Genomic DNA, 56550 nt, shown 5'->3' on the forward strand with positions numbered 1-56550 from the left:
CGGAGGATCGGGTCGGCGAGGCCGAGATCGGAAAATTTGGTCAAGCGGAATCCTTGATGGTTGTGCGTCGACGCGGCCGGCATGGCAGCGCGCGACACAACGGTCGTCAGTTTTTGTTTTCGGGGAGCTTGCGCAGACCAGCCGCCTCGGGGATCGCGCCGCCTGTTCGGGCGGCAAGGCGACGATCGGCTAGGAAGGTCGCTTGTCATGCGCACCTTCGCACGAATGACTCGTGTCTCTGCGCGGTGCTGACGGTGCGGGTAGACCACGTTTCATGATGCACTGCAATGAAAATCGCCTCGTCGCGGCGAGGGGCCAGGTCTTTCGCACCGTCTTCGGCGCATTTTCGCTGTCCGGCGGGCGATGCCGATTTGATATGGAACAAAAATTCCAATACGACACATGATTTGGCGGAGTGGGGCCGATCAAAGACCCCGCCTGCCTTCACTCCGGCCCCCGGGGACGGGGCGATATCGCCGCAGAAGACGGCCGGTATACGCTTTTCCAGCCTTGCGGTCCGCTGCGGCCTTGCACCTTGTTTCGCTGGCCGGAATGCAGGCGTGAGGTTCGGTGTTGGCCGTAGTCATCTGTTTTTAAGCGCTGTCCTTGCCAAAATGCGGTGATGGCGCGTGCATTTGGGCCGCTCTCGCTCCGCCGAAACCATCGGGGACGGCAGGGGGCGGGGCCAAGAAACCGGTTGCGATGGTCAAAAATGGAATTTATGTTCCGTTTTATCAGGCGAGGTGAGCACGCCGATGGGCGCGTGGCCGTATCGGGCCGGCTTGAGACCCTGCGGCGGACAACAGCGGACAAGATCAGGGCCCTCCGGCGAACCGGAGGCCGGGAGGAACGGGCGAATGGACAGCGGAACGGGACGCGAGGGCGCGCCGGCACGGGCGCATCCGCTCGACGTGATCACGATCGGGCGTTCCTCGGTCGATCTCTACGGCTCCCAGGTCGGCGGCCGGCTCGAGGACATGCGCGGTTTCGCAAAGTATGTCGGCGGCTCCCCCACCAACATGGCGACCGGCACCGCCCGTCTCGGTCTGCGCTCGGCGCTGATCACCCGGGTCGGCGATGAGCACATGGGCCGGTTCCTGCGCGAGGAGCTGGAGCGGGAGGGGGTCGACACGCGCGGCGTCGTCACCGATCCCGAGCGCCTGACCGCACTCGTGCTCCTCGGCATCCGCGACAAGGAGCAGTTCCCGCTCATCTTCTATCGCGAGAACTGCGCCGACATGGCGCTTTGCGAGGACGACATCGACCCGGCGTTCATCGCCGAGGCCGGCTGCGTCACCGTCACCGGCACGCATCTGTCGCATCCGCGCACCGAGGCCGCCGTTCTCAAGGCGCTTCGGCTGGCGCGACAGAACGGCGCGCGCACCGCGCTCGACATCGACTATCGGCCCAATCTCTGGGGGCTGGCCGGTCATGACGCGGGCGAGAGCCGCTTCATCGCCTCCCAGGCGGTGACGGCGAAGCTCCAGTCCCACCTCGGGCTCTTCGATCTCATCGTCGGAACGGAAGAGGAATTCCACATCGCCGGCGGCACCACCGATACGCGCGCCGCGCTCGCCGCCGTGCGCGCGGTGTCGGGGGCGACGCTGGTGTGCAAGCGCGGGCCGATGGGGGCGGTCGCCTTTGAGGGGGCGATCCCGGCCAATCTGGATGACGGCATTTCAGGGCCGGGCTTTCCCATAGAGGTGTTCAACGTGCTGGGGGCGGGCGACGGCTTCATGTCCGGCCTGCTGCGCGGCTGGCTGCGCGACGAGGGCTGGCAGCAGGCGCTGACCTATGCCAATGCCTGCGGCGCGCTCGCCGTCTCGCGTCACGGCTGTACGCCCTCATATCCGAGCTTCGAGGAACTGAGCTTCTTCCTGAAGCGCGGCGTGCGCGTGCCGGCGCTGCGCAAGGACGCGGAGCTTGAGCAGATCCACTGGTCTACAAACCGCAAGGGCGCGTGGCCGGTGATGCGCGTCTTCGCCTTCGATCATCGCAAGCAGCTTGAGGATCTCGCCGACGAGCTCGGCGCCGACCGCGCCCGCCTGCCGGCCTTCAAGGAGCTGTGCCTGGCGGCTGCCTGCAAGGTGCGCGCGCGCGGTGGCGGCGAGGGGTATGGCATCCTGTGCGACGGGCGGATCGGCGAGGAGGCGCTCTATCGCGCCGCCGGTTCCGGGCTGTGGACCGGACGCCCGGTCGAACGTCCCGGCTCGCGCCCGCTGGAACTGGAGATCGGCCCGGATTTCGGCAGCGACCTCACAGAATGGCCCGCCGGCCAGGTGGTCAAGGTGCTTTGCTTCTATCATCCCGACGACACGCCCGAGCTCTGCCGGCGGCAGGAGGAAACCGTCCTGCGCCTTGCCCGCGCGGCACGGGCCAACGGGCTGGAACTGCTTCTGGAGATCATCCCCTCGAAGGCGGGGCCGGTCGATGACGGGACTACCGCCCGCGCCATCCGCCGCTTCTACGAGATCGGCGTCTACCCCGACTGGTGGAAGCTCGAGCCGATGACGCGCGAGGCCGGGTGGCGCGAGACCTGTCGCGCGGTGGAGGAAAACGACCCCCATGTGCGCGGCATCGTCGTGCTCGGCCTCGACGCTCCGATGCGCGAGCTTGCCGACAGCTTCGTCGTCGCCGCCCGCTTCCCGCTGGTGAAGGGCTTCGCCGTCGGCCGCACGATCTTCTTCGGTCCGGCCCGGCGCTGGCTCGCCGGTGAGATCGACGACGCGAAGGCGATTGAGGAAATGGCCTCGACATTTGCCGATCTCTGCGCGATCTGGGACGGGGCGCGGGCCACCGTCGCCGCGCGCTGACCGGCTGCCGTCTTTCGGGAGAACCAAAGCGATGACAACGATCCGTCTCACTGCCGCCCAGGCAATGGTGCGCTTCCTCGCGGCCCAGCGGAACGACGCCGGCGAGCCGTTGATCCCCGGCTGCTGGGCGATCTTCGGCCACGGCAATGTCGCCGGCCTCGGCGAGGCGCTGCAGGCCGCCGGCGATGCCTTTCCCACCTGGCGCGGCCACAACGAACAGGGCATGGCCCATGCCGCCATCGCCTACGCCAAGGCGCGCAACCGTGCCCAGGCGATGATGGTGACCAGCTCCATCGGCCCGGGCGCCACCAACATGGTGACGGCCGCCGCCCTTGCCCACGTCAACCGGCTGCCGGTGCTCTTCGTGCCCGGCGACGTCTTTGCCGGTCGTATGCCCGACCCGGTTCTGCAGCAGGTCGAGGACTTCGCCGACGCCACCGTTTCGGTGAACGACTGCTTCCGCCCGGTGAGCCGCTATTTCGACCGCATTCAGCGGCCCGAGCACCTGCTGAGCGCGTTGCCGCGCGCCATGTCGGTGCTCACCGATCCGGTGGAATGCGGGCCGGTGACGCTGGCCTTCTGCCAGGACGTTCAGGCCGAGGCCTTCGACTGGCCGCAGGCCTTCTTCGACGAGCGTGTCTGGCACCGGCGCCGGCCGCGCGCCGACCGTGCCGAGCTTCGCCGCGCCGCGGAGGCGATCCGCGCGGCGAAGCGGCCGCTGATCGTCGCCGGCGGCGGCGTGCTCTATTCGCAGGCGCAGGACGTGCTTGCCGATTTCGCCAGCAACCGGGGCATCCCCGTCGCCGAGACGCAGTCGGGCAAGTCGGCGCTTCGCCACGACCACCCGCTCAACCTCGGCTCCATCGGCGTGACCGGTTCGTCGGCGGCAAACGCGGTGGCCGCCGAGGCCGACCTCGTCATCGGTCTCGGCACCCGGTTCCAGGATTTCACCACTGGCTCATGGGCGCTGTTTCGCGATCCGGATCGCCGCATCCTGTCCGTCAATGTCACGCCGCTCGACGCGGCCAAGCATGGCGCGATGCCGCTTCTCGCCGACGCGCGCTCCGCGCTCGAGGATCTCGACGCAAGCCTCGGCGACTACTGCGCGACCCCGCCCGACGCATCGCTCAAGGCGGAATGGCTTGCCGCCGTCGAGGCGGCGACGGCCGCGCCCGCCGGCAACGCGCTTCCCTCCGATGCGCAGGTGATCGGCGCCGTGCAGCGGGGGCTCGACGAGGAGGGCATCGTCGTCTGCGCCGCCGGCGGACTTCCCGGCGAGCTGCACAAGCTCTGGCGCGCGTCGCGGCCCAACGGCTACCATCTGGAATACGGCTTCTCGACCATGGGCTACGAGATCGCCGGCGGCCTTGGCGTCAAGATGGCCCATCCCGACCGGGAGGTCGCGGTGATGGTCGGCGACGGCTCCTACATGATGATGAACTCCGAGCTTGCCACCTCGGTGATGCTCGGGCGCAAGCTCATCGTCGTGCTGCTCGACAACCGCGGCTTCGGTTGCATCAACCGCCTGCAGATGGCCACCGGCGGCGAGAGCTTCAACAACCTGCTCGACACCGCCCGCCACGAGGTTCCCGCCGACATCGATTTCGCCGCCCATGCCGCCTCCATGGGGGCGATCTCCGAGAAGGTCGATGGCATCGCGGCGCTGGAGGAGGCGCTGGCCCGTGCCCGGACCTCGGCGCGTTCCCATGTCATCGTCATCGACACCGATCCGCTCGCCACCACCGACGCCGGCGGCCATTGGTGGGACGTGGCCGTGCCGGAGGTGTCCGCCCGGTCCGAGGTGCGTGCCGCCCGCACCGGCTACGAGGCGGCGGTAAAGCAGAGAAATTCCTGAACACTCGGCGGCCTGCGGCTGCCTCTTGCGAAAGACCCGCGCAATGATCCTCTATGGCACCAACCCGATCGCCTGGTCCAATGACGACGACCAGACCCTGGGCGCCCATATCCCGCTCGAGACCTGCCTGTCGCAGGCGGCCGAAATCGGCTTCGACGGCATCGAGAATGGCCACAAGTTCCCCACCGATCCGCTCGAGCTTGCGGCGACGCTGGCTCCCCACGGGCTGGCCTTCGTCTCCGCCTGGTATTCGCTCAACCTGCTGGAGCGATCGGCGCAGGACGAGATCGCCGCCATCGGTCCGCATCTCGCCCGGCTGAAGGCGATGGGGTCGTCGGTCCTGATCGCCTGCGAGACGTCGAACGCGATCCACGGACAGGACGCGGCCGCGCTCAACGACCGGCCGGTGCTCGGGGCGGAGCGCTTCGCCCGCTTCTGCGCCGATCTGGAGACGGTCGCCGCCCATTGCGCCAGCGCGGGCGTGCCGCTCGTCTACCATCACCACATGGGCACCATCGTCGAGAGCGAGGAAGAGATCGACCGGTTGATGGCGTTGACCGGCCCGGCGACGCGGCTGTTGCTCGACACCGGCCACGCCTTCTTCGGCGGCGGTGATCCCGCACGCCTCGCCGAGAAGCATATGGACCGCGTCTCGCATATCCATGCCAAGAACGTCCGGCCCGAAATCATGCGCCAGGTGCGAGAGCAGGGCCTGAGCTTCCTGGAGGGCGTCCGGCGCGGCGTCTTCACGGTGCCGGGCGACCCGCAGGGCGCGGTCGATTTCGCCCCCGTGCTCGCCTGTGCCGCCCGGCATGGCTATTCGGGCTGGCTGGTGATCGAGGCGGAGCAGGATCCGCTGGTCCGCGATCCGTTCACCTATCAGTCGATGGGCCTCAAGGCGCTCAGGGAAACCGCCCGCCGCGTCGGCCTCGACCGGGCGACGAACGACTGACGACCAGACCAAACAACGGGAGTGGACGAGATGGCCGATCTTCTGGTGAAGCCCAACGGCGCGCACGGCAAGGTGCACGACATCACGCCGGAAAGCGCCGGCTGGGGCTACGTCGGCTTCACGCTTTACCGGCTCGCGCCGGGAGAGAGCGTTGCCGAAGAGACCGGCGAGCGGGAGGCTATCCTCGTTCTGGTCGAGGGCAGGGCGAAGCTGTCCGCCGGCGGCGAGGACTTCGGCGAGCTTGGCAGCCGCATGAGCGTCTTCGAGCGCAAGAAGCCGGCCTGCCTCTATGTGCCGAACGACAGCGCCTGGTCGGCGACGGCGACAACCGAACTGACGCTCGCGGTATGCAGCGCGCCGGGCAAGGGCGGGCACGAGGTCGCGCTGATCTCCGACATCGGTTTCGAGGAACGCGGCAAGGGTGCCAATACCCGCTACATCCATCCGATCGCCATGGAGGACAGCGACGTCGCCGACAGCCTGCTGGTGACGGAGGTCTTCACCCCGGCCGGCAACTGGTCGTCCTATCCTCCGCACCGTCATGACGAGGACAACTTCCCGGACATGACCTATCTGGAGGAGACCTATTACCACCGGCTCGACCCGGCGACCGGCTTCGGGTTCCAGAGGGTCTTCACCGAGGACGGCAGTCTCGACGAGACCATGGCGGTGAGCGACGGTGACGTCGTCCTGGTGCCGAAAGGCCATCACCCCTGCGGCGCGCCGCACGGCTACGAGATGTACTATCTCAACGTCATGGCCGGCCCCTTGCGCAAATGGCGCTTCAAGAACCATCCCGACCACGACTGGATCGCCCGGCGCGACGCGGCCAAATAAGAGGCTGTCGGCGCGTCTGAGCGCACCGGCCGCCCCTGCGCGGGGATATCTGAGCGTCGACTTGGTGCAAGCGGACGGAAAAGAGGCCCGGGCGGGATCCGTCCGGGACTTTCGGGCCGGGGCGGCCCGTCGATGCAAATCTGCGTTTCGGCGCGACAGAATTTCGAAATCCTGTCGCGCCGATTGCCGGAAATGCTCAGGCGTAGAAAAGGGCGACGCCGGCGAGCGCGGTGAGGCCGCCGAGCACGCGCGTGACGGTCAGCCCCTTGGCGCCGGCGGCACGCGCCAGCGCGCCCGTGCCGAAGCCGAGCGCGACGCCGGCGGCATGCAGCAGCGCCGTGGCAATCGCGAAGCCGGCGGCGTAGGCGAGCTGCGTGGCCGAGCCGATTTCACCGCCATGGGCATGGCCGTGGAAGAGGGCGAAGATGCCGACGATCGCCGCGCAGGCCCCGACCGGAAGACGAACCGCGAGGGCGACCATCAGGCCGAGGGCCACCACCGACGCCAGGATCGCCGGCTCGACGAAGGGCAGGCCGACGCCGCCGAGCGCCAGGCCGAAGCCGACCAGCATGGTCACGACGAAGCTTGCCGGCACCACATAGACCGCGCGCCCGCCGATCTGCCAGGCCCACAGGCCGACGGCGACCATCGCCAGGATGTGATCCGTGCCGAACAGCGGATGCGAGAAGCCGGCAGCGAAGGAACCGTGCTCGCCGGGGGCGAGGTGGGCGAGTGCCGGCGTTGCGCCTGTCAGGAAAACGGCACCGGTGGTCGCGGCAAGCGCGAGGGCGGCACTGGCAAATTTCTTCATGCTGTCGATCCTTCCATTGAGTCGATCTTGCGCCCCGATTTGGGTCACGCGGATTGGGTTTCACGGGGCGCGGGAAGCTGGACGATCCACCAGAGCGACCCGGCCATGCGCCCGATTCCGCTAGGAAAACAGGTTCCTCGAGGAAGACAAGGCCTCTGTGGGCCGTGTCCAGAGGCAAATCCCGCCGCCGGAGGCGAAATGCGTCCCGGCGGCGGAGGTTGTCCGCTCAGGCGCTGCTCAGGCCGCGGCCTGATGCAGGCGGGACTGGAACAGCAGTCCGGTGCGCGCCTTGTCGAGCGTCTTGGCGCCGGCCAGAACGGCCAGATCGACAAGCGGTTCGAGAATGATCACGGTCAGATAGGCGCCGCCGAAGCTGGCGACACTGGCCAGGTTCTCCGCGCCGAAACCGCCGCCATAAAGCGCCCAGAACGCCACCCAGGCAACGATACCGCCCTGGTAGCTGGTCGACAGCGCCAGCGCCTGGACGTAGCTGACGTCCTTGTAGGCGGTGCTGGCGGGAATGATCCGCCGCGCCAGATGGCTCATGGCGTACAGCGGCACGATCAGCGTCGTCAGGTTGATGGCGTACTGCGGCAGGTCGGCCGGCGCGAAGAAGAGGCCCTGGGTCAGCAGGCCGAGCGCCAGGCCGATACCGGCGGGACCGGCTCCGAGCGTCAGATAGAGTGTCGAGCCCAGGATTATGTGGACCTCCGAGACGCCGACCGGTCGGGTCGGGAGCACCTCGAAGAAGCAGAAGACGAGCGCGGTGGCGATGACCGACCGCAGAACCAGCGCGGCGAAGCCGCCGTCCTTGCGGATTGTGTCGAAGGACATCTTCGCGATCAGGCCGACAGAGCCGACGGCAGTTGCGTAGCTCAACATCATCTTGGCGCCGGTTACGACGCCCGGTTCGATATGCATTATAAGCCCCCTTGCGCACCCTCCGTGCGCCAAGCGATTGAAAAAAGACGTGAAAATCACGTCGCCAATGATGGCAGGTCTCCTGGCTCGCGGTTGCTGGTGCTTTGCCCGCCTTCCCGGCCGTCTGTCGGCCAGTGGCATCCTGGGCATCGCTCGCCGCTTACAGTTGCGGGGGCAGCCACGGTCTTGGCCCCTGATGGGTACGCCGCACCGTGTTCCCTTTTCATCCGTGCTCGGCTTTGCCACACGGAAACCATCACAGTGAATCCTAAGGGCGGCGCGGGAGTGCTGACAAGGTCATTTTTTATAGGATCGCGCCGTTTCAAGACCAAAACGCGGGCAGAAGCGGCTGCTTCTGCCCGCGGATCGGGACAAGTCCGCCGGCGCGGGGCAGGAACCTCGCGCCGGTTCTGATCGCGGTTTGCCGGCTCAGCGGGCTTCGCTCTGCAGCCCGCGGAAGATCGCCACGCACATCAGCAGCAGCACCAGCGTGAAGGGCAGGCCGGTGGAGATCACCATCGCCTGCAGCGCGCTCAATCCGCCGCCGATCAGCAGCACGATCGCGACCAGCCCCTCGAAGGTGCACCAGAACACGCGCTGCGGCACCGGTGCGTCGACCTTGCCGCCGGCCGTGATCGTGTCGATGACGATCGAGCCGGAGTCGGAGGAGGTGACGAAGAACACGATCACCAGGATGATGCCGAGCGTCGACGTGATCGAGGAGAACGGCAGCCCCTCCAGCATGGCGAAGAGCGACAGTTCCGGATGGTAGGCGTCGATCACATTGGCCTTCACCGCGCTGGTGGCCGGATCGCTCAGCACCTGGTCGACGGCGACGCCGCCGAAGACGGCCATCCACAGCACGCAGACCACCGAGGGGATGATCAGCACGCAGGTCAGGAACTCGCGCACCGTCCGGCCGCGGCTGACGCGGGCAATGAACATGCCGACAAAGGGCGACCAGGAGATCCACCAAGCCCAGTAGAAGGCGGTCCAGCCCTGGCGGTAGTCATCGTCGGTCCGCCCGAACGGGTTCGACAGCGGCACCAGGTCGGTGGCGTAGGCGGTCAGCCCCTGCCAGAAGTCCTTCAGGATCGCCACGGTCGGGCCGGCGAAGAGCACGAACAGCAGGAGCAGGGCGGCGAGGCCCATGTTGATCTCCGACAGGACCTTCACGCCGCCATCAAGGCCACGCAGCACCGAGATGAGCGCGATGGAGGTGATGATGACGATCAGGATCACCTGCACGGTCGTCGTGTTGGGAATGCCGAAGACATGCTCCAGTCCGGCGTTCGCCTGCTGCGCGCCGAGGCCGAGCGAAGTGGCAAGGCCGAACAGCGTGGCGAAAACGGCGAGCATGTCGATCACATGGCCGGTCCAGCCCCATACGCGCTCGCCGAAGATCGGATAGAACGCCGAGCGGATCGACAGCGGCAGGCCCTTGTTGAACGAGAACAGCGCCAGCGCCAGCGCCACGATCGCGTAGATCGCCCAGGGGTGCAGGCCCCAGTGGTAGATGGTGGCGGCAAGGCCCATGGACTTTGCCGCATCGACGTTGGCGGCGATGATCGACCCGTCCTCGGCAAAGGGCGAGGGGGTTCCAAGCGGCTGCGAAATGGCCATGTGATAGACCGGCTCGAGCACGCCGAAGAACATCAGGCCGATGCCCATGCCGGCGGCGAACAGCATGGCGAACCAACCGGAATAGGTGTAGTCCGGCGTCGCATCCTTGCCGCCGAGCCGCACGTTGCCCCAGGGGCTGATGATCAGCATCAGGCAGAACAGCACGAAGATGTTCGCCGAGATCATGAAGAACCAGTCGAACGTGCTCGTCAGTGCCGGGCGAAGCGCGCCAAAGAAGCTGCTGGCCTGCTCGGGCGCGGCAAGCGCGTAGATCACGAAGGCGATAATGGCGAGCGACGAGATGAGGAAGACTGGATTGTGGATGTCGAAGCCGAACGGCCCGACGCTGCCCTCGAGATTATCCTGACCGATTTCGAAGTCGGTATCGATAAGCTCGGTGGGACCTTCGGGCGCCGGGATCCCGGTGCTGGTCTCGTCAGACATTCTTTGTTTTCCTCTTGTGTCTGCAGGGGGAACTGGGATTGGGACGGATCATTCGCCGCGCACGACAAAGACCGATGCGGCGGAGCGTGCGGCGATCGTGCCGCCGTTGGACGGCCACAGGTGATCGGCGATGTTGGGAATGTGGGAGGCCATCACCACAAGGTCGGCGCCCGTGTCCGTCACGGCCTTGAGCAGCGTGGCGTCGAGATCGATGGACGGGTCGTTGGAAATCACCGCATGCGCGGTGGTCTCGATGCCGTTGGCCTTGCCTTCGGCCGACGCGAAGGCCTTGAGCCGCTCCGCGTATTCCTCCGGCGTGTGGCCCAGCGTTCCGGGCGCGGAGGAGGAAACCCCGGTGTAGCAAACCGGAATCCCGTAGTGGCTGGAGAGATCGGCCGCGGTCTTCAGCGCCTTTTTCAGTCGTTCCACATGTCGCAGGTCGACCGGAACGAGAATGAGCGTGTACATGGCTGGCAAGCCCCCTGTCTGCCAATAGGAACCGGACAGCCCTGCTCGGACCGCCCGGAACGCGATGAGATTTCTTGCCCGTTCGTCACGCCGGCGTGCACAGCGCGCCAGCGCGATCAAGTCGTTGGGCACGGGCGAGCCCGATCGCATCGCGATCGCTCCGCCCGGCGATGGGGTATGGGCGGTCCTGAGGCGGACCGCACCCCGCACGAAGCCGGTAGATGACGGGCAGGGTGCCCGCAGGGAGGAGCCGCTGCCATGAACGGCAAGGCCCCGGGTGACCGGTCGGCACGCACCCCGCCTTGCTGGACCGAAAAAAGCCGGCTGCATCGAAGAATGGCAGGTTGCGCCCCGTCAAACTGCCACATGCGCAAGAGGGCCGCAAACGCGCCTGCGGCAGGACGCGGCGCGGATGCGACACGTTTCAAACGCGCTCCCGCCACGATGGTTCCACCGTTTCGCCATTTTTTTAACCCGGCGCGGCCCCGGAAAGGCGCCGTAAACGGCGGAAACCCCGGCAGCGGCGGCTGTCCGACGACGACGCCATGCAGCCGATTGCGCCGGCTCCGGATCGCTGGCAAAAGAACGCGCGCCCGCCGGCGGTCGTGCATGTGGACGACCGCCGGGAAACGGCGGCGACAAAGGGGAAGGAACGGGACATGAGCGGCGAAATCACCGAATCACGGACCATCGAGGCATTGCTCTTCGACCTCGACGGCACGCTGGTGGACAGCCTGCCCGACCTCGCCGCATCGCTGAACATCCTGGTCGCCGAGGAGGGCGCTGCGCCGCTTTCCCTCGACGAGGTGAAGGGCATGATCGGCCATGGCATTGCAAAGCTTGTCGAACGGGCGTCGAGGGCGCGAGGGCTCGAGACGGCGGGCGAGGCTCTGGCCGCGCGCGTTGCGCGGATGATGGAGATCTACGACGGACATCTGACGGTCGGTACCCGACCGCTGCCGGGTGCTCTCGAGGCGCTGGCGCGTGCGGCGGACAAGGGGCTGAAGCTTGCCGTCGTCACCAACAAGCCCGAGGCCATGTCGCGGCGGATCCTCTCCCATTTCGGCATGGACGCGCATCTTGGCGCCGTGGTCGGCGGAGACACCTGCGCGACGCGCAAGCCGCGGCCGGAGATGGTTGTTCACGCCGCCGTGCTGCTTGGCGTTGCGACGCGGCACTGCGTTATGATCGGCGACAGCCCGGCCGATGTCGGCGCGGCGCAGGCCGCCGGCATTCCGGCGGTCGTGCTGAGCGGGGGCTATCACGCCGGAGACGCCGAGGCGATGGGCGCGGATGCGCTCATCGATGGCTATGCAGAACTGGACGCTGCCCTGGATGGCCTTCGCGCCGGGCGTTAGCCGCCGAAGATCACCGCGTCTGGAACCTCGTAGTGTTCGTCACGGATGCGGATCAGCGTCAGGTCGCCTGTCCGTTTCGAGCGGATGCGGCCTGCGCCGTCGCTCGAGATCGCGTTGCCGAGGTCGAAACGGATCTGCCGTTCGCCGCCGCGCCCCGGCGACACCCGAAGGTCCGCGTCGCCGGGCCGGCACTGGCCGAGCACGGGAGCATCCTTGAAAAGTATCTCCAAGGTCCCTGATTGGTGGAAATCACAGGTCTTTGACCGGGAAGATGTGCCCGAAATATAAATAACGCGGATAGATTATATTATTTTCATATATGTCATTGTTTTGGTTTGACGAATTAAAGTTGTTGGACAAGCATGTTCTTGTCGCGATGGTTGCTTTTTCGCGAAGGTGTTTTTGAAATGGAGTATTCGATGTAAGGCTTCGCGCGCAGCGGGCGGGCTTGTTCGTGGTTTACGGCGCGCGGGCTCTTGCCTCAGGGGAGGGTGCCATGATCGTTCGCACGCTGAAATCCGCCGGGGATGCCCCGCTGTTTCGATCCGTCGCCTCGCGCGAGGTGGTCTCGCGCGCCGACCAGGTCGGCCATGCGGTCTATGACACCCTGTTTGCGGAAGGCCAGGGGGACACGCTGTGCCGCGATGCGGCACGCGAATTCCCGGCGCAGGCGCATTATTGCATCGAGGGCGAGGGCAGCGTGACCCTCGACGGCGAGACCTGGCCGCTCGGGCCGGACATGCTCATCGCCGCGCGCGCCTCGGTTTCGTTCTCCCTTCTCGCCGATACGCGCCTACGGCTCTGCACGGTGTTTGGCGGCACGGGGCCGCAGGAGGATCTGCCGGCCCATCCGCTGGTGCGCCGCGTTGCCGATACCGTGGGCACGCCGCGCGACGTCTTCTGGGGCAACGGCCGGAGCCGGCGGCTTCTGGTGAAGAGCGACGGGTTCGGATTCGCGCTCTGCCAGACGCTCGGAAACCCGGACACGGACTCTCCCCTGCAATACCGGCAGCATTTCGAGAGCTGCTACTACGTGCGCGGCAGCGGCGAATATGTCTGGGACGAGGGACGTCACCCGATCGACACCAACGGGGCAGGGGCAACCGCCTTCATCATGAACCGCAACGACGCCCACCGCATGGTGGTGCGCAACGCCTCCTTCTGCATCAGCGTGTTCTCGCCCGCCATCGAGGGCCATGAGGCACATGACTTCAGCGGTGGCGGCTCGTCTTCCTACTGAGGCCCTGGCTGAGACGAAATCCCACCGACTGGCACGACCAACTTATATTTCAAATACCTAGAGGGGGAGCCTAACATTTCGCGACAGCGGCGGAGACGCTTGCGAAACGATGGCGGAAGGGGCGACGGCCGCCGGGTCTGGCGCATCCGCGCCGCATCTCGAAAGGACAGGGGCGGATGACCGCTGAAGCGCATGACATCATCGGGATCGGCATCGGCCCGTTCAATCTGGGCCTTGCCTGCCTCGCCCATCCGATCAAGGAGCTCGACTGCGTCTTCCTCGAAAGCAAGGGCCAGTTCGACTGGCACGAGGGCACGTTGCTCGAGACGGCGACGCTGCAGACGCCGTTCCTGTGCGATCTCGTGACGCTGGCCGACCCGACCAGCGAGTTTTCCTTCCTCAACTATCTCAAGCAGACCGGCCGCATCTACGCCTTCTATGCCTTCCTGCTGGACACCGAGAATTTCTTCCTGCTGCGCAACGAATTCAATGCCTATTACCGCTGGGCGGCGGCGCGGCTCGACAATCTCGTCTTCAACCGGCAGGTCGAACGCATCGACTATGACGAGGCGGAGGGGCTTTATCGGGTCACGGTGCTCAACACCAGGATGGGGCATCGCAAGGTGCTCAGCGGCCGGCATATCGTGCTCGGCTCGGGCATGAGCCCGTTCATCCCGCAGGCCTGCGAGGCGGAGCGCGACACGGTCCTGCACACCGCCGACTACATGCGTTATCGCGACGAGGTGCGCCAGGCCGGCTCCATAACGGTGGTCGGCAGCGGCCAGAGCGCGGCCGAGGTCTATCATGACCTCCTCGGCGAGATCGACCGGCACGGATACCGGCTCAACTGGGTGACCCGCTCGTCGCGGCTGGTGCCGCGCGAACTCACCAAGCTGACGCTGCAGATGACGACGCCAGACTACACGGACTATTTCTTCTCGCTGCCGCGCGGCAAGCGCGAGGACCTGGTGCGCTCCATGCAGGCGATCTTCCAGGGCATCAATCCCTCGCTGATCAACGATATCTTCGACCTGCGCTATCGCAAGCTGCTTGGCGGCGACATCGAGACGCTGCTGATCTCCAACAGCGAGATCACCGGCTGCGAACGCCTGGGTGCGGACGGGCCGTTCCGGCTCAGCTTCCGCCAGATGGAGGAGGAGCGCTCCTTCGAGCTGACCTCGGAGGTGGTCATCCTTGGAACCGGCTACCGGTTCCGCCGACCCGATTATCTCGCGCCGATCTCCGGGCGGATCAACTGGGCGGGCGAGGGCCGTTTCGCCGTCGCGGGCAATTGTTCCGTCGACCGGGAAGGCGGCGAGATCTTCGTGGTGAATTCGGAGATCCACGCCGACGCCTATCTGCCGCCCGATCTTGGCCAGGCCTGCCACCGAAACTCGCGCATCCTGCGCGCCGTCACGGGTCGGGAGGTCTATCCGGTCGAGCGCAGCATCGCCTACCAGCGCTTTTCCGCGCCCGCCGGGCATGGCGGCGAGGCCGCCTCGGTCGGCGGCTGAGCGGGAAGGGGCGGAGATGGACGCGCGGACCATGGACTTCGGCGACAAGGGCAGCGAGGCGCGTGCCGTCGCGCATGTACGCACCGAGACCTGGGCGACGGTGAACCGGCATCTGCTGCGCAAGGCCATCGCCGAATTTGCCCACGAACTGCTGATCGAACCGAAGCGCGAGGGCGGCGGCGGCGCCTGGACGCGCTACCGGCTCGAAGCGCCGGCGCATGGCGCCATCTACCGGTTTCGTGCCCGCCGGCTTTCGCTCGACGCCTGGCTGGTCGATCCCGCCTCGATCGAAAAGACCCGGACCATCGACGGCAAGGCCGTCGCCGCGCCGCTCTCGGTTCTTTCCTTCATCATCGAGTTTCAACAGAAGCTCGGCATCCGCGATGCGATGCTGCCGGTCTATCTCGACGAGATCGCGAGCATTCTCTATTCGAGCGCCTACAAGCGCGAGAACCGGCCGCACGATGTCGACGACCTCGCCGATGCTGACTTCCAGACCATCGAGACAACGATGAGCGAGGGCCATCCGTCCTTCGTGGCCAACAGCGGGCGGCTTGGCTTCAGCACCGCCGACTACCCGCGTTACGCCCCGGAGGCTGCCGGCCCGCTGCCCATCGTCTGGATCGCGGTCGATGCCCGAAACGCCGCGTTCACCGCCGTTTCGGGCCTCGATCACATGCGCCTGATGGCCGAGGAGCTGGGGCCGGAGGCGATTGTCCGCTTCAACGCGGAGATCGCCGCGCGCGGCCTCGATCCGGCCAGATTCCTCTTCATGCCGGTCCATCCGTGGCAATGGTTCAACCGCATCTCCATGAGCTTCGCGCCAGAGATCGCGGAGGGGCGGATCGTCTATCTCGGCCTCTCGCCCGACCTGTATCAGCCGCAGCAGTCGATCCGCACCTTCTTCAATGCGACGACGCCCTCCCGGCGCTACGTGAAGATGGCACTGTCGATCCTCAACATGGGCTTCCTGTTGCAGCGCGGCCTGTCGCGGGAGGACATGGAGACCACGCCGCCCTTCAACGACTGGCTTCAGACGCTGCTTTCGCGCGATGCCTTCCTCCAGAAGAACGGCTTCACGCTCATCCGCGAGGTTGCGACGATGAGCTATCTGAATGCCTATCACGCAGAGGCGCTGCCGGAGAATTCGCCCTATCGCGACGTGCTCGCCGCCGTCTGGCGCGAAAACCCGGTGAACCTGATCCGCCCCGGCGAGCGTTTGATGACAATGGCGGCGCTGCTCCATGTCGACCCGCAGGGAAAGCCGCTGGCGGGCGCGCTGATCGCACGCTCCGGCCTTGACGCGGCCGACTGGATCCGCCGCTATCTCGAGGCCTATCTGGTGCCGCTGCTCCACTGCTACTACGCCTACGACCTCATCTTCATGCCCCACGGCGAGAACGTCATCCTGGTGATGGAAGGGGCGGTTCCGAGCCGGATCGTGATGAAGGACCTGGCCGAGGAAATGCGCGTGCTGGAGGGATGCGACACGCTGCCTCCCGCGGTTCGGCGAAACTGCGTCACGCTCGGCGACGAGGTTCGCCTCGATGGCATCTTCACCGACGTCTTCGACTGCTTCTTCCGGCATCTCTCGGTGCTGCTCGAGGAAGCCGGCGTCCTTTCCGACGACCGCTTCTGGCAATTGGTCGCCGACAGCGTTCTCGCCTATCAGCGCTCGCAGCCGCAGCTTGCGGAAAAGTTTGCGCGCCACGATCTCTTTCGCCCCGAGTTTCCCAGGAACTGCATCAACCGTCTGCAACTGCGCGACAACCAGCAGCTCATCGATCCGGACGACCCCGAAAAGGGGTTCCAATACGCCGGCACGCTGACCAACCCGCTCGCCGAGGCCGATCCGCGCGGCGCTGGCGGTACCTTCCGGCGGGTTTTGGGGCGCATCGCCGGACGCATTGGCGGCATGTAGCCTGGCGCGGGCGGTCATCGCTCTCTCCGCAAGACGAAAACGATATTTGTTCGTCCTTCCTCTCTCGAAGATAATTTTCAGAAAATCATTTCGGTGAGATCTGCAACGCCGTCGGCGAATGCTTCGCGCCGGATAAAGATGTTCTGCAAAAAAGGGAGGAACGTCATGTTGAAGACGGTGGAAATTGCCAGGGAGTTGACCGAAGAAAGCGTCCGTGGGCTGATCGAACGAACGGTCGACGTGATTCACGTTCCGGGGTTCTATCCGAAAGATCTCTCGGCGGAATTCTCGGACCGGGTCGCCGGCCACTCGGAGCTCGAGGCTTATAAGGTCCAGAACGCGCTGAAGCGCCTTGGCATGGGGTATGTCGACGTCGGCAATGACGACGAGAACGCCGCGCGCTACCACAGTGCGGCTGTGCGCTCGATCTGGGGCATCCGCGATCTGGTTTATCCGCGCATGACCCCGCTCGATCACTTCCGCCTGCTGCTTGAGGAAGTCTGGACGCCGGGCGCGACGATCCAGGTGATCGAGGGCAAGAAGAGCTTTGTCGGCACGTGCCGGGTGATCGAACCCGGCGCCAACATGCTGCCCCACAACGACCGGCTGGCGCGGATGCTCAAGGACGGCAATTCGGGTCTGACCGGGCAGATTGCCGTCAATGTCTATCTGGACATGCCGCCGGAGGGCGGGGAGCTGGAACTCTGGCTGAGCGAGCCGACCCCGGAGCAGGACCGCATTCAGGCGACGACAGACGGGCTCGACAGGTCCGAGCTCGACGCACCGCGTCTCATCGTGCGCCCGGCCAATGGCGACCTGGTTCTGTTCAACTCGCAGCTTATCCATTGCGTGTCGCCGGGCGTTGGCGGCCGGCGGGTCACCATGTCCTGTTTCGTCGGTTATCGCGGCGATGACAAGCCGTTGACCTACTGGAGCTGAACGGCGCCCGAAAACAAGGGACATCGCAAAGCCGAGACTTAAACGGGCGGGGCGCGGAGGCGCTCCGCCCTTTTTGCGTCGCTCGTCCTCGCGCGCCTGGTGTCAGAAAAAAAAGCCGCGCGGCCCCTTTCGGGAGGCCGCGCGGCAGCGAGACGGTCGACCGCCGGAGGAGGCGTTACTCCCCGGCGGGGGAGGTGACCGCCTCGGGTCCCGCCATCAGGTCGCGCCGCCGGATCATGATCGCCGACACCAGAACGGCGGCGATCGAGAGCAGCGCCACGATCCACAGCAACACGGAGAAGGCGGCGGCGAAGCTGTCGCGGCCGAAGCCCTCGACAGCGGCCTGCACCTCGACCGGGGCGCTGGTCACGGCGCCGGCGAAGTCGCCGCGGGCGATCATGTTCGCCGTCTCCCGCAGCCCGTCGCCGAGCGAGGCGGCCAGTTCGCCGGAACCCGACAGTTGCAGCGTGACGCTCGACAGCAGGATCGCGCCGAAGACCGAGATCGACAGTGTGAACGAGCCATGGCGGAAGGTGATGTTGACGCCGGAGGCGATGCCGGCCTTCTCCGGCGGCACCACGGCGGTGGCGACGTTCGAAAGCTCGCCGTTGATCAGCCCGGTGCCGATGCCCAGCAGCAGGAAGGCGACGACCCACAGCGTCACTTCCGCTGGCGGGGCGACAGCGAGCCAGACGAAGCCGACCGCGATCAGCGCGCAACCGAAGGCAATCAGGCCGCGCACGCCGAAGCGCTCCGGAGCGGCCAGCTTTGCCCCCATCGGAGCGAACAGAAGCAGCGGGATCGTCATCGGCATCAGCATGAGCCCGGCCGAGGACGCCGACATGCCGTGTACCACCTGGAAGTAGATCGGCAGGTAGACCAGCATGACCCAGAAGGTGATGCTGTTGAGCACGCAGACGAGCTGGATGCCGGTGAACGTCGGGATGCGGAACAGCCGAAGATCGAAAGCCGGGCGCTTGATGGTGAGTTCGACCGCGGCAAAGAGCGCCAGCAGCGCCACCGCAGCGATAAGCGCGGTGAGCACCGAGCCGCTCGACCAGCCGAGTTCGCCGCCTTCGATGACGCCATAGGAAAGACAGGCCAGGGCGGCGGTGAAGGTCGCGATGCCGATCCAGTCAAGCGAGCCCGCATCGGGATCCGCCGACTCCTCGACCCGCCAGTAGCAAAGCGCGACCAGCGTCGCGACGATCGGCACGTTGAGAAGGAAGATCCACCGCCAGCTCAACGTGTCGACAAGAATGCCGCCGACAATCGGGCCGAAGGCCGCGCCGCAACCGATGGAAACGCCCCAGATGGCGAAGGCCTGGGCGCGGTCGGCCCCCTGGAATGCGTTGGAGATGAGCGCGACGCCAAGGATCAGCATGGCGGACGCCGAAAGCCCCTGCGCGACCCGGCCGAGGATCAGGGCCGTTGGCGTGTCGGCAAGGCCCACCATCAAAGAGGTGAGGCCGAACAGCACCAGGCCGATCACCATTACCCGTCGTCGGCCGAACCAGTCGGCGAAGGCCCCGACGGCGATCAACACCGAGGTGTAGGCGATATTGTAGGCATTGATGATCCACTGCAGCTCGGCGAAGCTGGCCTTGAGCTCGCGCTCGATGGAGGGGAGCGCGATTGCGACCACCGTCACGTCGAGGATCACCAGAAAGGATCCCAGCGCCGCGACGGCGAGCGTCGGCCAGTTCGCCATGAGCGAGGATCGGGAAGTCGTTTGCACTGAGGTCATTGTCCTGTCCCGCTTGCATGCCCGGGCGGGAGAAAACGGTCCCGCTCCGGCGATCCGGCGGCGGCTGCCGACCGGGAAGAGGCGCAACCCGAAGTGGTTTTTTTGGGTTTTATTGCGTCCTGAGCGCGAGGTTAAGGTGTCGATGCAGTGCTGGGAAATATAGTTTGTACGCAGCGCTAGGAGTGTTTGCGTATGACGCGGCGCGAAAGACCTTCAGGCGAAGGAAGGGTCCAGAGACGCGCAAGTCGGCTCGAAGTAACCGTTGATCTCCTGCGGCGGAGGGGCGACCTCATGGGGCCCCTGCCAGCGAGGCTTGCGGTCCCGGTCGATCATGGCCGCGCGCACCCCTTCGCGGAAGTCCTGATGGGCGAGAAGCCGGGAGATGACACGGGACTCTCGCGTCAGCGCCGCCTCCAGGCCGGGGCGCCGCCGGGCGCGCTCAAGTGCTGCCAGCGCCAGCGCCAGGCTGAGGGGCGACCCGCGCCTGAGCGCCCTGGACGTCGTTTCCCGCCAGGCCGCATGCGGGCTGCTGTCCGCGCGCGCCGTCGTGGGCGTTTCCAGTTCGCGGAGGATCTTCGGCACGCCCGGCGCTGCGAAGGCGGCCTCGATCCATGGCAGTTCACCCGCAAGCAGCCCCGTGCCCGGACGCTGGCCGAAGCCGGCAATGCGGGCGGGATCTCCGGTGGCGCACAGCGCGGCGACGAGCTCGGGCAGGCTGTCCGTGGCAACGAGCGTGTCCGCGAAGCCGAGGTCGATGGCGTCGGCCGCGCCGATCCGGGTTCCGGTCAGCGCCAGGAAAGTGGCCAGGGGTGCGGGGATCCCGGAAAGAAGGTGGGTCGCGCCGGAATCCGGCAGCCAGCCGATGGCGCATTCCGGCAGGGAAAAGGCGGCGCGCGGCGTCACGACCCGATGCGCCGCATGGCAGGCGATGCCGATGCCACCGCCCATCGCCACCGCGTCGACGAGCGTCACGACGGGTTTGCCGAAGCGCGCGATCCTCAGATCCAGTCGATACTCCGCAAGACAGTGCCGGAACGCCCCGGCGGTGTCTCCGGCGGCGACCAGCCCGTGCACGGCGGCGATGTCGCCACCGGCGGAAAAGGCCCGCTCTCCCGACGCATCGATGATGACAAGCGCGATCCCCGGGTCGTGCTGCCAGGCCGAGAGAGCGGCGTCGATGCCCTCGACCATCTCCGCCGTCAGCATGTTGAGCCGGCGCGGCCGGTCGAGCGTGATGCGGCCGGCGCGTCCCTCCTCGCGAACGAGAAGGCCGGTTGCCTTCGTCTGCGTCGCGGCAGGGGACATGCCGAACGCCTCAGTGTTCGACCAGGGCGGCCGACCAGGCGAAGCCCGCGCCGTTCGACACCACCATCACCTTGTCGCCGGGCCGGATGTGCCCCTGGGCGACGGCCTCGGCGTAGTTGATGACCATGTCGCTTTCCTGCACATGGCCCCGGTGCTTCAGTGCGCTGGTGTAGACCTTGTCGCGGGTAAGGCCGAATTTCTTCATGAAATAGGCCTGATCCCAGGTCGAGAATGTCGGGTAGATGTAATAGTCGACGTCATCCTGCGTGAGGCCGCACTTGTCGAGCAGCTTCTTCATCACCTTGCCGAACATACGAAAGTTGATCGGAATGACGCCCTCGTTGAATTTGTCCATCTTGGCGTACATGTGCAGCAGCTTTTCCGAAACCTCCTCGTTCGGCTGGCGGCTTTGCAGGCCAGGCACATACCAGACATCGTGCAGCCTGCCGATGGAGATGGTCTCGACGCCGAGAATGCGGGCGCGGCCGGCGTTGCGCCGCAGCACGATGGCGCTGCCGCCGTCGCTGGCCACCGTGATCGGATAGTAGGTCTTGTTCAGTTCCGGCGTGCGGTCGCCGGCGAAGAGCAGCGCCGTCTCGAAGCCGCTGTCGGAGAGGATGAGCGACATCACCGACTTCAGCGCCAGGTGATAGCTGGCGCAGCCGCCGGTGTTGACGGCGGTCGCGAAGGCGTTGACGAGGCCAAGCTCCTCCTGAACGAGACCGGCAGCCGACCAGGTCGGCCCCACGTAATCTTCTGGGATGGAGGTGAAGTCGACGACGAGATCGACCTCGTCGGGCGCGACGCCGGCCTCGTCCAGCGCCCGCCGCGCCGCCTCGAGTGCCAGCACCGAGGGCATTTCGTCGGTGACATGGATGTCGTGGATGCCGATGTCGCGCTGGAAGTCGATGTTCTTCGACAAGGTGCCGAAGGGCACGTCCTCGTCGCGGAACACATCCGAGACGAGCTTCTTGTCGGGAGGAAGGTAGAACGCCTCGGAAAGAATGCCGACGTGATCCATGTGTCCTGCTCCTTACTGGAAGCGCAAAAGCGTCGCGCCGTAGGAAAAACCCATCCCGTGCGATGCCATCAGCACGGTGTCCGGCGTTTCGTCGCCGGCGAGAAGATCGCGCAGGCCGAAGACCAGATCGCTGGAGTGAAGATGCCCGCGCGCCGATGCGTCGGGCCGGACCAGCCGGTCTCCCGCCGCCAGCGCCGCGTCGAAGCCGGCAAGATCCGCGTCGGAAACATGGGCGGTAAGAAAGCGGTCGATGCCCTCGCGCGCCAGCCCGTGGCGGGAAAGGAGCGCGTCGACGAGACTGCCCAATGCGCCGTGCCGGTCGGCGGCGGCGTATTTCTCCGCGTCGAGCGTCAGCTTGTAGAGGTCGAGCCGTGTCGGGTGGCGCATGCCGCCGCCGGGAATGTAGAGCACGTCGTGCAGCGCGCCGCGCGAGGCGAGGCGGGTGTCGACGACCCGCGCCCGACCCGCGTCGCGGCGCAGGATGAGGGCGCTCGCCGCATCGCCGATGACGGTGACCGGCTCGTCGCCGGCGCCGATCACCCGGTTGCCGGAAATCGCCTGGTCCGAGGCGGCCAGAAGCACCGTGTCGACATCGTCATTGGCCAGGATCAGCGCCGTGGCGAATTTGATCGCCGCATGGACATTGGCCGCGCCGCCTCCGCTGAAGCCGAGGGTGAAGGCGTTCTTCGCGCCGAGTTCGGCCTGGAGCTCGTTGCTCATCGACCATGCCGGCTCGACATAGCGTTGCGGCATGACCGAAAAATCGATCACGGCATCAAGATCGAGCGGCGAGACGCCGGCCTCCGCGAGAGCCTGACGGGAGACCTCGACCGCCATGTCCGTCGGGCTTTCCCCGGTGAAGACGTGAACGCCGGTAAAGCCGAGGGCGGCGACCTTCGGCCCCGCGCCATTGACGTTTTCGGCGCTCAGGATCTTCGAGAGCGTCGTGGTTTCGGGAGGCAGGTGGCACGCGGCCGCGATGATCCCGACGGGGTGTTTCTGCATGGAAAGCCTCATCCTGTCTGGCGCGCGGGAGCCTGCCCGCGCATCGCGAGATCTGGGGAAGGGCGGGAAGGGGCGGCCTGACGCCGCCTTCCCGCGTTGGCAGGCTAGGCGGCGTCAGGCCGCCTGCGTCTCGCGCACGCAGGCCGAGATGATCTCCGCCGGCACCGTGTGATCGTCGTACCAGCGGCCCGAGAGGGGCTTTTTCACCAACGCCACGTCGGCGGCGTAGGAGAGGATCTCGTCGTTGTGCTGCCCGACCTCGCGGCGCAGGCTGTCCGGCAACCTGCCTTGCAGCGTCATGGCCCGGTCGACCGCGCCGGTGAGGTAGCGCAGGTGATCGATGCGGTCGTTGACGATCTTGATCGAGCGCGGCGTGATGCGGCCGAAGTCGGCCTTGAAGTTGGCCATCCGTTGCATTGCGTCATAGGTCGAGGGCAGGAACTCCTCCCGCTTCATCCAGCGCGTCTCGTAGTTCATCGCGTCGTGCCAGCGCGGCTGCGTCAGCGACTGGCGATGGGATTCGAGATCGCGGTGGAAGACAGTGTAGCCGTGCTGCTCGGGCTCCTCGAACCACTGACAGCCAGGATCGAGGAAGGGCACCATGCCGAAGATCGTCGGCACGATCTTGTCGTTGGGGAACTTCTCCATCAGCCGGGCGGTATAGTCGACCGTCTCCATCACCGAACTGTGGGTCTGCCGGGGCATGCCGATCGTGTACCAGAGGAAGACACCCTTGATGCCGATATCGAGCGCTTCGGCGATCCAGGCTTCCATCTCCTCGTTGGTGTAGGTTCCGCGCCCCGTCAGCCGGCTGATCTCCACGTCGTGCGACTGCGGCGACAGGTTGATGTAGATGTCGAGCCCGGGCGCGACCTCGACCATCTGGCGCAGGACAGAGGGCTTGGTCAGGCGGAACTGCTCGAAGGAGACCGACTTGACCACGCCGCTGTCGGAAACCGCCGCCAGATATTCAAGCAGGCGCGGGGAGGATTCCGAATAGGCCTGAAGCGTGTAGACGCTGAGCGGCGACTCCGTCTTCGGGAAGGTGGTGATCTCGCGCACCAACTGCTCCGAGCGTCGGTGGAAGACGGTCTTCTTCTCCACGTTCATCATCCGCTGGTAGGCCCAGCGGGAGCCCGAGCACCAGCCGCAGCTTTGCTGGCAGCCGGTGTTGGGCAGCACCATCAGATTGGGCATGTTCAGAAGGCTTGAGGTCTTCGGGAACATCTTCGACCAGTCGATGGCGACGTCGTTCAGCACCTCCGGCGTGTAGCTGTGGCCGTTGTCGATGACCTCGCCCGCGTCCTTGTAGACCAGGTTCTCGACATTGAAGCGCCCGCGCACGCCGCGCTTGATCTGGCCGACGAGATCGGCGAGCGGCTCCAGCGTGTCGTAGCCGCGGATGACGCCGTCAATCTGCGGGTATTGCATCATCTCCTTGGCGTAATAGGTGGAAACGATGCCGCCGAAGGTGATGAAACTGTCCGGATGGACCTTCTTCAGGACACCGGCCACCTCGATCGAACCCTGGCAGTGGGGAAGCCAGTGCAGGTCGATGCCGAAGGCCGGTGCGTCCAGGTGCTCGAACAGCTTCTCCACGTCGAGCGTCGGGTGCTTGAGCATCAGCGAGGCAAGGTTGACGATCTTCACGTCGAGCCCGCGCTCGGCCAGAAAGCTCTTGATCGACAGGAAGCCGAGCGGATGCATCTCGAAGATCGGCGTGACGTTGCTGCTTTCCTGGCTGGAGTACCAGCCGAGCACGAAGTCGTCGCGATTGCGGAAGTCGAAGATCGCCGGTGCATGCACCAGGATCAGGTCCGCCTTGATGGTGCTGGTCATGAACGCTTCCTCCCTGAGGGTCTGTTGATCCCGTCGTCAGGCCGTCCGGCGCGGCTCAGGCCGCTGCGGCGGTGATCTTGGAGTGGCAGAACTGCGAAAGGGCGCTCAACGTCTTGTAATTCTGGGAGGAGATTTCGTCCTCGTCGATGACGACCGAGAAATGCGCCTCGATGAACTCCGTGATCTCGGCGATGCCGAGGGAATCGAGAATGCCGCTGTCCAGAAGGTTCTCTTGCGGATCAATGCCGCCTGACACGTTCACGCTCGAATGCTCGAGCAGATAGTCGCGAAGGACGGTTTCGACGTCGACAAGGTCGGGAGTGGAAGCGCTCATGATCTTTCCTCCTGCTGCCGGAAAATGACGGCTCGCTATGGTGTCGCGAGGTATCATTCCGGTTGTTCACCATTTTCCTTGTGCGAATACTTTTGTTTTTGCTCTGCGTTTCGCGATGAATTTGATTATGTTTTGCAAAAATGGCGCGTCAATGAAATAAAATATAGTATTTTTGTATTTTTATGTATTTTTAATGTATTTATAAATTTGAAGTTGGCGCGGCTCATCGTTCTTCGCCGAATTCTCGCGAAGTTTTTCTTGCGTGAAGGGGGGGCTTAGAGGCCGAGTGCCCGCGCGGCGATGGTGCGCTGGATATCGGAGGTGCCGGAGTAGAGAAGGCTGCCGACCGCGTCGCGGAAGTCGCGTTCCACCTCATAATCGGCCATGTAGCCGTAGCCGCCATGGATCACCACCGCGTTTTGCGAGGAGGTGACCCATGCCTCGCTGAGGAAGAGCTTGGCGAGCGCCGCTTCCATGGCGCAACTCCCCTGCGTTTTCTTCATCCAGGCGACCTTGTAGAGCAGAAGCCGAGATGTCTCGTGGCGCAGCTTCATGTCGACGATCCGGTTCGCAACCGACTGGAACTTGCCGATCGGCTTGCGGAACTGGGTGCGCTTGTTGGCGTGGGTGATGCAGTGCTCGAGCTGGTTTTCCATCGCCCCGACCAGGTTGGCCAGGATCGACGAGCGCTCCCATTCCATCGAGTTGTTGAAGATGCGTCCGCCCTGGCCCTCCTTGCCGAGCCGGGCCGTAGCCGGCACACGGCAGTCCTCCAACGTCAGCCAGGCCATCGGCGACGTCCTCAATCCCATCTTTCGCCGGTTCGGGCTGATTGTGAGGCCGGGCGTGTCGCGGTCGACGACGAAGCCGGTGAGGCCGAGCGAGCCGGCGCTCTTGTCGACGGTTGCGAAGATGACGAAGACGTCGGCGACGGGGCCATTGGTGCAGAACACCTTGGCGCCGTTGAGCACATAGTCGTCGCCGTCGCGGCGTGCCGTTGTGCCCAGGCTCATGACGTCTGATCCGGCTTCCGCCTCGGTGATGCCATGCGCGCCGATCAGATCGCCGGCGATGAGGCCCTTCAGGTATTTCTCTTTCTGCTCCTGCGAGCCGAACTGGGCGATTGGCATCTGAACGGTCCACATCTGGCCGTTCATGCTGAAGAGCAGGCCGTTATCGCGGCACCCGTAGCCAAGCGCCTCCATGGCGAGCACGGTTGTGATGATGTCCTGTTCGCTGCCGCCGTATTCCTTCGGGAAGGGCAGGCCGAGGATGCCGAAGCCGGCGATCTTGCGCCAGAGGTCGCGCGACAGTTCGCAATCGGCGTCGCGCTGCTTCAGGTCACCCTCGTTGAGCTCCTCGCGGGCGAAGCGGACGACCTTTTCCCGAAACGTTTCCTGTTCCTGCGTGAACCCGAAATCCATCTCCGCATCCTCCCTTCATGCCGGCAAGGCGGAACGGCCGTCCCGCCGGGGAATACAACCTGAGTGCGGTCCTGGATGGGGCTTGGGAGACCGGCGCCCTTTCTCCGGGCGCTTCAGGCCGTCCTTGTCGCTCTGTCTGGAGAAGCTTGTTTCAGCACCGGGCTATGCCCTGATTGCTCTTATCTTGTTTTTCTCCTGTAAACATATGTATCTCCACAAATCAATGTTCTGGAAATATTATATTTATATATAAAAATTCTGGAATATATTATTGTTTCTCGATTGGGTGGATAATATTTAACAAAATTACAAACCTGCCCGAAGGTGGATCGAGAAATACAAAAAATCACTAAATGTTATGCGTTTGATATCGCGTCAAACGGGTGACAAAATCATATTGCGTGTATTATCATTTAAATTAGAACGGGAGTTCAATTAATTATGCAACCAAAAGACTGCATTCCCGTCTAGAGGAAAAGCCTATTATTCCGCGTGGAATAAGTCGCTCTGTGAATGACTGCCGTGTGCCAACGGCCGGGTAACGGCTCTGGCGCGTCTGGTGGGGCGGAGTGTCCGGCCGCTTGCGGAAAACCGACTTCGGGCATGCGCGCCGTACCGGCCGACATGTCGCTGAGCTAGGGAGTGGAAGGCAGCATGAATCTTCGCAGGCTGAAGTTTTTCGTCACGGTTGCAGAGGAATTGCATTTCGGGCGGGCCGCCGAGCGGCTCTGCATGACGCAACCGCCGCTGAGCCAGGCCATCCTCGCGCTGGAGGACGAGCTTTCCGTCACCTTGTTCAAGCGAACGAAGCGAAATGTCGCGCTGACGCCGGTGGGCGAGCATTTGCTGTCCCATGTCACCAAGCTGCTGGAGGAGGTGGAGGCCCTGCCGGGGCTTGCCCGCCAACTGGCGCGTGGAGAGATCGGGTCGCTGAAGCTCGGTTTCGTCACCACCGCCGACTACAACCTGCTTCCAGACCTGATCAGTCGCTACAGCGGTGCCTATCCGGAGGTGCGGGTGTCGCTGAAGGAGATGACAAGCGATCTGCAGCTCGATGCGCTTTTGCAGGGGGACCTGAATGCCGGGCTGATCATCCCGCTGCACCAGACGTTGCACGCCTCCTTGTCCTACATGCCGCTCATGCGCGAGCCGTTGCTCGCAGCCGTGCCGGAGGAGTGGATGCGCTCCGGCCGGCTCGAACTGTCGGACGGGAAGCTCTGTCTTCGCGATGTCGCGGACGAGCCGCTGGTGTTGTTTCCCCGCCGCAGCGCACCCGCTTTCCACGACATCATCACCACCTATTTCGTTGCCAACGGCATTCAGCCGACCATCGGCCAGGAGGCGATCCAGATGCAGACGATCATCAGCCTGGTCTCGGCCGGAATGGGGATCGCGCTGGTGCCCGGGTCGCTGCGCAAGCTCGGCCGTTCGGGCGTGCGCTATGTTCCGCTCGACGGGCGGCCGCCCACCATCGAGACCGGTCTCGTCTGGCGGCGGGACGACGTCTCGCCAACGGTGTCGCGCCTCGTCGAGGTGGCGCGCATGGTAAGCGCGCGCGGAGAGGGCGAGGCCCAGCCGGCCGCTGGAATGGCTTCCTCGCTCGCTGATGCTCCGACCGTCGCGATGGCGCGCAATGGCGCGGCTTTCAACGGCGTTGCACACGCGGGAGAGGGGCGCTCCTGAGACGGTTGGCGGGGCTCTCCCGGAGCCCCGTCGCGGATGTCGATTAAGACGTAAAAGCTCTCAGTTTGGTCTGAGAAATATATTTCTGAAATGAATTTTCGCGGGCTAGGTTTTTCTCGCGGGAGCGCGAAAAGCGGTCGGTTCGCCAGGGGCATACGCCGCCTGGCCATCGCGCGGAGGCGTTGTCCGGGGCATGGGCTCCCCGGTCGTTCGCCACGAGGGCGCGATGGGCCGAAGTGTCCCGCGGACCGTTTGAATTGCCTGCGAGGGAGGATGTGCGGGTGGCATACAACGAGCGTTCGAAGACGATTTCGCAAGGGATCGAGCGTTCGCCGAACAGGGCCATGTTCTATGGCCTCGGCTATACGAAGGAAGATTTTGACAAGCCGATGATCGGCGTGGCCAATGGCCATTCGACCATCACGCCGTGCAATGCCGGCTTGCAGCCGCTTGCCGATATCGCCGTCGAGGCGATCCGAGAGGCTGGCGCGAACCCGCAGATCTTCGGCGTGCCGACGATATCGGACGGCATGGCGATGGGCACGGAGGGCATGAAATACTCGCTCATCTCGCGCGAGGTGATTGCCGATTGCGTCGAGATGACCGTCCAGGGCCAGTGGATGGACGGCGTTCTGGTTCTCGGGGGCTGCGACAAGAACAAGCCGGGAGGCATGATCGGCATCGTGAGGGCCAATGTGCCGGCGGTCTACGTCTATGGCGGGACGATCAAGCCGGGCAAATGGAAGGGGCAGGATCTCTCGGTGATCTCGGCTTTCGAGGCGGTCGGCGCGATCAAGGCCGGTCGCATGAGCGAGGAGGATTTCGAGGGTATCGAGCGCAATGCCTGCCCGACCACGGGCGCCTGTGGGGGCATGTACACGGCCAACACAATGAGCTCCTCCTTCGAGGCGCTTGGCATGGCGCTGCTCTACTCCTCGACCATGGCCAACATCGACAAGGAGAAGTTCGATTCCACGGCCCGCTCCGCGCAGGTGCTCGTCGAGGCGGTGAAGAAGGGGCTTAAGCCCCGCGACATCGTGACGAGGAAGAGCGTCGAGAATGCGATCGCGCTGGTCATGGCGACCGGCGGCTCGACCAATGCGGTGCTGCACTATCTCGCGATCTGCCATGCGGCCGGGGTGGAATGGACGCTCGACGATTTCGAGCGGGTGCGCCGCAAGGTGCCGGTGATCTGCGATCTCAAGCCCTCGGGCAAATACATGGCCGTAGATCTGCACAGGGCGGGCGGCGTACCGCAGGTTCTGAAGATCCTGCTCAACGCCGGCCTGCTGCATGGCGACTGCATCACCGTCACCGGGCGGACCATCGCCGAGGAACTCGCCGATGTGCCGGACGAGCCGGCCGCGGATCAGGACGTCATCCGCCCGATCGACAAGGCGCTCTACAAGCAGGGCCATCTGGCGATCCTGCGCGGCAATCTGGCCGAGGACGGCGCTGTCGCCAAGATCACCGGCCTCAAGTCGACGTCGATCACCGGCCCGGCCCGGGTCTTCGACGACGAGCAGTCGGCGATGGATGCGATCCAGTCGGACCGCATCCGCAAGGGGGACGTACTGGTGCTGCGCTATCTCGGCCCGAAGGGCGGGCCGGGTATGCCGGAGATGCTGGCGCCGACCTCGGCGATCATCGGGCGTGGACTTGGCGCCGATGTCGGTCTCATCACTGACGGCCGTTTCTCGGGCGGGTCCTGGGGCATGCTCGTCGGGCATGTGACGCCGGAAGCCTTCGACGGTGGAACCATCGCGCTGGTCGAGGAGGGTGACGAGATCACCATCGACGCCTCCCGCCATCTGCTCCAGCTCGAGGTCGATGACCAGGAACTGGCGCGCCGGCGTGCCGCCTGGAAAAAACCGGAGCCACGCTATCGAAGCGGCGTTCTCGGCAAGTTCGCGCAACTCGCCTCGCCGGCGAGCAAGGGTGCGGTCACCGGCTGAGGCAGCGCAGCCTGGGCTGAAGGCAAAACAACACGGACCTCTCGGGGCGGCCGATCCGCCCCGGAGCGCCCGTATGTCCTTTTCTTCTATTTTATTTCTATTGTCAGTTTCAGGTAATCAAAAATAGAAAAATAGAATTAGACCGGAACAACTTCGCGTACATATTCTGAAATCCTGATCTTCGGAAATAATAGTCCTGTCAGGAGGGGCGGATGCCGCGTGAAGACGATTGCTGTCGGTCCGACTATGGCGTCGAACTGATCTTCGGCGGATCTTCCGCCTGCTTCGCACGGCCTTCCGGGGCCGCGCCCCGGACCCGCCTTCACGCTTCCCTTCGGAGTACACTGACTTCGCCGCGCCAGATCCGCGGTGAGGCGCCCCGGCAGCGGGCGTCCCGCCCGACCGGCAGGCGGCTCGCGGTCCGCCGCCTGCTCGCCGGGGCGGTTTTCGCGCTGGCCGCCCTGGCGCCCGTCGCCGCGCCGGCGGCGAGCTACACGATGACGATCGCCCATCTCTATCCGGACGATCTGACGAACAACGAGACCGCGCCCGCGCTCAAGCATTTCGAGCAACTGGTGGAGACCGCGACCAACGGCGACATCGATGTGCAGGTGTTCGGCAACGGCGCGCTCGGCGGCGAGGTCGAGATCGCCCAGCAGGCGCGGGCAGGCATGACCATCCAGTCGGTGATGCTCGGCTCCGGCACCCAGGCGACCTTCTTCCGCGACTACGAGATGATCACCTCGCCGTTCCTGTTCCCCGACTACCGCACGGCCTGGACCTTCTTCGACAGTCCGTGGTTCGCGAAGTTCATGCGTCCGATGGTCGAGCAGGCGGGCCTGCGCTATCTCGGCACGCTCGACGACGGCGGCGGCTTCGTGGCTTTCGCCAACAACAAGCGGTTGATCCGAACCGTTGAGGACCTGAAGGGCCTGAGGATCCGCATCGAGGAGAACCAGGCGCACATGACGATCATGCGCGCGCTCGGCGCGGCGCCCACGCCGCTGCCCTGGGGCGAGTTGCAGACCGGACTGGCGACGGGGCTCGTCGACGGCCATTTCCATGCGCCAGGCGTCAATGACATCTTCAAGTTCTACGACGTTGCCGACTACACGACCTGGTCCGGGCACGTCTACAACACGATCACCTGGAGCGTCAGCGAAACATGGTTCAAGACGCTTCCCGACGACTACAAGATCATTGTCATGTCGGCGGCGCGTGAGGCGGTGGCCATGGCACATGGCATCGCCACCCAGATCACCGTGATCGGCTGGACCAATTCCTGCAAGAAATTCAAGGAATGCTACGTCCTGCCCGACGCAGAGAAGGCGCGGATGCGCGCCATTGCCCAGCCCTACTATCGCGACTGGCTGGTGGAGACCTTCGGCCCCCGCGCAACGCTCTACGACGACCTGCGCGCCGAGGTGGATCGCATCCACCGCGAGCTCAGGTCCGAGGTCGTCGAGAACTATCTCGAATAGCGGCAAGCCGCCAAGGCTTGCCCCGACGCTAGCGCACCGCCTGCCGGGACGGTCCGCAGCCATGAGGAACCGTGCGATGATGACCCTGACGATGCCGTTGCGGCGGGCAAGCGATGCCGTCAACCGGACGACGATTGCCGTCTGCGCGGTGCTGCTCGCCCTCATGCTGTTGATTTCGGCCGCCGGCGTCGCGCTGGAGGCCGGACTGGCGCTGGCGGCGCGCACGGGGCATGCCGAGCTTTTCGAGAGCGGCATCCTTGCCTGGCTCTACTCGAACACGCGGCCCTCTCTCTTCCGGCTGCTTCTGCCGTGGTTCGCGATGCTGTCGATCACGGTTGCCTTCAAGTACGGCGAGCACATCGCCATCAGTGCGCTGGCGCGCGGCCTGCCCGCATGGGCGAGGGGGCTGATGCGCGGCATCTGTTTTGCCTGCATCGCACTCTTCGCGGTTTCTCTTGTCTGGTACGGCGCGGGCTTCTTCGAGCACGCGACCAATCTCTATGTCCTGTCCGACACGCTCCAGGTCTCGCACCGCTGGACGGCGGCCAGCGTGCCGGTTGCCGGCGTGATCCTCTGCGTTCACCTCGTCGACGGACTGGAACTGCTTGAAGAGCGCGGCGTCATGGCGCTGGAGGAGGAGGGCGCGCAGGACGACGGCCAGAAGGGCGTCGACCCCGGCGAGCCGACGGCCGAGGCCGAGACGGTTGCCGGGCTGACGGAGGCGGAGGTTGGAACAGCCGGCGGGTCGCAGCCGCGCGCGATGCTGGAGGCAACCCGATGAGCGCCTCGCTCGCCTTCGTGGTGCTGATGTTCGTCGGCGTGCCGCTCGGCCTCGTTCTGACGGCGGCGGGTCTCGTCGGCGCCTGGTCCATCGGCGGGCCGGCGTTCCTGGCGATCCTGGCCGACCGCTTCTATTCCGGCGTGTCGGGCTATGTGCTGATCGCCGTTCCCTATTTCATCATCACCGCCGAGATCATGAACCGAGCAGGTCTGACCGAGCGGCTGATTGCCTTCGCAAGCTCGCTGTTCGGGCGGATTCCGGGAGCCCTGTCCCATGTCAATGTGACCACCTGCCTGCTCTTCGCCGGGTTGACTGGCGCGGCGGTGACGGAGACGGCAGCCATCGGGCGCACGCTGATCCCCTCGATGCGCCGCGAAGGCTACAGCGCCTCCTATTGCGCGGCGGTCACGGCCTGCGCGGCGATCGTCGGGCCGATCATCCCGCCAAGCATCATCATGATCGCCTATGCGGCGGCGCTACGCGATATCTCGATCCTCGGGCTTTTCGCCGCTGGCATCGTGCCTGGGGTGATGATGGGGCTGGCCATGCTGGTTGTCAGTGGCATCGTGTCCTGGCGGCGCGGCTATGCCAGTCACGGCCGGGTGCGGCTGTCCGTCGTGCTCTCGACCGGCGCCAGCGCCTTGGCGGCGATGGGTATTCCGGTGGTTATCCTGGGCGGGGTGCTGACGGGACTGACCACGGTCACCGAGGCCTCGGTCATCGCCTGCATTTACGCGCTGGCGCTTGGCGGCCTGGTCTATCGCCGCCTGAGCCGCCGCGACCTATGGGAAGCCCTCGTTTCCACTGTCAGCTTCAGCGGCGTCGTGTTCCTGCTTCTGGGGGCCTCGAACGTGCTCGGCTGGTACGTGACACGCTCGGGCATCGCCCGCCACGCGGCAGAGACAATCGCCGCGATGAGCAGCGATCCGGTTGTCCAGATCCTGGCGGTGGCGGCGCTTCTCATCGTCACGGGCATGTTCATCGACGTGCTGCCGGCGATCATCGTCGCCGTCCCTGTGTTGGCGCCGGCGCTGGTGGAGCTCGGCTTCCATCCGCTGCACGCCGGCATGGTGATGCTGCTCGCGCTCAATCTGGGAAACATCACGCCGCCTGTCGGGCTGACGCTGATGACGGCGGCCCGCATCGCCAACGCGCCCTACGAAAGTGCGGTGCGCGAGGCCGCGCCCTTTGCGCTCGCCCATGTGGTGATCGTGGTGCTGTGCGCCGTCTTTCCGGCGCTGACCCTGGCTGTTCCGCGCTTCTTTGGCGCGGGGATGTAGACGCAACGAACCAAACGGGACGGAGACGATGGATCAGACGGTGGAACGCCTGACGGCGGTATTGAGGAAGATCTCGGCGGCGGAGGAAGTGCGCGAGCAGGCCGGCGATCCGGTGACGCTCGTGACAGTCAGCAAGACCTTTGACGCGGATGCGATCCGTCCGGTGATCGCCGCCGGAGCGCGCGTGTTCGGCGAGAACAAGGTGCAGGAAGCGCAACAGAAATGGCCGGGCCTCAAGCAGGAGTATCCCGACATCGAGCTGCGCCTGCTCGGGCCGCTGCAATCCAACAAGGCGCGCGACGCGGTGGCGCTCTTCGATGTCATCGAGACGGTCGACCGGGAGAAGATCGCCGCAGAGCTTGCGAGCGAGGTGCACCGGCAGGGGCGTCGGCCGCGCTTCTACGTGCAGGTGAACATTGGCCGCGAGCCGCAGAAGGCGGGGATAGATCCGGATGAGGCCGTCGCCTTCGTGCGGCGTTGCCGGGAGCTTCACGGGTTGGAGGTTGAGGGTCTCATGTGCATTCCCCCGTCCGGGGAGGACCCGGTGCCTCATTTCGGGCAACTGGCGCGGCTCGCCGATGAGGCTGGCCTCGAGAAGCGGTCGATGGGCATGTCAGGGGACTTCGAGAAGGCCATCGTCTGCGGCGCGACGAGCGTGCGCGTCGGCTCGGCGATCTTCGGTGCCCGCACCTACGCCTGAGGATGCGAACGGGCCCGCGCTGGCCGATGACTTCGAGGAACGACTGCCATGAACATGCACCAGAAGCTGAACTACCAGATCACCCATCGGTTCGACGGTCTCGACATCGGCGAGGATGAAGTCCGCCGCCTTCTCAACATCGCGAGCTGGAACGGCGCGGTGCCGCATTTCAATCGCCGCGGCCGCGGTTCCTGGGAGATGCTCTCCGCCCCGGTTGCGCTCAAGGACGATCCGTCGCGCACCTATCATGCCGCCAAGCTCAAGGGCGTCGGCCTTTGGAACCCGGTGATGCCGGGCGACGCGGAATATTCCAACAAGCTGCATGACGACGCCGGCAACGACCCGGTGCCGCCGCTTACCGATCTTCTGGAATATCTCGTCACCTATCCGCATTTCGGCGTCTCGGCGGAGGGTGAATACAAGTTCGCCTATTCCTCGCCCAGCCCCATTGGCGGCATCGTGCACGAGCGCGCCCACCGCGAGTTCTGGTCGTCCGAACGGCTGGTCAAGGCAGGCGTGCCCACCATCGCGCCCCTGGCCGTGATCCAGTACGACGAAAGCCTGCGCTTTCAGGGCGAGCCGATGGGGGCGGTGATCACCCTGTCTCCGGGCGTGGCCGCCTACAGGATCTCGGAGATCCTGTTCGGGTCGGCGATGGAGCGGGGATCGGATCCGAAGTTCGATGCCCATTACGACGATATCCGCGAGGCGCTGGGGGTGGAGGGCGACCCGGACGACGAGCGCGTCCGCCTGCGCGTGATCTGCGCGCTTGCCCGTCAGGCCGGCAAGCTGCTGCATGATTTTTCGCTCGCCGAGATGTATCGCTACTCCGGCGACTGGGGGAACTTCGTCTACTCGGTCGAAAGCCGCGCGCTCTTCCTGATCGACCTCGATTCCGTCCAGGACCTGAACGGCCTGCCGGAGCCGGTGCGCCCGATGCAGGTCTGGCGCGATCTCGCCAGCGCCATCTACCGCATGGTCGCCAAGATCGGCTACCCGACGGCGCTCGACAAATACACGCTCGACAACCTCCTCGAGTTCGACCCGATCGCGGCGAAGATCCAGGGCTATTTTCCCGAAATCCCCGAGGAGGAGATCCGCGCCGTTTCCAGGCGCATGTGGAGCTATTTCATTCCCCACCTCTTCCTGTTGAAGAAGCACCGCTACGCGATCCGGCACGAGTGGGATGGCGACCGGCGCAAGAGCTACAAGATGGATCACGACCTCTTCTATATCGTTGCGCTGACCTGCCTGCGGCCGCTTTTCGAGCGCTCGCCCGTTGGTCGCAAGTACCCGAGCACGATCACCGAGGCGGATATGTGGGGCAAGGCGGAGCGCTTTCTGGGAGAGCGGATGGAGTATTTCGCCTGGCTGATGAACCGGCCGGTCGGCTGAGGCCGGGATCGGCAAGTGAGGAGAGCGGGATGGCGAGAACCCCCTGCCTGTTGATCGAGGAGATGGCCGCGCGCGCGCCCGAGGCTCCGGCCCTGTGCTTCGAGGGGGAGACTGTGGACCGCGGCGCGCTCCAGCGTCGCGCCAACCGCATTGCCCGCTGGCTCACGGCGCAGGGTGTCGGCCGGGGCGACCGCGTGGCGGTCTGTCTCGACAAGTCGCCCGATGCGGTCGCCGCCCTTCTCGCCATATGGAAGGCGGATGGCGTCTGCGTGCCGCTCGACGCCAACGGCCCTGCGCCCCGGCTGGCGACGGTGCTGGCCGACAGCGACCCGGCCGCGCTGGTGACCTCGAAGACCAAGGCGCGTCGGCTCGACGCGGTCTGCGACGAGGGGGCGGCACTGCCCCGCCGGCTCGAACTTGGCGACGAGGAGGCTGAAGCGGGGCTGTCAGGGCTCGCGGATGGGCCGTTGCCGCGCCGGTCGCTCGACGAGGACCTGGCCTATATCCTCTACACCTCCGGCTCGACCGGCCGGCCCAAGGGCGTGATGATCACCCACCGCAATGTGATGGCGTTCAGCGACTGGGCGGGATCCTATTTCGACCTGAGCGAGGCCGACCGGGTGTCCTCGCACGCGCCGTTTCACTTCGACTTATCCCTGTTCGACCTCTGGACGACGCTCGTCCACGGCGCGACCGTCTGCCTGGTGCCGCAGGGGATTGGTTTCCTCGGCGTCGATCTCGCGCGGTTTCTAGCGGACAACCGCATCACCGTGTGGCAGTCCGTGCCCTCGGTGCTGATGCTGATGGCGAAGCATCTGGAGCCGGGGCAGCCGGGGCTTGAGACGCTGCGCCTCGTCTTCTTTGCCGGCGAACCCTATCCGCCGCCGGCCCTGCGCGACCTGATGGCCAGGGTGCCGCAGGCCCGCTACGTGAACATCTACGGCTCCACCGAAGCGAACGATGTGACCGCGCTGGAGATCGACACCCCTCCCGGTGATGCGCCGCTCCCCATCGGCCGGCCCTGCGCCCACATGGAGGCAATCGTCGTCGACGACGAGGGACGACTTGTTACGGGAGAGGCGGCGGTCGGGGAGCTCTGCGCGCGCGGTCCGACGGTGGCGAAGGGCTACTGGCGTGATGCGGAGATGACCGCCGCGCGCTTCGTGCAGAACCCCGTCCATGCGCTCTATCCCGATCCGGTCTATCGCTCGGGGGACATGGTCGAGCGCGGCGCCGACGGAATGCTGCGCTATCTCGGCAGGCGGGATGCGCAGGTGAAGATCCGGGGCAACCGTGTCAATCTGCGTGAGGTGGAGGACGCGCTGCTTGTTCATTCCGCGATTGCCGAGGCCGCGGTGATCGATGTCGCGGGAGAGGCGGGCGCGCGACAGCTCAAGGCCTGCCTGGTCCTGGCCGGTGGAGCGGAACTCTCCGCGCGTGACCTCAAGCGCCACTGCCTCGCGCAGCTACCAGCCTATATGGTGCCCGAAATCGTGGAGATGTTTGTCGATATTCCGAAAACGTCGACCGGCAAGATCGACCGCCAGAGCCTGCGCCGCTCCGCCGAGAAGGCGACCGGACCCGCGAACTGAGCCTGCACGTCGCCGTGCCTTAACCTGCCGGGCGCCGCAAGCGCGGCGCGCAAAGGTCATGACCGAGCTTGAAGGACCGATTTTCAAAAAGGGAGAGTGGAGGCCTCGCCTGGACTCGAACCAGGATACAGGGAGTTGCAATCCCTTCGCGTCGCCATTTCCGCCACGAGGCCTCAAGTAAATAGTGATGAAATTCAAATTCAGTTCATTTCGAATAAGTGATTATCATCGTATTGAAAGTTTTTTTCATGGTCAATTGGGCTGAGTAAATCGATATATCTTGAAATCGACCTATCGGAGCAGCGTGTGATCGAGGCGGAGTGTTGCCGCACAATGGCTGTTTGGCGGGCCGGGAGCGCCGAGCGCCCCGCTCCGTGTCGGCGTTGCGCGGTGCTGCCGGGGCCGGGCGCGCGTTGCGGCCTTGTCGCGCTGAGCGCCGGTGAACCCGCCACCTCAGATAGGCAGGAGCGAGGTGTACTTCATTTCCTCCAATATCACTGTGCTCTGTATCTCACGCACGCCCGGCATCATCACGAGCTTCTCTCGCAGCAGGATCTGGTAGTGATCCATGTCGCGCACGACGACGCGCAGATGAAAATCGAAGTCGCCGAGCATCAGCTGTACGACCTGAACCTCGGGAATCCGGAACGCCGCTTCCTGGAAGACGGAGATGGACTGTCGGCCGTGTTCGGAGAGCTTGATGCGCGCCAGGATGATCGCGTGAAAGCCGAGTTTTCGCCGGTCGAGCAGAACGGATCGACCGATGATGATGCCGTCTTCCTGCAACCTGCCGATGCGCCGCGAGCAGGGGGATTGCGACAGGCTCACCCTGTCCGCGACGTCGGAAACGGTCAGGGATCCGTCGTTTTGAAGCACCCGAAGAATCTTCAGGTCCGTTTCGTCGAGCATTGACATGCAATTACCTCCAGACGTAACTTTCACGCGCATTATATGCACAGTAGCGCGGGAATCGCCCGGAAAAAGGCAAGTTTAGTCGATTTCGCGCCCCTATATTCTAGGCGGAGAGCCGGCGGGCAAGCGCCGGTTGGGGAGGGTGCCGGAGCGATCCGGAGCAGCTTGAAATGGCCGGTTTTCCTGGGAGGGGAGGCTGGGCGGACGACGGTTTGTACGTTCCGCGTTCCATGCTCAAGACCATCGCGACGCGCCGCCAGCAGCGCGAAATCCCCCCGACCGTCGTGTTTACCCGGCCTATTGGCCGGCGTCGGCTTTTGCGTCGCGTAAAGCGCGGTCGCCATCAGGGAGGATGGCGTCAGCAGTCGCGGCGTTGCTCCTGCGCGGTTTTCGCGGGGGGCGTGCCTGAGCAGCGATAATGGGAGGAAACCATCATGTCCTGGAAAACAAGTCTGAGCCTTGCCACCGCCCTCGTGACACTGGCCGCGGTGCCGGCGGTCGCGAAGACCCTTGAGATGACCAGCGTCTACCCCGGCTCGTTTCCGATCGTCGGGGACATCGGCAAGGACATCGGCAACCGCGTTTCGAAACTGACCGGCGGCGATCTCACCTTCACCTTCAACGAGCCGGGCGCCCTGGTGCCGGCGCCCGAGGCGTGGGACGCGGTCTCGACCGGCGCCGTCGACGCGGCCTGGTACTCGACCGGCTTCGCGCAAGGCGTGATCAAGTCCGCGGCAATGTTCACCTCGGTTCCTTTCGGCCCGGAAGCGCCGGAATACCTCGCCTGGTACTACAAGGGCGGCGGCAAGGAAATCTGGGACGACATCGCCGCGAAGCACAACATCGTCAGCATCGTCTGCACCACGACGCCGCCGGAGGCTTCCGGCTGGTTCCGCAAGCCCATCGACAGCCTTGATGATCTCAAGGGCATGAAGATGCGCTTCTACGGGCTCGGCGCGCGGGTGATGGAGAAGCTCGGTGTCCAGACCCTGACGCTGCCGGTCGGCGACACGGTGCCGGCGCTCGAGCTCGGCACCATCGATGCCGCCGAAGTGTCCATGCCGGCGCTCGACCAGAAGCTTGGCATGCAGGACTACGCCAAGCACTACTACTTCCCCGGCTGGCATCAGCAGACGTCGCTCTATTCGCTCATCATCAACAAGGATGTGTGGGACGGCCTGAGCGAGAACGAGCAGGCGGCGATCAACGAGGTCTGCCGTTCGGCGGTGGCCGAGTCCATCGCCTGGGGCGAGGCGATCCAGTTCGAGGCGCTGAGCCAGCTCAAGGAAAAGGGCGTCGTCATGCACAAGTGGTCGCCCGAGATCCTTGCGGCGATGGAGGCGGCCTGGCTCGAGGTTGTCGAGGAGATGAAGGCCGAGGACGAGGACTTCGCCCGCGTCTGGAAGTCTTACTCAGACTTCCGCACCAACTACGCCGAGTGGCGCGACCTCGGCTACATGCGCTGATCCCTGCTTGAGACCGGCTTCGGGAGATGCCGGATCGCGATGATCCGGCATCTCCTCTCTCACCAGCGAGGAAACGCGATATGGAACGACTGGCGAGCCTCTTCGCGGCGTTGCCGCGGGGCGCCCATGCCATCGGGAGCTGGATGCTTCTGATCCTGGCCTTCGTCATCGGATATGACGTTCTCGGCCGCAAGTTCTACGATACCGGCTCGATCATGCTGCAGGACCTGGAATGGCACCTGCATGGCGCGGCCCTGATGCTCGGCCTCGGTGCGGCCTATCTGCGCGATGCCCATGTCCGCGTCGATCTCTTTCGCGAGGGCTTCTCGCGCAAGAGCAAGCTCTGGCTCGAAGTCTTCGGGATTGTCTTTTTCCTGATCCCCTATGCCAGCGTGCTCTTTTGGTTTTCCATCGATTATGTCCTGCGCGCCTATGCGTCCGGCGAGGGGTCGGTGTCCGGCGCTGGCCTCGCGCACCGCTGGATCATCAAGTCATTCCTGACGGCAGGCTTCGCGCTTGTTGTCCTGTCGGCAATCGCCGTGCTGCTGCGCGCCATCGACTGCCTGAGGGATCCGGAAGGCACCTCGATGCCCTTCGTCGAAGACTGATCGGGTTCCCGCCCATTCCAATTCCAGATCGAAGGACGCTGCCGAATGCTCGCGGAAATGCTGCCGGTGTTGATGTTCGCCTGCCTGGTCCTCTTCATATTCACCGGCCTGCCGGTGGCCGCCGTGCTCGGCGGCGTGTCGCTGGTCTTTGCCGGCATCGGGTTGGCGATGGGCGAGATACGCCTTGCCCACCTTCCGTTACTGGTCAACCGCATCTTCAGCGGTATCGTCTCCAACTCGGTGATGGTGGCTGTACCGATGTTCGTGCTCATGGGCACGCTCATGGAGAAAAGCGGCATAGCCGAAGACCTGCTTGAAGGGTTGCAGACGCTGATGCGTCGCGTTCCTGGCGGTCTTGCCATCGCAGTCACCATGATGGGAACGATCCTTGCCGCCTCCACCGGCATCATCGGCGCCTCGGTGGCGATGCTGACGCTTCTCGCCTTGCCGATGATGCTGCGCTCGGGCTACGCGCCCTCGCTGGCCACCGGCACCATCGCCGCCTCGGGTACGCTTGGCATTCTTATCCCACCGTCAATCATGCTTGTCATCATGGGCGACCTGCTGACGGTCTCCGTCGGCAAGCTGTTCATGGCGGCGCTGATCCCCGGGTTGATGCTGTCGGGCTTCTATCTCCTCTATATCGTGACCGCGAGCGCGCTGCGACCGAAGCTCGCACCGCGCGCGACGGAGCCGCTCAGCGCCGAGGAGCGGCGCGAGTTGTTCTGGAAACTGTCTTCCGGCCTGCTGCCGCCCGCACTTCTCATCGGTCTCGTGCTCGGGTCGATCCTCGGCGGCTTCGCGACGCCGACAGAGGCCAGCGGCGTCGGCGCGCTCGGCGCCCTGGCACTTGCGCTGTTCCGCCGTCGGCTGTCGCTGGGCGGGCTGCACGACGTGCTGACCCGCTCGCTCAACACGGTGGCGATGATCTTCTTCATCTTTGTTGGCGCGACGGCCTTCAGCTATCTCTTCCGCCGCTTCGGCGGGGAGCATCTGGTGCTCTCGCTTGCCGATGCGTCGGTGCTCGGCCCCTGGGGCGTCCTGGCGGCGCTGATGCTGCTGATCTTCGTGCTCGGCTTCTTCTTCGACTGGATCGAGATCACGCTGATCATCCTGCCGATCTTCGCGCCCATCGTTGCCAAGCTCGATTTCGGCGCGCATGTTGCCTCTGGAGACGCGGTCTACTGGTTCGCCATTCTCGTTGCGCTCAATCTGCAGACCAGTTTCCTGACGCCACCATTCGGCTTCGCCCTGTTCTATCTGAAGGGAACGGCAAGAGCGCTGGTCTCGCTGAAGCAGATCTACCGGGGCATCATCCCCTTCGTCATCCTGCAGCTCCTGGCGCTGGCGGTGGTCGTCACCTGGCCGGAGGTGGCCATGTGGCTGCCGAACAGGATGTTCGACTAGAACTCGGGAAGGAGCGGTCGACGGACTGCTCCTTCCCGGCTGTAGAAGCGGTCCTGGTTGGCGCCGGCACCACAACGAAAAATGCCCGGCCAAACGGCCGGGCATTTTCCTTTCCGAGACCCTGGACGGGTCGTCAGATATGCAGCGCGTGTCCCATCGCGGCGAAACAGGCCTCCTGCAGCGCCTCGCTCTGGGTCGGGTGAGCGTGGATGACGCCGCCGATGTCTTCGGTGCGTGCGCCCATCTCGATGGCGAGCGCGAAGGCGGCGGACAGCTCCGACACGCCGCGCCCGACAGCCTGCAGGCCGAGCACCAGATTGTCGCTCTTGCGCGCCACCACCCGCACGAAGCCGTCCTCGGCCTCCATGGTCATGGCGCGGCCATTGGCGGAGAAGGGGAAGAGGCCGGTCGTGACTTCATGCCCCTCCGCCTTCGCCTCGTCAGGTGACAGGCCGCAGGTGACGATCTCCGGGTCGGTGAAGCACACGGCCGGAATGCAGCGCTTGTCCCAGCGCCGCTTGTGGCCGGCGACGATCTCCGCGACCATCTCGCCCTGCGCCATGGCGCGATGGGCCAGCATCGGCTCGCCGGTCACGTCGCCAATGGCGAAGACGCCCTGCATGGAGGTCTTGCACTGGTCGTCGACGCGCAGGAACGCGCCGTCGGTGGCAAGGCCGAGGCTGGCAATGTTGCCGCTTTCCGAAAGCGGCCGCCGGCCGACCGTGACGAGCACCTTGTCGGCCGCGATCTCGCGGGTCTTGCCGTCCGCCGTCTCGATTTCCAGCCCCTTGTCGCCCAATCCTTTCGCCTTCGTGTCGACGAGTACCTCGACGCCGAGGCTCTTGAGCGACTTCATGACCGGTCGGGTCAGCGCATTGTCGTATTGTGGCAGGACTCGGGAGGCGGCCTCGACGACGGTCACCTTCGAGCCGAGCTTTGCAAAGGCGGTGCCGATCTCGAGGCCGATGTAGCCGCCGCCGACGACGCACAACGTCTCCGGCACTTCGGAGAGCGAGAGGGCTCCGGTCGAGCTGATCACCTTGCCGCCGAACGGCAGGAACGGCAGTTCCACCGGGGCGGAGCCGGTGGCGATGACCACCTGTTCGGCACGGATCTGAACGGTGCTGCCGTCCGATGTGACCTTGACGGTCTTGCCGTCTTGGAAGGTGGCGCGGCCGGCCATGAGCCGCGTGCCGGCCTTCTTGAGCAAGCCGGCGACGCCGGCGTTCAGCCGGCTGACGATGCCGTTCTTCCAGTCGAGCGTCGCGGCGAGATCGATCGCGGGTGACGCCGCGCTGATGCCGAGTGCGCCGGAGCCGGAGGCGAAGCGGCTCAGCTTGTGGAATTCCTCGGCGGCATGGATCAGTGCTTTCGAAGGGATGCAGCCGACGTTGAGACAGGTGCCGCCGGGCTTTTGGTCGTCGATGACGATGGTGTCGATGCCAAGCTGGCCGGCGCGGATGCCGCAGATATAGCCGCCAGGGCCCGCGCCGATGATCAGCAGCCTGCAGGTGAGGTCGCTCATCCGGTCACTCCTCGATGAACAAGAGGGCAGGGGTTTCCAGAAGCGATTTGAGCTTCTGGACGAAAACGGCCGCGTCCCATCCGTCGATCACCCGGTGATCGAAGGAACAGGAGATGTTCATCATCTTGCGCGGCTGGAAGGCCTGGCCGTCCCACATGGGGCGCACAGCCATCTTGTTGATGCCGACAATGGCGACCTCCGGGTGGTTGATGATCGGCGTCGTGGCGATGGCTCCAAGCGGGCCGAGCGAGGTGATTGTGATGGTGGAGCCGGAAAGCTCCTCTCGCGCCGCCTTGCCGTCGCGCGCAGCACCTGCGAGCCGGGTCAGTTCGCCGGCGGCGTCCCACATGGAGCGGGCCTCCGTATGGCGAACGACAGGCACCGACAGGCCGGCCGGCGTCTGCGTGGCGATGCCGATATGGACCGCATCCGACTGGTGAATGACGCCGCCGTCATCGTCGAAGGTGGCATTCATTTCGGGCTGGGCGCGCACCGCGGAGACGATGGCGCGCATGACGAAGGGAAGCACAGTGAGCTTGCCGCGGGCTGCGCCATGCTCGCTGTTGAGCTTTGCCCTGAGCTCTTCCAGGGCGCTCATGTCGACTTCCTCGACGATGGTGATATGGGGAATGCGCGACTTGGAGAGCGCCATTTTCTCGGCGATCTTGCGGCGCATGCCGATGACCTTGATGTCGCGTGTCCCGGTCGCCGGCATCCGTCCGGCGGGCGCTCCCGTTGAAGGACCCTGCTCGATATAGGCGTCGAGATCCTCGTGCAGGATGCGCCCGGAAGGACCGGACCCGCCGACAAGGCGAAGGTCGATGCCGCTTTCGAGCGCACGCCTGCGAACCGAGGGAGCGGCGAGGGGCTTTTCGCCACGGGCAAGCGGCTTGCGCTGCGGGGTGGGGCGCGGCGCCTGCTGCGGGCGGGGCGCTGCCGCTCCGGCAGGCGTTGCCGCCGCTTTCGCGGAAGACCTGGTGTTGCCGCCATCGCTCGGCGTGGCAGCGTTCTCATTGTCGGCGCCGGGATCGCCCCCCGGCTCGTCGTCTTCCGGCCGGTCGCCCGCCTGTGCCGGGGCGCTTGCGCTCGCGGCAGAGGTGGAGGGGGCTGAGCCACCCTTGTCGTTGCCTTCGCCCTCGACCTCGATCTGAGCGAAGCGGTCGCCGATGGCAATCGTGTCGCCCGGTTCTCCGCACAGCCAGACTACCTTGCCGGTGACCGAGGAGGGGACCTCGATCGCCGCCTTGTCGGTCATCACGACGCCAATCACGTCGTCCTCGGAAATCTCGTCGCCGACGGCAACGCTCCATTCGGTAAGTTCAGCCTCCGCGATGCCTTCGCCGACATCGGGCAGGGTAATGGTGTGGATGCCCATGTCTCAGCCCTCCAGCACTTCGGCAAATGCGCGCTTGATCCGGTCCGGTCCCGGGAAGTAGGTCCACTCCTGGGCATGCGGATAGGGTGTGTCCCAGCCGGTCACGCGCAGGATCGGCGCCTCCAGGTGGTAGAAGCAGGTCTCCTGAACCACCGCGCTCAGCTCCGCGCCAAACCCGGAGGTCTTCGTTGCCTCGTGAACGATGACGCAGCGCCCGGTCTTCTTCACCGACGCCTCGATGGTCTCCAGGTCGAGCGGCAGCAGCGTGCGCAGGTCGATGATCTCCGCGTCTACCCCGGCTTCCTCCGCCGCGGCCTGTGCCACATAGACCATGGTGCCATAGGCCAGGACCGTCAGCGCCGAGCCCTCGCGGTGGATCTTCGCCTTGCCGAGCGGCACCGTATAGTAGTCCTCGCTGACGTCGCCGAGCTCATGCTTCTTCCAGGGAACCACCGGACGGTCGTGATGGCCGTCAAAGGGACCGTTGTAGAGCCGCTTGGGCTCGAGGAAGATCACCGGGTCCGGATCCTCGATGGCGGCGAGCAGCAACCCCTTGGCGTCGCGCGGATTGGATGGCACCACCACCTTCAGACCGGCGACATGGGTGAACAGGGCCTCCGGGCTCTGGCTGTGGGTCTGGCCGCCGAAGATGCCGCCGCCGGTGGGCATGCGGATCACCATCGGGCAGGTGAACTGTCCTGCCGAGCGGTGGCGCATGCGCGCCGCCTCGCTGACGATCTGGTCGTAGGCGGGATACATGTAGTCGGCGAACTGGATCTCGACGACGGGCTTCAGTCCGTAGGCGGCCATGCCGACGCCGGCGCCGACGATGCCGCTTTCGTTGATCGGCGCGTCGAAGCAGCGGTTCGCGCCGTATTTCTTCTGGAGGCCGGCCGTACAGCGGAACACACCGCCGAAATATCCCACATCCTCGCCGAAGACGACGACGGTGCTGTCCCGCTCCATGGCAAGGTCGTGGGCGTTACGGATCGCCTCGATCATGGTCATGCGTGCCATGTCAGAACCCCGCTTCCTGGCGCTGCCGTGCAAGATGCGCCGGCATCTCGGCATAAACGTCGTCGAACATGGAGCGCGGCGAAGGCTGGCCGCCGGAAATCAGCGTGCCGTTCGCTTCCGCCTGCTTCTGGCAGGCGCGCACCGTGTCGTTGATCTCCGCTATTGTCTGGGTTTGGCGTTCCTCCGACCATTCGCCGATGGTCACGAGGTGTTTCTTCAGGCGGTCGATGGGATCGCCCAGCGGCCAGGCGCTGACCTCGTCCTTGGAGCGATAGGCGGAGGGGTCGTCCGAGGTCGAATGGCCGCCGGCGCGGTAGGTGACATGCTCGATCAGCGTCGGGCCGAGACCTGAGCGTGCCCGCTCCGCCGCCCAGCTCGCCACCGCGTGGACCGCCAGGTAATCGTTTCCGTCCACCCGGATCGAGGGAATGCCGAAGCCGTGGCCGCGCGCGGCGAATGTCACCGCTCCGCCTCGGGCCATGCCTTGGAAGGTCGAGATGGCCCACTGGTTGTTGACGATGTTGAGGATCACCGGCGCCTTGTAGGTGGAGGCGAAGACCATGGCCGCATGGAAGTCGCTCTCGGAGGTCGAGCCGTCACCGATCCACCCGGCCGCGATCTTGGTGTCGCCGGCAATCGCCGATGCCATGGCCCAGCCGACCGCCTGGATGAACTGGGTGCCGAGGTTGCCGGAGATGGTGAAGAAGCCATGGTCCCGGGCGGAGTACATCACCGGCAGCTGCCGTCCCTTCAGCGGATCGGCGGCATTGGAGTAGATCTGGTTCATCATGTCGGCCATCGGATAGCCGCCGGCGATGAGGAGCCCCGCCTGCCGGTAGGTGGGGAAGTGCATGTCGCCGTCGTCGAGCGCCATGCGGAACGCGCAGGCGACCGCCTCCTCGCCCAGATGCTGCATGTAGAAGCTGGTCTTGCCCTGACGCTGCGCCTTGAGCATCCGTTCGTCGAACTGGCGCAGGGTCATCATGTGGCGCAGGCCCTCGCGCAGGGCGTGGGCGTCGAGCAGGCCGGCCCAGGGCCCGACCGCCTCTCCGGCCTTGTTGAGCACGCGCACCACGGAAAACGCCATGTCGCGCATGTTCTCCGGCGCCTCGTCGACCTCGGGTCGTCGCACCGCGCCGGCGCGGGGGATCTCGAAGTCGGAGAAGTCAGGCGTATCGCCGGGTCGGCAACCGGGTTCTGGAACATGCAGCGATAGCGGTCGTGGAGCGGTCATGGAAACTCCCTTGTCGACGTCAGGGCCGGCCGGCGGCCGCCCTTGTGATTTCAAACGCATGGGCAGCGAAACGGTTCAGGACCGATCGCGCTCGGCCAGAAGGCTGCGCGCGACAATGACGCGCATGATCTCGTTGGTGCCTTCCAGGATCTGGTGGACGCGCAGGTCCCTCACGATCTTCTCGATGCCGTAATCCTCAAGATAACCGTAGCCGCCGAAGAGCTGGAGCGCATCATTGGCAACCTTGAAGGCGGTGTCGGTGACGAAACGCTTGGCCATCGCGCAATGCTTGGTGGCGTCGGCCGCGCCGGTGTCGAGTTTCCAGGCGGCCTGCCGCAGGAAGATGCGCGCCGCGGACAGCTCGGTCTCCATGTCGGCGAGGCGGAACTGCAGGGCCTGGAACCGGTCGAGCGGCTGGCCGAAGGCGCTGCGCTCGCCGGTGTAGCGCAACGCCGCGCGAAGGGCCGCCTCCGCCCCGCCGAGGGCGCATGCGGCGATGTTGAGACGGCCACCGTCGAGCCCTTCCATCGCATAGGAGAAGCCGCGTCCCTCCTCGCCGAGCAGGTGGTCGGCGGGGACGGTGCAATCGTCGAACTGGACCTGTGCGGTCGGCTGGGCCTTCCAGCCCATCTTGCGCTCCAGTGCGCCAAAGCTGAGGCCATCGGTTCCCGCTGGTACGGCGAGCGTCGAGATACCCTTGGGGCCGTCCTCTCCGGTCCGGCACATCACAACATAGAGATCCGAATAGCCGCCGCCGGAGATGAAGGCCTTGTTGCCGGTGAGGCTCCAACCGGCATCGTTGCGTGTCGCACGGCTCCTGAGGGCCGCCGCATCGGAGCCCGATCCGGGCTCGGTCAGGCAGTAGGAGGCCACCGCCTTCAGCGAGGCAAGCCGTTCCATCCAGGTGTCGCGAATGGCCTCGGAGCCGTATTTCGCAATCATGTTCAGGCACATGTTGTGAATGGATATGAAGGCCGCAACGGACGGGCAGGCCATCGACAGGGCCTCGAAGACGAGAACCGCGTCGAGGCGCGTCAATCCGGTTCCGCCAAGCTCCTCGGGCACGTAGAGCGCTCCGAAGCCAAGCTCTCCGGCGGCTTCAAGAACCTCGCGCGGGATGGTTCCCTGACGCTCCCAGTCGGAGGCGTGCGGTGCGATGGCCTCTTGCCCGAAGGCGTGGGCGGTGTCGAAGATCAGACCTTGCTCTTCCGACAGTGCGAAATCCATGAAAGCGCTCTCCCTATAGCGTTCGTGCACCGACTCCTCCTGTCGGCGGCAACCTGTGGCTGCGATTTTCCGGGATTGTCAGCTCGATCAGGTGGAATTTCTTTTCGAATTTGCTTTGAAATCGCCAATATGAAAAATCATGTGCCGGCTTTTTGGGAAAGTTAAGGGGAATGTTTCATGGCACGACAGCTCGACGAAATTGATCGCAGAATTCTCAAGGCGCTGGTCGATGACGGGCGGCTTTCCAACACGGAACTGGCCCGCAAGGTCGGGCTGTCGCCCAGTCCGTGCTGGCAGCGGGTTCGTCGGCTGGAGGAAGAGGGGATCATCACCGGCTATACGGCCGTTCTCGACCAGGAGGCGCTGGGCATGGGCGACACGGTGATGATCGAGGTCTCGCTCGACCGGCACAACGCCGACACGCTGGAGAGCTTCGGCCAGTCGATGGCGGCTCTGCCGGACGTGCTCGAGGTGCACATGATGGCGGGGGAATACGATTACTTCGTCAAGGTGGCGGCGAGCGGCACCAAGGGGGTGGAGCGCTTCCTGCGCGAGCAGCTGTTCGGCGTGGAAGGCTTGCGCAACTCGCGTTCGAGCTTCTCGCTGCGCTGCCTGAAGCGTGTGACGTCCTGTGTGCCGGACGAGGCCTGAGGCTCGTTCGGGCCTCAGGCGCCATGGTCAGTTTCGCCGTCCGACCAGCGCGAGCACGAAGATTGCGCCGAGCGCCGTTGTGACGATGCCGACGGGCAGTTCCTGCGGTGCAAGCAGTGTACGCGCGGCAATGTCGCTGGCCAGCAGAAGTGCCGCGCCGATCAGGGCGGCGAGCATGATCAGGCCGCCGTGCAGCGGCCCGGCGAGCGCGCGTGCCATATGCGGAACCATCAGGCCGACGAAGCCGATCACGCCGGTCAGCGAAACGAAGGCGGCGGTGCCGAAGGCGCAGACCAGGAAGGTTGTGGTGCGCAGCCTGCCGACATCGACGCCCAGTGTGCGGGCGGTGTCCTCGCCGGCGAGAATCGCGTCGAGACGACGGTGGTTGATCGTGGCAAAGGCGAGAACGGCGGCAAGGCCGACGGCGGCGACGGGAAGGATTTCCCAGCGCGCGAGGCCGAGCCCGCCGAGCGACCAGAACAGAACCGAATGGGCGGCGCGCTGGTCTCCGGCGAAGACGAGGTAGTTGGTCAGCGCCATGAACAGGAAGGACACCGCGAGACCGGCCAGCACCAGTTGCGCCGGCCCCCGGTCGCCGAGTCTGGCGTTGAGCGCCAGAACCACCGCGGAGGCGGCCATGCCGCCGGTGAAGGCTGCGGCGGGCAGCGTCCAGATGCCCAGCAGGTCGCCGGTCACGGTGATGACGAACACCGCGCCGGCAGCGGCACCGGATGAGAGGCCGAAGAGGAACGGGTCGGCGAGATCGTTGCGCGTCGTTGTTTGAAGCAGGCAGCCGACAACACCGAGGCCCGCGCCGGTGAGCAGGGCGAGGATCGCGCGCGGCAGGCGCAGGTCGGTGACGATGCGCCCCAGTGGCGTGGCGGCTTCCGGTCCGCCGGAGAGCGCGCCGATGACCGTCGACAGGGGAAGCGGCGTCGACCCGACCACGATCGCGGCAATGACGAGAACCGCGACCGCCAGCACCCCGGCGGCCGCGAGTACGAGCATGCGCATGGCTCAGAAAGCGTCCGGATAAAGCGCGCGGGCGATTTTTTCCACGCCGTCGATATTGGCGGGACCGGGCGTCAGTTCCTCATAGCGCAAGGCGAGGGTGCGGTTGTCCTCGACCGCCTTGAGGTGGCTCATTACCGGGTGGGCGCGCAGGAAGGCCATGAGCTTTTCGGCTCCGCCGCTGTCCTGATAGTCGAGCAGGATGATGAAGTCCGGATCTGCGGCGGCCACCGCCTCCCAGGAGGTGGTGCCCCAGCTCGTCTCCATGTCGCCGGTGACATTGCTGCCGCCCGCCGCGGAGATCATCGCCGTCGGCATGGCGAACCGACCGGCGGTGAAAGGTTTGTCCTCACCGGAATCGTAGAGGAACACCGTCACTGGCGCGCGCCCGGCCACAACGGCCTGCACGGCGGCGACGCGCGCCTTCCAGCCCTCCACCAGCGCCTGCGCCTTGTCCTGGCGGTCGAAGATCTCGCCGAGCCGCAGGATGTCGCCATAAAGCAGATCGAGCGAGGCGGCGGGGCGGTTCTTGTCGACGTGGATGCAGCTTTCGGTGAGGATCAGCGTCTTGACGCCCTGGTCGGCGAGCGTCTCCGGCGTCACGTCGCCGCCGGGCTTCATGCCGTAGTACCAGCCGCCGAAGAAGACGTCTGCACCGGAGGCGACGATGTTTTCCAGCGAGGGATACTTCGGCGCGATCTCCGGTAGCTCGCCGCGTCTGGCTTCGAACTCGGGCGTCGTCTTGTACCAGCCGCTGATGCCGCTGACGCCTACCATGTGATCCTGAAGATCCAGTGCGAAGGCCATTTCGGAAATGTTGATGTCCTGCGTCACCATGCGCTCGGGCGTGGTCTCGAAGGTCAGCGGCTGGCCGCAGTTGTCGACGATGACAGGTGCGGCATGGGCGGTGCCGGCAAGCAGGAGCGCGGCAAGCGCGGCGGTGAGACGGATCATGAAAGGACCTTTCGGTGAAGGCAGGCGAGGTGATGGGAAGGTTGCGGCCGCGCCGGAGAGGGATCAGTCCGCGAGCGCGGGCACCGCTTCAGGCGTCGTCCGGCGGATCGGGATGTCGAGGGCGCACAGCATGCGGTCTTCGGAGGGGTGCGGAAGGCGGTGCATGTCGACCTCGAAGGTCGCACGCACCCGAGCGCTTGAGAGGACGTCTCGCGGGTGTCCGTAGGCCGTCAGCCGGCCTTCGTCGATCAGCGCGACGTGGCTGGCGAAATCCTCGATCAGCGTGAGATCGTGCAGCACGGCGATGACCGTGATGCCAAGGCGGGTGACCAGGCTGAGCAGGTCCCCGCGGGCCCGCGGGTCAAGATGATTGGTCGGCTCGTCGAGTACCAGAAGCCTTGGCTCCTGGCACACGGCGCGGGCGATCTTGGCCCGCTGCCGTTCGCCGCCGGAGAGGCTCCCCATGGTTCGCCGCGACAACCCCGTCAGGCCCGCCACGGCTAGAGCTTCGCCGAGGGCTGCCTGATGGGCGCGGGCGTCGAGTGCCCGGCGATGGGGCAGGCGGCCGAGCGCCACGTAGTCGGCGACGGAGAGGCGTCCATCCGGCTCCTCGCTCTGCCCGACGTAGGCGATGGCGCGGGCGCGCTCGTGGATCGGCACACGCGCAAGCGAACGCTTGCCCAGCAGGATCTCGCCGTCGCCGGCAGGTGCAAGACCCGCGATCATGCGCACCAGCGTGCTCTTGCCGGCTCCGTTCGGGCCGGCGATCACCAGGATCTCTCCTGCATGGACATGGAAGGAGACATCCTCGACGAGCCGTTGCCCGCGTGCGGTCGAATAGCCGACGCCGATGAGTTCCAGGGTGGTTTCCAGGCCGCTCTCGTGTGTCATTCAACGCTCTCCGCGTTTGCCATGGAAAGCGGGAAGGCGACGACGGGCGCGGGCAGGCGGGCCAGGGTCTTGCCCTTCAGAGCTTCCGGGCGCTGGAGCGAGGAACACCATCCGTCCGCCAACTCGAGGTATTGCCCGGCGAAAGTGGCAATCGCCGAGATTTCCTCGTCTGTCTCGATGCTGCCGAAGAGATAGCCCGCCTTGCCCGGCGCCTGGATGGCAATGGCGCAGGGGCGGCCGCAGCCGGCCATGCAGGCCGCACCAGTCACCGCCACGGATGGAGCCAGTCCCTGGTCGCGCAAGGCAGTGCAAAGGCGCTCGCTCACTGCCGGGCCGACACGCTCGCCGTAACGGGTGCTGCCGTCCTCGTCGACGGTGCGTGCCCGGCAGGTGGTGCAAACGATGACGACCGCGCCGGCCATGGCGGACGAGGCCGTGTCGTCAGCTCGCGTTTCGCAAGGGATCAGGTCGTGCGCCATCTACATCCTGCCGGTCGGAAAGACGGGGCAGGAGAAGAACGCAGGCGGTCTGATGGCGCACCTTCGGCGTGCGCGCTATCGGAATTGCCATGTCGCCCTCCCGGAACACCCCGTCCGGTCACTGGTGAAACCACGATGGCAGGTCTCCTGGCTCGCGGGTCATCGCCTTCCCCACCTTCCCGCCCGTCAGGGCAGTGGCAAACCGGGGTCGGCTTTCCGCTCACAGTTGCGGGGGCAGCCACGGTTTCGGTCCCTGCTGGGTACGCCTCACCGTGTTCCCTTTTCATGCCCTCGGAGATTCTCGTCGGGCAACCATCGCAGCTGAAACTGGCAGATCGGCCGGGGTGCTGCAACCGGCTTTCGTCGCCCTCTCGCCGCATCCCGCTAGTCTCCGCCGGCGTTCCAAAGGGGAAAGGGGTCGGCAAGGCCTGTCCAACGCTCCGGCTTGAAGGCGGTCGCCTCCACCAGGCAGGCGTCGAGATCGGCGCGAAGTCGGGCTTCGTCCATGTCGCTGACGCCGATGAAGACGATCTCCTGGCGTCGGTCGCCCCAGATCGGGTCGAAGAGAGGTCGCATCGCCTCGCGCCACTCCGGGTGTTCCGGCCAGTAGGAGGTCGGTACGGCGCTCCACCAAAGCCCGCGCTTCTCGGTTCGCACGATGCTGCCGGCCTGGCTGATCTCACCGACGAAACGCGGGCGCGTCGCCAGCCAGAAGAACCCCTTGGCGCGGATGACACCGGGCCAGGTGGTGTCGATGAACCGCTTGAAGCGTGTCGGGTCAAAGGGGCGGCGCGCCCGGTAGACGAACGACCGAACTCCGTATTCCTCGGTTTCGGGGATGTGGTCGGCGTAGCCGTTCATCTCCTTGAACCAGAGCGGATGCGTCTGCGCCCGCTCGAAGTCGAAACGGCCGGTGCCGAGAATGTCCCCGGCGGCGACTTCGGCGAAATCGGTCTCGATGACGTGGGCGTCGGCGTTGAGCGCGCGCACGATCTTGCGTGCGGCGGCGAGGTCGTCAGGGCTGGCCGAGGAGACCTTGTTGAGGACGATCGTATCGGCGAACTCGATCTGGTCGACGAGCAGGTCGACCAGCGTGCGCTCGTCCTCCTCGCCCAGGGATTCGCCCCTGTCTGTCAGGAAGTCGGTCGAGCCGTAGTCCTTCAGCAGGCTCGCTGCGTCGACCACGGTGACCATGGAATCGATCTGAGCCACGTCCTCGAGGCTGACATCGTCCTCGTCGCGGAAGGAGAAGGTCGCGGCGACGGGCAGGGGTTCTGAAATGCCGCTCGCCTCGATCAGCAGATGGTCGAAGCGATCTTCGCCGGCAAGCCGGAACACTTCCTTGAGAAGGTCCTCGCGAAGCGTGCAGCAGATGCAGCCGTTGGTCATCTCGACCAGCTTCTCTTCAACGCGGGACAGGTTTGCTCCACCTTCGCGGATCAGGCTGGCATCGACGTTGACCTCGCTCATGTCATTGACGATGACGGCGACGCGTAAACCTTCCCGATTGGAGAGGACGCGATTCAGGAGCGTGGTCTTTCCAGCGCCGAGAAAGCCGGAGAGAACCGTAACGGGAAGCTTCCCTTTCGGGTGCGGACGGGGAGGCATGGCTGGCTCGCTGTGTCTGATGGGCTGTTCTGCGGGGACGCCGAAAACTCGGCGCCCCCGCGTTTGCGTCATCCGTCAGTGGCTGTGACGGGAGAGGGTGAAGGAGAAGGTGGTGAAGTGATTGATGGTGTCGGCCTTGGCCGGGTCGTCGGTCGGGGCCTTGTAGGAGGCGGCGATGACGTTCAGGCCTGAGTTGCGTACGGTGATACGCGCCTTGCCCTCAGCATCGGTGCGCACCGGGCTCGCTTCGCTGTCGGTCGTGTATTCGGCGGTGACGGGCACGTCTGCGACCGGAACGCCGTCGGCAAGAACCTTGATCTCGAGCGTGTCGCCGGCATGCAGATGAAGAGGGTCGGCTAGCGGCACGATCTCCAGCGGCAGACCCTGCGGGCGGGGAGCGCCTCCCGGCTCGCCGACAAGCGAGACCGCGTGCTTGAAGTTGCGGCCGGCAGTCCGGGCGTCGGTGACTTCGTCCTTCGCCTTGTTTACCCAGCTGCCATCCTGGCGCTCGGTCCAATAGCCGTTGTCCATCGTCGCGCTGACGTAGACGGTGCTGTCCGGCAGGCTGAAGGTGACATGATCCTTGGCCTTGCGAACATCCGGCACCACCGCCTTGCCGTCGCCGGTGGCTGCGGCAAGGCTCGTGAGCTTCGCCGGGTCATAGGCCTCGTCCGAGGCACCGTGACCGTAGACGATGGCCTGATCGCCGTGGCGCTGGGCGATCCAGATGCCATGGGCTGAGGCCGAGGCAAGCGAGGCCAGGAAAAGCGCGGCGGCGGTTGAGGTGCGAAGCAGTCGCATGAATGCGTCCTTTATGTGATAACATAACATATTTGGATGATGAAAACCCGCGCCACAACACGCCGCCGGGAGCCGGCAGCGAGACGGAGACGGGTTCGGCGGGCAAGGTCGCGCAACGCCAGGCGGTGTCGCTGCGACGGTGCGGGGAGAATGCCGGCGCGCAAGCAGTGGGCGTTGCGCGCCGGCGTGGTCAGGTCAGTCGTTCGCCGAGAGGCAGTCGGCGAGCGAGGTGGCAAGCGCCTTCAGCAGCTCGGGGTACTGATCGGGACCGGCGGGAATGTCCGCACCGAGCGGATCCAGCACGCCGCTGCGCGCCTTCGTGCCCTCGATGACGACGGAAACCAGCTTCGGCTCGAACTGCGGTTCGGCGAAGACGCAGGTGGCGCCGAGATCGGAGATCTTGGCGCGGATCTGCTTCACCCGGTCCGCCCCGGGCATGACCTCGGGGCTCACGGTGATGGAGCCGGCGGCGTGGAGGTCGAAACGCTTTTCGAAGTACTGGTAGGCGTCATGAAAGACCACATAGCCCTTGTCCCGGATGGGGGCGACGATGTTGGCGATCTCGGCCTTTTCCGTATCGAGCCGTCCCTCGAGGCGGGCAAGGTTGGCCGCATAGGCATCGGCGTTGTCGGGATCGGCCTGCGACAGCGTCGCCGAGATGGCGCGGGCCATCGCCTTGGCGTTCTCCGGATCGAGCCAGACATGCGGGTCGACCTCCCCGTGGCCGTGCTCATGGGAATGGTCGTGCGCGGCCTCGTGCTTGTGGTCATGGCCGTCGCCATGATCGTGGGCGTGGCCTTCCTCGCCGTGATCATGCTCGCCGTGGTCATGGGCCTCGAAGGCTCCTCCCTCGCGCGGGGGGAGTTCGACAACGCCCTCGACCTCTCCAAGCTCGACGGAGCGGGCGCGCGCGCCGACGGTCTCGATCGGCTTTTCCAGGAAGGCCTCGAGATCGTGGCCGATCCAGAAGATCACGTCCGCCTTCTCGAGAGAGGTGGCCTGGGACGGCTTGAGCGTGGCGGTGTGCGGCGAACTGGCGCCCTCGAGAAGCAGCGTCGGCTCGGCGACCCCCTGCATGACCGATGCCACCAGCGAATGGACCGGCTTGATTGACGCCACCACCGAAAGGTCGGCGGAAATGGCGAGTGTGCTGGTCGACATGAGCAGGGCGGCGGAGAGCAGGGACGTGCGAAGCAGGCGGGGCGGTGTTTTCATCGGGCAGTCCTGTGTTTGGTTCCAGGCGCGGCGACTGCGCGTCTTGGCTAGAACCGGCCGGCAAGCGGCCGGGTGGCGGGGAGGCTCGCCGGAAGCGGCGGGCGGATCCGGCGTCGGGAGGGGCGGCTCCGCCCGGGCTTCTCCCGCTGCCGGGTTCCTGGTGAGGGATGTTATAATATCACATTGTTGCGTTACGGTATAACGTGTGCGATAAGCTCGGGCAACAGGTTTTTTCGACAGATGCTCCGGCAAGTGTGCCGGGCCTTGTGATTGCGGGACATGAAATGGCGGAAAACGGATCGGGCGAAGCTCCGGCGCTGGTTTCTCTGGCCGGCGCGGGCGTTCGTGCCGGCAACCGCTGGCTTGTGCGCGGCGTCGATCTTGCCGTCAGACGTGGTGAGATCGTCACGCTGATCGGGCCGAACGGCTCGGGCAAGTCGACCACGGCGCGCATGGCGCTGGGGCTCCTGCCACCGAGCGAGGGGCGCTCCGAGCGCATGGCCGGTCTTCGGGTCGGCTATGTGCCGCAGAAGGTCTCCATCGACTGGACGCTGCCGCTCGATGTCGAGCGGTTCATGCGTCTGACGGGACCCGTGGCGCGCGAGGAGGCGGAACGCGCGCTGGCCGCCACCGGCGTTTCCCATTTGCGCCACGCGGAGGTGCGCGAGCTGTCCGGCGGCGAGTTTCAGCGGGTTCTTCTTGCCCGCGCGATCTCGCGAAAGCCGGACCTGCTGGTGCTCGACGAGCCGGTCCAGGGCGTCGACTTTTCTGGCGAAAGCGCAATCTATGACCTGATTTCGCAAGTCCGCGACGAACTGGGCTGCGGTGTGCTGCTGATTTCCCATGATCTCCATGTGGTCATGGCGGCGACCGATCATGTGATCTGCCTGAACGGCCATGTCTGTTGCCAGGGCGCGCCGACGGCGGTCGC

The 56550-nt window shown here is 65.4% G+C and carries 48 protein-coding genes, 1 tRNA gene and 2 riboswitches (2 of these 51 only partly in view); of the genes, 22 read left to right on the forward strand and 27 right to left on the reverse strand.

Annotated elements, in window-relative coordinates; all coding sequences use genetic code 11:
• On the reverse strand, nucleotides 1-44 hold the beginning of the coding sequence (locus ACN0WF_RS09855) for a DEAD/DEAH box helicase (protein ID WP_417772646.1). Its footprint begins 1510 nt before the window's first position; the window shows 44 of its 1554 coding nt (coding positions 1-44); it begins with the start codon at nucleotides 42-44; its stop codon lies off the left edge, out of view.
• Between the two features lie 813 nt (nucleotides 45-857).
• Between ACN0WF_RS09855 and ACN0WF_RS09860 the strand changes: the two genes are divergently transcribed.
• Genes ACN0WF_RS09860 through iolB form a run of 4 tightly spaced genes read left to right on the forward strand, consistent with a single transcriptional unit; the run spans nucleotide 858 to nucleotide 6457 of the window.
• On the forward strand, nucleotides 858-2813 hold the full coding sequence (locus tag ACN0WF_RS09860) for a bifunctional 5-dehydro-2-deoxygluconokinase/5-dehydro-2-deoxyphosphogluconate aldolase (RefSeq protein ID WP_417772647.1): 1956 nt from the start codon (nucleotides 858-860) through the stop codon (nucleotides 2811-2813).
• A gap of 31 nt (nucleotides 2814-2844) precedes the next feature.
• The gene (iolD, locus tag ACN0WF_RS09865; RefSeq protein ID WP_417772648.1) at nucleotides 2845-4668 is read left to right on the forward strand and encodes a 3D-(3,5/4)-trihydroxycyclohexane-1,2-dione acylhydrolase (decyclizing); all 1824 of its coding nucleotides are present in this window, start codon (nucleotides 2845-2847) and stop codon (nucleotides 4666-4668) included.
• 43 nt (nucleotides 4669-4711) lie between these two features.
• Nucleotides 4712-5620, forward strand: a complete 909-nt coding sequence (gene iolE, locus ACN0WF_RS09870) for a myo-inosose-2 dehydratase (RefSeq protein WP_417772649.1) — start codon at nucleotides 4712-4714, stop codon at nucleotides 5618-5620.
• 30 nt (nucleotides 5621-5650) lie between these two features.
• On the forward strand, nucleotides 5651-6457 hold the full coding sequence (gene iolB, locus ACN0WF_RS09875; protein ID WP_417772650.1) for a 5-deoxy-glucuronate isomerase: 807 nt from the start codon (nucleotides 5651-5653) through the stop codon (nucleotides 6455-6457).
• 196 nt (nucleotides 6458-6653) lie between these two features.
• On the opposite strand, the gene ACN0WF_RS09880 is transcribed toward iolB, so the two are convergent.
• The 4 genes from ACN0WF_RS09880 to ACN0WF_RS09895 all read right to left on the reverse strand — a co-directional run bounded on the left by ACN0WF_RS09880 (nucleotide 6654) and on the right by ACN0WF_RS09895 (nucleotide 10724).
• Nucleotides 6654-7268: a HupE/UreJ family protein gene (locus ACN0WF_RS09880; protein ID WP_417772651.1), complete on the reverse strand. Its 615-nt coding sequence runs from the start codon at nucleotides 7266-7268 to the stop codon at nucleotides 6654-6656.
• Between the two features lie 237 nt (nucleotides 7269-7505).
• A complete protein-coding gene (locus ACN0WF_RS09885) occupies nucleotides 7506-8189 on the reverse strand; it encodes an energy-coupling factor ABC transporter permease (RefSeq protein WP_417772652.1) in 684 nt (227 codons plus the stop codon).
• A gap of 54 nt (nucleotides 8190-8243) precedes the next feature.
• Nucleotides 8244-8462, reverse strand: a riboswitch (cobalamin riboswitch).
• Between the two features lie 156 nt (nucleotides 8463-8618).
• On the reverse strand, nucleotides 8619-10256 hold the full coding sequence (locus ACN0WF_RS09890; protein ID WP_417772653.1) for a BCCT family transporter: 1638 nt from the start codon (nucleotides 10254-10256) through the stop codon (nucleotides 8619-8621).
• Nucleotides 10257-10304: 48 nt separating this feature from the next.
• The gene (locus tag ACN0WF_RS09895) at nucleotides 10305-10724 is read right to left on the reverse strand and encodes a universal stress protein (RefSeq protein WP_417772654.1); all 420 of its coding nucleotides are present in this window, start codon (nucleotides 10722-10724) and stop codon (nucleotides 10305-10307) included.
• Nucleotides 10725-11383: 659 nt separating this feature from the next.
• Between ACN0WF_RS09895 and gph the strand changes: the two genes are divergently transcribed.
• Nucleotides 11384-12082: a phosphoglycolate phosphatase gene (gene gph / locus ACN0WF_RS09900; protein ID WP_417772655.1), complete on the forward strand. Its 699-nt coding sequence runs from the start codon at nucleotides 11384-11386 to the stop codon at nucleotides 12080-12082.
• Here the strand turns inward: gph and ACN0WF_RS09905 are convergent.
• Nucleotides 12079-12285 carry a hypothetical protein gene (locus tag ACN0WF_RS09905; protein ID WP_417772656.1) on the reverse strand — a complete coding sequence of 69 codons (207 nt, stop codon included), beginning with the start codon at nucleotides 12283-12285 and terminating at the stop codon, nucleotides 12079-12081. The genes gph and ACN0WF_RS09905 overlap by 4 nt on opposite strands.
• Nucleotides 12286-12578: 293 nt before the next feature.
• Here ACN0WF_RS09905 and ACN0WF_RS09910 point away from each other — a divergent pair, with 293 nt between their 5' ends.
• The 4 genes from ACN0WF_RS09910 to ACN0WF_RS09925 all read left to right on the forward strand — a co-directional run bounded on the left by ACN0WF_RS09910 (nucleotide 12579) and on the right by ACN0WF_RS09925 (nucleotide 17696).
• The gene (locus ACN0WF_RS09910) at nucleotides 12579-13322 is read left to right on the forward strand and encodes an ectoine synthase (RefSeq protein ID WP_417772657.1); all 744 of its coding nucleotides are present in this window, start codon (nucleotides 12579-12581) and stop codon (nucleotides 13320-13322) included.
• Nucleotides 13323-13498: 176 nt separating this feature from the next.
• Entirely contained in the window at nucleotides 13499-14836 is a 1338-nt protein-coding gene (locus tag ACN0WF_RS09915) for a lysine N(6)-hydroxylase/L-ornithine N(5)-oxygenase family protein (RefSeq protein WP_417772658.1), read from the forward strand.
• 16 nt (nucleotides 14837-14852) lie between these two features.
• Complete coding sequence (locus tag ACN0WF_RS09920) at nucleotides 14853-16757, forward strand: IucA/IucC family protein (RefSeq protein ID WP_417772659.1); 1905 nt, start codon at nucleotides 14853-14855, stop codon at nucleotides 16755-16757.
• A gap of 165 nt (nucleotides 16758-16922) precedes the next feature.
• On the forward strand, nucleotides 16923-17696 hold the full coding sequence (locus ACN0WF_RS09925) for a 2OG-Fe(II) oxygenase (RefSeq protein WP_417772660.1): 774 nt from the start codon (nucleotides 16923-16925) through the stop codon (nucleotides 17694-17696).
• A 175-nt stretch (nucleotides 17697-17871) separates the two neighbouring features.
• Here ACN0WF_RS09925 and ACN0WF_RS09930 read toward each other — a convergent pair whose 3' ends face one another.
• From ACN0WF_RS09930 to ACN0WF_RS09960, 7 genes are all read right to left on the reverse strand, one after another.
• Complete coding sequence (locus ACN0WF_RS09930) at nucleotides 17872-19443, reverse strand: MFS transporter (RefSeq protein WP_417772661.1); 1572 nt, start codon at nucleotides 19441-19443, stop codon at nucleotides 17872-17874.
• A 213-nt stretch (nucleotides 19444-19656) separates the two neighbouring features.
• Nucleotides 19657-20748 carry an enoyl-CoA hydratase/isomerase family protein gene (locus ACN0WF_RS09935; RefSeq protein ID WP_417772662.1) on the reverse strand — a complete coding sequence of 364 codons (1092 nt, stop codon included), beginning with the start codon at nucleotides 20746-20748 and terminating at the stop codon, nucleotides 19657-19659.
• 10 nt (nucleotides 20749-20758) lie between these two features.
• Entirely contained in the window at nucleotides 20759-21769 is a 1011-nt protein-coding gene (locus ACN0WF_RS09940; protein WP_417772663.1) for a 3-oxoacyl-ACP synthase III family protein, read from the reverse strand.
• 12 nt (nucleotides 21770-21781) lie between these two features.
• Complete coding sequence (locus ACN0WF_RS09945) at nucleotides 21782-22774, reverse strand: hypothetical protein (RefSeq protein WP_417772664.1); 993 nt, start codon at nucleotides 22772-22774, stop codon at nucleotides 21782-21784.
• A gap of 114 nt (nucleotides 22775-22888) precedes the next feature.
• Complete coding sequence (locus ACN0WF_RS09950; protein WP_417772665.1) at nucleotides 22889-24613, reverse strand: cobalamin-dependent protein; 1725 nt, start codon at nucleotides 24611-24613, stop codon at nucleotides 22889-22891.
• 55 nt (nucleotides 24614-24668) lie between these two features.
• The gene (locus ACN0WF_RS09955) at nucleotides 24669-24947 is read right to left on the reverse strand and encodes an acyl carrier protein (RefSeq protein WP_417772666.1); all 279 of its coding nucleotides are present in this window, start codon (nucleotides 24945-24947) and stop codon (nucleotides 24669-24671) included.
• 275 nt (nucleotides 24948-25222) lie between these two features.
• Nucleotides 25223-26371 carry an acyl-CoA dehydrogenase family protein gene (locus ACN0WF_RS09960; RefSeq protein WP_417772667.1) on the reverse strand — a complete coding sequence of 383 codons (1149 nt, stop codon included), beginning with the start codon at nucleotides 26369-26371 and terminating at the stop codon, nucleotides 25223-25225.
• A gap of 654 nt (nucleotides 26372-27025) precedes the next feature.
• Between ACN0WF_RS09960 and ACN0WF_RS09965 the strand changes: the two genes are divergently transcribed.
• From ACN0WF_RS09965 to ACN0WF_RS10000, 8 genes are all read left to right on the forward strand, one after another.
• A complete protein-coding gene (locus tag ACN0WF_RS09965; protein WP_417772668.1) occupies nucleotides 27026-28054 on the forward strand; it encodes a LysR family transcriptional regulator in 1029 nt (342 codons plus the stop codon).
• Nucleotides 28055-28335: 281 nt separating this feature from the next.
• The gene (gene ilvD / locus ACN0WF_RS09970; protein WP_417772669.1) at nucleotides 28336-30009 is read left to right on the forward strand and encodes a dihydroxy-acid dehydratase; all 1674 of its coding nucleotides are present in this window, start codon (nucleotides 28336-28338) and stop codon (nucleotides 30007-30009) included.
• 212 nt (nucleotides 30010-30221) lie between these two features.
• The gene (gene dctP / locus ACN0WF_RS09975; protein WP_417772670.1) at nucleotides 30222-31490 is read left to right on the forward strand and encodes a TRAP transporter substrate-binding protein DctP; all 1269 of its coding nucleotides are present in this window, start codon (nucleotides 30222-30224) and stop codon (nucleotides 31488-31490) included.
• 76 nt (nucleotides 31491-31566) lie between these two features.
• Nucleotides 31567-32271, forward strand: a complete 705-nt coding sequence (locus ACN0WF_RS09980; protein ID WP_417772671.1) for a TRAP transporter small permease — start codon at nucleotides 31567-31569, stop codon at nucleotides 32269-32271.
• Nucleotides 32268-33551 (forward strand): TRAP transporter large permease, encoded by a 1284-nt coding sequence (locus ACN0WF_RS09985; protein WP_417772672.1) that lies wholly within the window; start codon nucleotides 32268-32270, stop codon nucleotides 33549-33551. The genes ACN0WF_RS09980 and ACN0WF_RS09985 overlap by 4 nt, the downstream gene beginning before the upstream one ends.
• 28 nt (nucleotides 33552-33579) lie before the next feature.
• Nucleotides 33580-34251 carry a YggS family pyridoxal phosphate-dependent enzyme gene (locus tag ACN0WF_RS09990; RefSeq protein WP_417772673.1) on the forward strand — a complete coding sequence of 224 codons (672 nt, stop codon included), beginning with the start codon at nucleotides 33580-33582 and terminating at the stop codon, nucleotides 34249-34251.
• 48 nt (nucleotides 34252-34299) lie between these two features.
• Nucleotides 34300-35646, forward strand: a complete 1347-nt coding sequence (locus ACN0WF_RS09995) for a hypothetical protein (RefSeq protein WP_417772674.1) — start codon at nucleotides 34300-34302, stop codon at nucleotides 35644-35646.
• Nucleotides 35647-35675: 29 nt separating this feature from the next.
• Nucleotides 35676-37238 (forward strand): amino acid adenylation domain-containing protein, encoded by a 1563-nt coding sequence (locus tag ACN0WF_RS10000; protein WP_417772675.1) that lies wholly within the window; start codon nucleotides 35676-35678, stop codon nucleotides 37236-37238.
• A 97-nt stretch (nucleotides 37239-37335) separates the two neighbouring features.
• Here the strand turns inward: ACN0WF_RS10000 and ACN0WF_RS10005 are convergent.
• Nucleotides 37336-37411 (reverse strand) — tRNA-Cys (locus ACN0WF_RS10005).
• 280 nt (nucleotides 37412-37691) lie between these two features.
• Nucleotides 37692-38153, reverse strand: coding sequence for an Lrp/AsnC family transcriptional regulator (locus tag ACN0WF_RS10010; protein WP_417772676.1), 462 nt, complete (start codon nucleotides 38151-38153; stop codon nucleotides 37692-37694).
• Nucleotides 38154-38584: 431 nt separating this feature from the next.
• Between ACN0WF_RS10010 and ACN0WF_RS10015 the strand changes: the two genes are divergently transcribed.
• From ACN0WF_RS10015 to ACN0WF_RS10025, 3 genes are all read left to right on the forward strand, one after another.
• On the forward strand, nucleotides 38585-39616 hold the full coding sequence (locus tag ACN0WF_RS10015; RefSeq protein ID WP_417772677.1) for a TRAP transporter substrate-binding protein: 1032 nt from the start codon (nucleotides 38585-38587) through the stop codon (nucleotides 39614-39616).
• Between the two features lie 80 nt (nucleotides 39617-39696).
• On the forward strand, nucleotides 39697-40224 hold the full coding sequence (locus ACN0WF_RS10020; protein ID WP_417772678.1) for a TRAP transporter small permease subunit: 528 nt from the start codon (nucleotides 39697-39699) through the stop codon (nucleotides 40222-40224).
• A 45-nt stretch (nucleotides 40225-40269) separates the two neighbouring features.
• A complete protein-coding gene (locus ACN0WF_RS10025; protein ID WP_417772679.1) occupies nucleotides 40270-41631 on the forward strand; it encodes a TRAP transporter large permease in 1362 nt (453 codons plus the stop codon).
• A gap of 133 nt (nucleotides 41632-41764) precedes the next feature.
• On the opposite strand, the gene lpdA is transcribed toward ACN0WF_RS10025, so the two are convergent.
• The 5 genes from lpdA to ACN0WF_RS10050 all read right to left on the reverse strand — a co-directional run bounded on the left by lpdA (nucleotide 41765) and on the right by ACN0WF_RS10050 (nucleotide 48009).
• Nucleotides 41765-43156 carry a dihydrolipoyl dehydrogenase gene (gene lpdA, locus ACN0WF_RS10030; protein ID WP_417772680.1) on the reverse strand — a complete coding sequence of 464 codons (1392 nt, stop codon included), beginning with the start codon at nucleotides 43154-43156 and terminating at the stop codon, nucleotides 41765-41767.
• A 4-nt stretch (nucleotides 43157-43160) separates the two neighbouring features.
• Nucleotides 43161-44531: a dihydrolipoamide acetyltransferase family protein gene (locus ACN0WF_RS10035; protein WP_417772681.1), complete on the reverse strand. Its 1371-nt coding sequence runs from the start codon at nucleotides 44529-44531 to the stop codon at nucleotides 43161-43163.
• 3 nt (nucleotides 44532-44534) lie between these two features.
• Nucleotides 44535-45548: an alpha-ketoacid dehydrogenase subunit beta gene (locus ACN0WF_RS10040; RefSeq protein WP_417772682.1), complete on the reverse strand. Its 1014-nt coding sequence runs from the start codon at nucleotides 45546-45548 to the stop codon at nucleotides 44535-44537.
• Nucleotide 45549: 1 nt separating this feature from the next.
• Entirely contained in the window at nucleotides 45550-46782 is a 1233-nt protein-coding gene (locus ACN0WF_RS10045; protein WP_417772683.1) for a 3-methyl-2-oxobutanoate dehydrogenase (2-methylpropanoyl-transferring) subunit alpha, read from the reverse strand.
• A 75-nt stretch (nucleotides 46783-46857) separates the two neighbouring features.
• Complete coding sequence (locus ACN0WF_RS10050; protein WP_417772684.1) at nucleotides 46858-48009, reverse strand: acyl-CoA dehydrogenase family protein; 1152 nt, start codon at nucleotides 48007-48009, stop codon at nucleotides 46858-46860.
• Nucleotides 48010-48186: 177 nt separating this feature from the next.
• Here ACN0WF_RS10050 and ACN0WF_RS10055 point away from each other — a divergent pair, with 177 nt between their 5' ends.
• Nucleotides 48187-48660 carry an Lrp/AsnC family transcriptional regulator gene (locus tag ACN0WF_RS10055; RefSeq protein WP_417772685.1) on the forward strand — a complete coding sequence of 158 codons (474 nt, stop codon included), beginning with the start codon at nucleotides 48187-48189 and terminating at the stop codon, nucleotides 48658-48660.
• A 27-nt stretch (nucleotides 48661-48687) separates the two neighbouring features.
• Here ACN0WF_RS10055 and ACN0WF_RS10060 read toward each other — a convergent pair whose 3' ends face one another.
• The 7 genes from ACN0WF_RS10060 to znuA form a co-directional block, all read right to left on the reverse strand.
• Complete coding sequence (locus ACN0WF_RS10060; protein ID WP_417772686.1) at nucleotides 48688-49674, reverse strand: FecCD family ABC transporter permease; 987 nt, start codon at nucleotides 49672-49674, stop codon at nucleotides 48688-48690.
• 3 nt (nucleotides 49675-49677) lie between these two features.
• The gene (locus tag ACN0WF_RS10065) at nucleotides 49678-50625 is read right to left on the reverse strand and encodes an ABC transporter substrate-binding protein (RefSeq protein ID WP_417772687.1); all 948 of its coding nucleotides are present in this window, start codon (nucleotides 50623-50625) and stop codon (nucleotides 49678-49680) included.
• 63 nt (nucleotides 50626-50688) lie between these two features.
• The gene (locus ACN0WF_RS10070) at nucleotides 50689-51516 is read right to left on the reverse strand and encodes an ABC transporter ATP-binding protein (protein ID WP_417772688.1); all 828 of its coding nucleotides are present in this window, start codon (nucleotides 51514-51516) and stop codon (nucleotides 50689-50691) included.
• A complete protein-coding gene (locus ACN0WF_RS10075) occupies nucleotides 51513-51995 on the reverse strand; it encodes a DUF1636 family protein (RefSeq protein WP_417772689.1) in 483 nt (160 codons plus the stop codon). The genes ACN0WF_RS10070 and ACN0WF_RS10075 overlap by 4 nt, the downstream gene beginning before the upstream one ends.
• 119 nt (nucleotides 51996-52114) lie before the next feature.
• A riboswitch (cobalamin riboswitch) is annotated at nucleotides 52115-52327 on the reverse strand.
• Nucleotides 52328-52379: 52 nt separating this feature from the next.
• Nucleotides 52380-53603: a GTP-binding protein gene (locus ACN0WF_RS10080; RefSeq protein WP_417772690.1), complete on the reverse strand. Its 1224-nt coding sequence runs from the start codon at nucleotides 53601-53603 to the stop codon at nucleotides 52380-52382.
• A 75-nt stretch (nucleotides 53604-53678) separates the two neighbouring features.
• Complete coding sequence (locus ACN0WF_RS10085; protein WP_417772691.1) at nucleotides 53679-54404, reverse strand: DUF4198 domain-containing protein; 726 nt, start codon at nucleotides 54402-54404, stop codon at nucleotides 53679-53681.
• Between the two features lie 195 nt (nucleotides 54405-54599).
• Nucleotides 54600-55619, reverse strand: a complete 1020-nt coding sequence (gene znuA / locus ACN0WF_RS10090; protein ID WP_417772692.1) for a zinc ABC transporter substrate-binding protein ZnuA — start codon at nucleotides 55617-55619, stop codon at nucleotides 54600-54602.
• A 284-nt stretch (nucleotides 55620-55903) separates the two neighbouring features.
• Here znuA and ACN0WF_RS10095 point away from each other — a divergent pair, with 284 nt between their 5' ends.
• Nucleotides 55904-56550 carry the 5' portion of an ATP-binding cassette domain-containing protein gene (locus ACN0WF_RS10095; RefSeq protein ID WP_417772693.1) on the forward strand. Its footprint extends 247 nt past the window's final position, so 647 of the gene's 894 nt are visible here — the first part of the coding sequence; it begins with the start codon at nucleotides 55904-55906; its stop codon lies beyond the right edge, outside the window.

Origin of the sequence: Stappia sp. (assembly GCF_048268045.1) — a bacterium.
Classification (GTDB): domain Bacteria; phylum Pseudomonadota; class Alphaproteobacteria; order Rhizobiales; family Stappiaceae; genus Stappia.

Coding starts and splice junctions, on each gene's coding strand:
- ACN0WF_RS09860 (WP_417772647.1), top strand. CDS start 858: ATGGACAGCGGAACGGGACGCGAGGGCGCGCCGGCACGGGCGCATCCG.
- iolD (WP_417772648.1), top strand. CDS start 2,845: ATGACAACGATCCGTCTCACTGCCGCCCAGGCAATGGTGCGCTTCCTC.
- iolE (WP_417772649.1), top strand. CDS start 4,712: ATGATCCTCTATGGCACCAACCCGATCGCCTGGTCCAATGACGACGAC.
- iolB (WP_417772650.1), top strand. CDS start 5,651: ATGGCCGATCTTCTGGTGAAGCCCAACGGCGCGCACGGCAAGGTGCAC.
- ACN0WF_RS09880 (WP_417772651.1), bottom strand. CDS start 7,268: ATGAAGAAATTTGCCAGTGCCGCCCTCGCGCTTGCCGCGACCACCGGT.
- ACN0WF_RS09885 (WP_417772652.1), bottom strand. CDS start 8,189: ATGCATATCGAACCGGGCGTCGTAACCGGCGCCAAGATGATGTTGAGC.
- ACN0WF_RS09890 (WP_417772653.1), bottom strand. CDS start 10,256: ATGTCTGACGAGACCAGCACCGGGATCCCGGCGCCCGAAGGTCCCACC.
- ACN0WF_RS09895 (WP_417772654.1), bottom strand. CDS start 10,724: ATGTACACGCTCATTCTCGTTCCGGTCGACCTGCGACATGTGGAACGA.
- gph (WP_417772655.1), top strand. CDS start 11,384: ATGAGCGGCGAAATCACCGAATCACGGACCATCGAGGCATTGCTCTTC.
- ACN0WF_RS09910 (WP_417772657.1), top strand. CDS start 12,579: ATGATCGTTCGCACGCTGAAATCCGCCGGGGATGCCCCGCTGTTTCGA.
- ACN0WF_RS09915 (WP_417772658.1), top strand. CDS start 13,499: ATGACCGCTGAAGCGCATGACATCATCGGGATCGGCATCGGCCCGTTC.
- ACN0WF_RS09920 (WP_417772659.1), top strand. CDS start 14,853: ATGGACGCGCGGACCATGGACTTCGGCGACAAGGGCAGCGAGGCGCGT.
- ACN0WF_RS09925 (WP_417772660.1), top strand. CDS start 16,923: ATGTTGAAGACGGTGGAAATTGCCAGGGAGTTGACCGAAGAAAGCGTC.
- ACN0WF_RS09930 (WP_417772661.1), bottom strand. CDS start 19,443: ATGACCTCAGTGCAAACGACTTCCCGATCCTCGCTCATGGCGAACTGG.
- ACN0WF_RS09935 (WP_417772662.1), bottom strand. CDS start 20,748: ATGTCCCCTGCCGCGACGCAGACGAAGGCAACCGGCCTTCTCGTTCGC.
- ACN0WF_RS09940 (WP_417772663.1), bottom strand. CDS start 21,769: ATGGATCACGTCGGCATTCTTTCCGAGGCGTTCTACCTTCCTCCCGAC.
- ACN0WF_RS09945 (WP_417772664.1), bottom strand. CDS start 22,774: ATGCAGAAACACCCCGTCGGGATCATCGCGGCCGCGTGCCACCTGCCT.
- ACN0WF_RS09950 (WP_417772665.1), bottom strand. CDS start 24,613: ATGACCAGCACCATCAAGGCGGACCTGATCCTGGTGCATGCACCGGCG.
- ACN0WF_RS09955 (WP_417772666.1), bottom strand. CDS start 24,947: ATGAGCGCTTCCACTCCCGACCTTGTCGACGTCGAAACCGTCCTTCGC.
- ACN0WF_RS09960 (WP_417772667.1), bottom strand. CDS start 26,371: ATGGATTTCGGGTTCACGCAGGAACAGGAAACGTTTCGGGAAAAGGTC.
- ACN0WF_RS09965 (WP_417772668.1), top strand. CDS start 27,026: ATGAATCTTCGCAGGCTGAAGTTTTTCGTCACGGTTGCAGAGGAATTG.
- dctP (WP_417772670.1), top strand. CDS start 30,222: ATGCCGCGTGAAGACGATTGCTGTCGGTCCGACTATGGCGTCGAACTG.
- ACN0WF_RS09980 (WP_417772671.1), top strand. CDS start 31,567: ATGATGACCCTGACGATGCCGTTGCGGCGGGCAAGCGATGCCGTCAAC.
- ACN0WF_RS09985 (WP_417772672.1), top strand. CDS start 32,268: ATGAGCGCCTCGCTCGCCTTCGTGGTGCTGATGTTCGTCGGCGTGCCG.
- ACN0WF_RS09990 (WP_417772673.1), top strand. CDS start 33,580: ATGGATCAGACGGTGGAACGCCTGACGGCGGTATTGAGGAAGATCTCG.
- ACN0WF_RS09995 (WP_417772674.1), top strand. CDS start 34,300: ATGAACATGCACCAGAAGCTGAACTACCAGATCACCCATCGGTTCGAC.
- ACN0WF_RS10000 (WP_417772675.1), top strand. CDS start 35,676: ATGGCGAGAACCCCCTGCCTGTTGATCGAGGAGATGGCCGCGCGCGCG.
- ACN0WF_RS10010 (WP_417772676.1), bottom strand. CDS start 38,153: ATGTCAATGCTCGACGAAACGGACCTGAAGATTCTTCGGGTGCTTCAA.
- ACN0WF_RS10015 (WP_417772677.1), top strand. CDS start 38,585: ATGTCCTGGAAAACAAGTCTGAGCCTTGCCACCGCCCTCGTGACACTG.
- ACN0WF_RS10020 (WP_417772678.1), top strand. CDS start 39,697: ATGGAACGACTGGCGAGCCTCTTCGCGGCGTTGCCGCGGGGCGCCCAT.
- ACN0WF_RS10025 (WP_417772679.1), top strand. CDS start 40,270: ATGCTCGCGGAAATGCTGCCGGTGTTGATGTTCGCCTGCCTGGTCCTC.
- lpdA (WP_417772680.1), bottom strand. CDS start 43,156: ATGAGCGACCTCACCTGCAGGCTGCTGATCATCGGCGCGGGCCCTGGC.
- ACN0WF_RS10035 (WP_417772681.1), bottom strand. CDS start 44,531: ATGGGCATCCACACCATTACCCTGCCCGATGTCGGCGAAGGCATCGCG.
- ACN0WF_RS10040 (WP_417772682.1), bottom strand. CDS start 45,548: ATGGCACGCATGACCATGATCGAGGCGATCCGTAACGCCCACGACCTT.
- ACN0WF_RS10045 (WP_417772683.1), bottom strand. CDS start 46,782: ATGACCGCTCCACGACCGCTATCGCTGCATGTTCCAGAACCCGGTTGC.
- ACN0WF_RS10050 (WP_417772684.1), bottom strand. CDS start 48,009: ATGGATTTCGCACTGTCGGAAGAGCAAGGTCTGATCTTCGACACCGCC.
- ACN0WF_RS10055 (WP_417772685.1), top strand. CDS start 48,187: ATGGCACGACAGCTCGACGAAATTGATCGCAGAATTCTCAAGGCGCTG.
- ACN0WF_RS10060 (WP_417772686.1), bottom strand. CDS start 49,674: ATGCGCATGCTCGTACTCGCGGCCGCCGGGGTGCTGGCGGTCGCGGTT.
- ACN0WF_RS10065 (WP_417772687.1), bottom strand. CDS start 50,625: ATGATCCGTCTCACCGCCGCGCTTGCCGCGCTCCTGCTTGCCGGCACC.
- ACN0WF_RS10070 (WP_417772688.1), bottom strand. CDS start 51,516: ATGACACACGAGAGCGGCCTGGAAACCACCCTGGAACTCATCGGCGTC.
- ACN0WF_RS10075 (WP_417772689.1), bottom strand. CDS start 51,995: ATGGCGCACGACCTGATCCCTTGCGAAACGCGAGCTGACGACACGGCC.
- ACN0WF_RS10080 (WP_417772690.1), bottom strand. CDS start 53,603: ATGCCTCCCCGTCCGCACCCGAAAGGGAAGCTTCCCGTTACGGTTCTC.
- ACN0WF_RS10085 (WP_417772691.1), bottom strand. CDS start 54,404: ATGCGACTGCTTCGCACCTCAACCGCCGCCGCGCTTTTCCTGGCCTCG.
- znuA (WP_417772692.1), bottom strand. CDS start 55,619: ATGAAAACACCGCCCCGCCTGCTTCGCACGTCCCTGCTCTCCGCCGCC.